56 protein-coding genes (2 of these 56 running past the window's edge) are annotated in these 57,101 nt (G+C 56.2%); 18 read left to right on the plus strand and 38 right to left on the minus strand.

All coding sequences use genetic code 11. The features are described 5' to 3' along the window. Positions 1-128, minus strand: the start of a protein-coding gene (gene eptA / locus ACMGGU_RS07690; protein WP_420300374.1) for a phosphoethanolamine transferase EptA. 1,498 nt of this gene lie to the left of the window's left edge; the window shows 128 of its 1,626 coding nt (coding positions 1-128); its start codon is at positions 126-128; its stop codon lies beyond the left edge, outside the window. A gap of 149 nt (positions 129-277) precedes the next feature. On the opposite strand from eptA, the gene ACMGGU_RS07695 reads away from it, so the two are divergent. From ACMGGU_RS07695 to sodC, 3 genes are all read left to right on the plus strand, one after another. Continuing rightward, on the plus strand, positions 278-517 hold the full coding sequence (locus ACMGGU_RS07695; protein ID WP_008500587.1) for a DUF1289 domain-containing protein: 240 nt from the start codon (positions 278-280) through the stop codon (positions 515-517). 48 nt (positions 518-565) lie between these two features. After that, a complete protein-coding gene (locus ACMGGU_RS07700) occupies positions 566-1,462 on the plus strand; it encodes an aldo/keto reductase (RefSeq protein ID WP_420300375.1) in 897 nt (298 codons plus the stop codon). Positions 1,463-1,542: 80 nt separating this feature from the next. Further along, positions 1,543-2,061, plus strand: a complete 519-nt coding sequence (gene sodC / locus ACMGGU_RS07705) for a superoxide dismutase [Cu-Zn] SodC (RefSeq protein ID WP_048030739.1) — start codon at positions 1,543-1,545, stop codon at positions 2,059-2,061. Here sodC and ACMGGU_RS07710 read toward each other — a convergent pair. The 3 genes from ACMGGU_RS07710 to ACMGGU_RS07720 are packed head-to-tail and all read right to left on the minus strand — an operon-like array spanning position 2,040 to position 5,172. Next, a complete protein-coding gene (locus tag ACMGGU_RS07710; protein WP_420300376.1) occupies positions 2,040-4,073 on the minus strand; it encodes an FUSC family protein in 2,034 nt (677 codons plus the stop codon). The genes sodC and ACMGGU_RS07710 overlap by 22 nt on opposite strands. Next, positions 4,073-4,933 (minus strand): efflux RND transporter periplasmic adaptor subunit, encoded by an 861-nt coding sequence (locus tag ACMGGU_RS07715; RefSeq protein WP_420300377.1) that lies wholly within the window; start codon positions 4,931-4,933, stop codon positions 4,073-4,075. Before ACMGGU_RS07715 ends, ACMGGU_RS07710 begins: the two co-directional genes overlap by 1 nt. Positions 4,934-4,935: 2 nt before the next feature. Further along, the gene (locus ACMGGU_RS07720; protein ID WP_024909360.1) at positions 4,936-5,172 is read right to left on the minus strand and encodes a DUF1656 domain-containing protein; all 237 of its coding nucleotides are present in this window, start codon (positions 5,170-5,172) and stop codon (positions 4,936-4,938) included. Positions 5,173-5,358: 186 nt separating this feature from the next. Here ACMGGU_RS07720 and slyA point away from each other — a divergent pair, with 186 nt between their 5' ends. Further along, positions 5,359-5,799, plus strand: coding sequence for a transcriptional regulator SlyA (gene slyA / locus ACMGGU_RS07725; RefSeq protein ID WP_021241135.1), 441 nt, complete (start codon positions 5,359-5,361; stop codon positions 5,797-5,799). A gap of 36 nt (positions 5,800-5,835) precedes the next feature. Here slyA and ACMGGU_RS07730 read toward each other — a convergent pair whose 3' ends face one another. Next, positions 5,836-7,197, minus strand: a complete 1,362-nt coding sequence (locus ACMGGU_RS07730) for an MASE4 domain-containing protein (protein ID WP_414746536.1) — start codon at positions 7,195-7,197, stop codon at positions 5,836-5,838. A 196-nt stretch (positions 7,198-7,393) separates the two neighbouring features. Beyond that, positions 7,394-7,861: an outer membrane lipoprotein SlyB gene (gene slyB / locus ACMGGU_RS07735; protein WP_008500578.1), complete on the minus strand. Its 468-nt coding sequence runs from the start codon at positions 7,859-7,861 to the stop codon at positions 7,394-7,396. A 255-nt stretch (positions 7,862-8,116) separates the two neighbouring features. On the opposite strand from slyB, the gene anmK reads away from it, so the two are divergent. From anmK to pdxY, 5 genes are all read left to right on the plus strand, one after another. Beyond that, entirely contained in the window at positions 8,117-9,241 is a 1,125-nt protein-coding gene (gene anmK, locus ACMGGU_RS07740; RefSeq protein WP_420300378.1) for an anhydro-N-acetylmuramic acid kinase, read from the plus strand. A gap of 93 nt (positions 9,242-9,334) precedes the next feature. Next, the gene (mliC, locus tag ACMGGU_RS07745; protein ID WP_025758348.1) at positions 9,335-9,658 is read left to right on the plus strand and encodes a C-type lysozyme inhibitor; all 324 of its coding nucleotides are present in this window, start codon (positions 9,335-9,337) and stop codon (positions 9,656-9,658) included. 57 nt (positions 9,659-9,715) lie between these two features. Then, positions 9,716-10,372: a pyridoxamine 5'-phosphate oxidase gene (pdxH, locus tag ACMGGU_RS07750; protein ID WP_008500575.1), complete on the plus strand. Its 657-nt coding sequence runs from the start codon at positions 9,716-9,718 to the stop codon at positions 10,370-10,372. A gap of 125 nt (positions 10,373-10,497) precedes the next feature. Then, the gene (gene tyrS, locus ACMGGU_RS07755; RefSeq protein WP_008500574.1) at positions 10,498-11,772 is read left to right on the plus strand and encodes a tyrosine--tRNA ligase; all 1,275 of its coding nucleotides are present in this window, start codon (positions 10,498-10,500) and stop codon (positions 11,770-11,772) included. A 66-nt stretch (positions 11,773-11,838) separates the two neighbouring features. Beyond that, on the plus strand, positions 11,839-12,699 hold the full coding sequence (gene pdxY / locus ACMGGU_RS07760; protein WP_420300379.1) for a pyridoxal kinase PdxY: 861 nt from the start codon (positions 11,839-11,841) through the stop codon (positions 12,697-12,699). Positions 12,700-12,776: 77 nt separating this feature from the next. Here pdxY and gstA read toward each other — a convergent pair whose 3' ends face one another. From gstA to blr, 12 genes are all read right to left on the minus strand, one after another. Then, positions 12,777-13,382 (minus strand): glutathione transferase GstA, encoded by a 606-nt coding sequence (gene gstA, locus ACMGGU_RS07765; protein WP_025758353.1) that lies wholly within the window; start codon positions 13,380-13,382, stop codon positions 12,777-12,779. Positions 13,383-13,487: 105 nt separating this feature from the next. Then, positions 13,488-14,996, minus strand: a complete 1,509-nt coding sequence (gene dtpA, locus ACMGGU_RS07770) for a dipeptide/tripeptide permease DtpA (RefSeq protein ID WP_045910333.1) — start codon at positions 14,994-14,996, stop codon at positions 13,488-13,490. Positions 14,997-15,587: 591 nt separating this feature from the next. Continuing rightward, complete coding sequence (gene nth, locus ACMGGU_RS07775) at positions 15,588-16,223, minus strand: endonuclease III (protein ID WP_008500570.1); 636 nt, start codon at positions 16,221-16,223, stop codon at positions 15,588-15,590. Continuing rightward, positions 16,220-16,906 (minus strand): electron transport complex subunit E, encoded by a 687-nt coding sequence (locus tag ACMGGU_RS07780; protein ID WP_063621463.1) that lies wholly within the window; start codon positions 16,904-16,906, stop codon positions 16,220-16,222. The genes nth and ACMGGU_RS07780 overlap by 4 nt, the downstream gene beginning before the upstream one ends. 2 nt (positions 16,907-16,908) lie before the next feature. Further along, positions 16,909-17,529 carry an electron transport complex subunit RsxG gene (gene rsxG / locus ACMGGU_RS07785; RefSeq protein WP_167212932.1) on the minus strand — a complete coding sequence of 207 codons (621 nt, stop codon included), beginning with the start codon at positions 17,527-17,529 and terminating at the stop codon, positions 16,909-16,911. 10 nt (positions 17,530-17,539) lie between these two features. Continuing rightward, complete coding sequence (gene rsxD, locus ACMGGU_RS07790) at positions 17,540-18,592, minus strand: electron transport complex subunit RsxD (RefSeq protein ID WP_024909350.1); 1,053 nt, start codon at positions 18,590-18,592, stop codon at positions 17,540-17,542. Then, a complete protein-coding gene (gene rsxC / locus ACMGGU_RS07795; protein ID WP_420300380.1) occupies positions 18,593-20,614 on the minus strand; it encodes an electron transport complex subunit RsxC in 2,022 nt (673 codons plus the stop codon). Beyond that, positions 20,607-21,185: an electron transport complex subunit RsxB gene (rsxB, locus tag ACMGGU_RS07800; RefSeq protein WP_032651615.1), complete on the minus strand. Its 579-nt coding sequence runs from the start codon at positions 21,183-21,185 to the stop codon at positions 20,607-20,609. Before rsxB ends, rsxC begins: the two co-directional genes overlap by 8 nt. Then, positions 21,185-21,766 (minus strand): electron transport complex subunit RsxA, encoded by a 582-nt coding sequence (rsxA, locus tag ACMGGU_RS07805; RefSeq protein WP_008500564.1) that lies wholly within the window; start codon positions 21,764-21,766, stop codon positions 21,185-21,187. The genes rsxB and rsxA overlap by 1 nt, the downstream gene beginning before the upstream one ends. Positions 21,767-21,842: 76 nt before the next feature. After that, on the minus strand, positions 21,843-22,283 hold the full coding sequence (locus ACMGGU_RS07810) for a DUF2569 domain-containing protein (RefSeq protein WP_045910336.1): 441 nt from the start codon (positions 22,281-22,283) through the stop codon (positions 21,843-21,845). Between the two features lie 86 nt (positions 22,284-22,369). Beyond that, positions 22,370-22,585, minus strand: a complete 216-nt coding sequence (ydgT, locus tag ACMGGU_RS07815) for a transcription modulator YdgT (protein ID WP_013096896.1) — start codon at positions 22,583-22,585, stop codon at positions 22,370-22,372. A gap of 231 nt (positions 22,586-22,816) precedes the next feature. After that, entirely contained in the window at positions 22,817-22,942 is a 126-nt protein-coding gene (gene blr / locus ACMGGU_RS07820) for a division septum protein Blr (protein WP_196364997.1), read from the minus strand. Between the two features lie 243 nt (positions 22,943-23,185). Between blr and ACMGGU_RS07825 the strand changes: the two genes are divergently transcribed. Next, a complete protein-coding gene (locus tag ACMGGU_RS07825; RefSeq protein WP_420300381.1) occupies positions 23,186-24,226 on the plus strand; it encodes an oxidoreductase in 1,041 nt (346 codons plus the stop codon). 55 nt (positions 24,227-24,281) lie between these two features. Here ACMGGU_RS07825 and add read toward each other — a convergent pair whose 3' ends face one another. From add to malX, 3 genes are all read right to left on the minus strand, one after another. Then, positions 24,282-25,283 carry an adenosine deaminase gene (gene add, locus ACMGGU_RS07830; protein ID WP_420300382.1) on the minus strand — a complete coding sequence of 334 codons (1,002 nt, stop codon included), beginning with the start codon at positions 25,281-25,283 and terminating at the stop codon, positions 24,282-24,284. A 96-nt stretch (positions 25,284-25,379) separates the two neighbouring features. Next, a complete protein-coding gene (locus tag ACMGGU_RS07835; protein ID WP_420300383.1) occupies positions 25,380-26,552 on the minus strand; it encodes a MalY/PatB family protein in 1,173 nt (390 codons plus the stop codon). A 48-nt stretch (positions 26,553-26,600) separates the two neighbouring features. Next, positions 26,601-28,196: a maltose/glucose-specific PTS transporter subunit IIBC gene (gene malX, locus ACMGGU_RS07840; protein ID WP_420300384.1), complete on the minus strand. Its 1,596-nt coding sequence runs from the start codon at positions 28,194-28,196 to the stop codon at positions 26,601-26,603. Between the two features lie 179 nt (positions 28,197-28,375). Between malX and ACMGGU_RS07845 the strand changes: the two genes are divergently transcribed. After that, positions 28,376-29,404, plus strand: a complete 1,029-nt coding sequence (locus ACMGGU_RS07845) for a Mal regulon transcriptional regulator MalI (protein WP_252073457.1) — start codon at positions 28,376-28,378, stop codon at positions 29,402-29,404. 98 nt (positions 29,405-29,502) lie between these two features. Here ACMGGU_RS07845 and ACMGGU_RS07850 read toward each other — a convergent pair whose 3' ends face one another. Beyond that, positions 29,503-31,035, minus strand: coding sequence for a YdgA family protein (locus ACMGGU_RS07850; RefSeq protein ID WP_262764160.1), 1,533 nt, complete (start codon positions 31,033-31,035; stop codon positions 29,503-29,505). A 214-nt stretch (positions 31,036-31,249) separates the two neighbouring features. Next, entirely contained in the window at positions 31,250-32,434 is a 1,185-nt protein-coding gene (gene manA, locus ACMGGU_RS07855) for a mannose-6-phosphate isomerase (RefSeq protein ID WP_196346201.1), read from the minus strand. Positions 32,435-32,633: 199 nt separating this feature from the next. Here manA and fumA point away from each other — a divergent pair, with 199 nt between their 5' ends. Continuing rightward, the gene (gene fumA, locus ACMGGU_RS07860) at positions 32,634-34,280 is read left to right on the plus strand and encodes a class I fumarate hydratase FumA (RefSeq protein ID WP_028012930.1); all 1,647 of its coding nucleotides are present in this window, start codon (positions 32,634-32,636) and stop codon (positions 34,278-34,280) included. Between the two features lie 189 nt (positions 34,281-34,469). Then, entirely contained in the window at positions 34,470-35,864 is a 1,395-nt protein-coding gene (gene fumC, locus ACMGGU_RS07865; RefSeq protein WP_048030720.1) for a class II fumarate hydratase, read from the plus strand. Here fumC and tus read toward each other — a convergent pair whose 3' ends face one another. From tus to rstA, 4 genes are all read right to left on the minus strand, one after another. Continuing rightward, positions 35,865-36,794 (minus strand): DNA replication terminus site-binding protein, encoded by a 930-nt coding sequence (tus, locus tag ACMGGU_RS07870; protein WP_048222816.1) that lies wholly within the window; start codon positions 36,792-36,794, stop codon positions 35,865-35,867. A gap of 73 nt (positions 36,795-36,867) precedes the next feature. Then, a complete protein-coding gene (gene rstB, locus ACMGGU_RS07875; RefSeq protein ID WP_045910344.1) occupies positions 36,868-38,166 on the minus strand; it encodes a two-component system sensor histidine kinase RstB in 1,299 nt (432 codons plus the stop codon). A gap of 75 nt (positions 38,167-38,241) precedes the next feature. Next, the gene (locus ACMGGU_RS07880) at positions 38,242-38,502 is read right to left on the minus strand and encodes a hypothetical protein (protein ID WP_262801803.1); all 261 of its coding nucleotides are present in this window, start codon (positions 38,500-38,502) and stop codon (positions 38,242-38,244) included. Positions 38,503-38,746: 244 nt separating this feature from the next. Next, on the minus strand, positions 38,747-39,463 hold the full coding sequence (rstA, locus tag ACMGGU_RS07885) for a two-component system response regulator RstA (RefSeq protein WP_021241154.1): 717 nt from the start codon (positions 39,461-39,463) through the stop codon (positions 38,747-38,749). A 128-nt stretch (positions 39,464-39,591) separates the two neighbouring features. On the opposite strand from rstA, the gene ACMGGU_RS07890 reads away from it, so the two are divergent. Continuing rightward, positions 39,592-39,927 carry a GlpM family protein gene (locus ACMGGU_RS07890; protein ID WP_063621474.1) on the plus strand — a complete coding sequence of 112 codons (336 nt, stop codon included), beginning with the start codon at positions 39,592-39,594 and terminating at the stop codon, positions 39,925-39,927. Here the strand turns inward: ACMGGU_RS07890 and folM are convergent. The 3 genes from folM to ydgH form a co-directional block, all read right to left on the minus strand. Next, entirely contained in the window at positions 39,924-40,646 is a 723-nt protein-coding gene (folM, locus tag ACMGGU_RS07895; protein WP_111966815.1) for a dihydromonapterin reductase, read from the minus strand. The genes ACMGGU_RS07890 and folM overlap by 4 nt on opposite strands. A 39-nt stretch (positions 40,647-40,685) precedes the next feature. Then, complete coding sequence (locus ACMGGU_RS07900; protein WP_045910348.1) at positions 40,686-42,068, minus strand: amino acid permease; 1,383 nt, start codon at positions 42,066-42,068, stop codon at positions 40,686-40,688. Positions 42,069-42,252: 184 nt separating this feature from the next. After that, positions 42,253-43,197, minus strand: coding sequence for a DUF1471 family protein YdgH (ydgH, locus tag ACMGGU_RS07905; protein ID WP_262764148.1), 945 nt, complete (start codon positions 43,195-43,197; stop codon positions 42,253-42,255). Between the two features lie 535 nt (positions 43,198-43,732). Between ydgH and pntA the strand changes: the two genes are divergently transcribed. Further along, positions 43,733-45,262 carry a Re/Si-specific NAD(P)(+) transhydrogenase subunit alpha gene (gene pntA, locus ACMGGU_RS07910; protein ID WP_008500544.1) on the plus strand — a complete coding sequence of 510 codons (1,530 nt, stop codon included), beginning with the start codon at positions 43,733-43,735 and terminating at the stop codon, positions 45,260-45,262. Between the two features lie 10 nt (positions 45,263-45,272). Continuing rightward, complete coding sequence (gene pntB, locus ACMGGU_RS07915) at positions 45,273-46,661, plus strand: Re/Si-specific NAD(P)(+) transhydrogenase subunit beta (protein WP_021241158.1); 1,389 nt, start codon at positions 45,273-45,275, stop codon at positions 46,659-46,661. Between the two features lie 120 nt (positions 46,662-46,781). Here the strand turns inward: pntB and uspE are convergent, their stop codons facing one another. The 7 genes from uspE to ACMGGU_RS07950 form a co-directional block, all read right to left on the minus strand. Then, positions 46,782-47,732, minus strand: a complete 951-nt coding sequence (uspE, locus tag ACMGGU_RS07920; RefSeq protein WP_032640084.1) for a universal stress protein UspE — start codon at positions 47,730-47,732, stop codon at positions 46,782-46,784. Between the two features lie 109 nt (positions 47,733-47,841). Continuing rightward, entirely contained in the window at positions 47,842-48,036 is a 195-nt protein-coding gene (locus ACMGGU_RS07925) for a hypothetical protein (RefSeq protein WP_044596726.1), read from the minus strand. Positions 48,037-48,171: 135 nt separating this feature from the next. Further along, on the minus strand, positions 48,172-48,924 hold the full coding sequence (gene fnr / locus ACMGGU_RS07930; protein ID WP_006174991.1) for a fumarate/nitrate reduction transcriptional regulator Fnr: 753 nt from the start codon (positions 48,922-48,924) through the stop codon (positions 48,172-48,174). A 183-nt stretch (positions 48,925-49,107) separates the two neighbouring features. Next, on the minus strand, positions 49,108-49,623 hold the full coding sequence (gene ogt / locus ACMGGU_RS07935) for a methylated-DNA--[protein]-cysteine S-methyltransferase (RefSeq protein ID WP_045910350.1): 516 nt from the start codon (positions 49,621-49,623) through the stop codon (positions 49,108-49,110). A 10-nt stretch (positions 49,624-49,633) separates the two neighbouring features. Then, entirely contained in the window at positions 49,634-51,160 is a 1,527-nt protein-coding gene (gene abgT, locus ACMGGU_RS07940; RefSeq protein ID WP_045910351.1) for a p-aminobenzoyl-glutamate transporter, read from the minus strand. Between the two features lie 41 nt (positions 51,161-51,201). Then, positions 51,202-52,647, minus strand: coding sequence for a M20 family metallopeptidase (locus tag ACMGGU_RS07945; RefSeq protein WP_252077265.1), 1,446 nt, complete (start codon positions 52,645-52,647; stop codon positions 51,202-51,204). Beyond that, the gene (locus ACMGGU_RS07950) at positions 52,647-53,957 is read right to left on the minus strand and encodes a M20 family metallo-hydrolase (RefSeq protein ID WP_262805532.1); all 1,311 of its coding nucleotides are present in this window, start codon (positions 53,955-53,957) and stop codon (positions 52,647-52,649) included. Before ACMGGU_RS07950 ends, ACMGGU_RS07945 begins: the two co-directional genes overlap by 1 nt. A gap of 175 nt (positions 53,958-54,132) precedes the next feature. Between ACMGGU_RS07950 and ACMGGU_RS07955 the strand changes: the two genes are divergently transcribed. Next, the gene (locus tag ACMGGU_RS07955; protein WP_196346209.1) at positions 54,133-55,044 is read left to right on the plus strand and encodes a LysR family transcriptional regulator; all 912 of its coding nucleotides are present in this window, start codon (positions 54,133-54,135) and stop codon (positions 55,042-55,044) included. 356 nt (positions 55,045-55,400) lie between these two features. Continuing rightward, positions 55,401-55,964 (plus strand): DNA endonuclease SmrA, encoded by a 564-nt coding sequence (gene smrA, locus ACMGGU_RS07960; RefSeq protein WP_045910355.1) that lies wholly within the window; start codon positions 55,401-55,403, stop codon positions 55,962-55,964. Positions 55,965-55,991: 27 nt separating this feature from the next. On the opposite strand, the gene tcp is transcribed toward smrA, so the two are convergent. Beyond that, positions 55,992-57,101: the 3' portion of a methyl-accepting chemotaxis citrate transducer gene (gene tcp, locus ACMGGU_RS07965; protein ID WP_045910356.1), read on the minus strand. 552 nt of this gene lie beyond the right edge of the window; the window shows 1,110 of its 1,662 coding nt (coding positions 553-1,662); the start codon falls outside the window, past its right edge — the gene reads right to left on this strand; it ends in the stop codon at positions 55,992-55,994.

A 57,101-nucleotide genomic window follows, 5' to 3' on the forward strand; every position in this document is an offset into this window, starting at 1 on the left:
TGCAGGTGCGCAGGGGCAATAATGGCCCAACTGCGCTGGATAAACAGCCCGTTGATAAGCGTAAAGAAGAGTGCACAGCCCAGAGTAAATTTAATATCGTTACATTGTAACTTTTTGATTAACCACATCGATCGGTAAACCTGTCATTGTCATGATGGGCCGAGTATAAAGAGGGAAGATTAGTGAAACCTTAATGCCACAAATCTGTGGTATAGGCCTTGCACGTGGCGCGTTTAGCGTCTTCACTGTAGGTGAGAGTGGTTATCCGGAGGTGAGTGTGGCAGAGCAGCTGGAGTTTTTCCCCATCCAGAGCCCGTGCCGGGGGATTTGTCAGGTGGATGAACGCGGATATTGCCGCGGGTGCATGCGTACCCGCGACGAGCGTTTCAACTGGCAAAACTTCAGCGACACGCAAAAGCAGGAGGTGCTACGCCTCTGCCGACAGCGTCTTCTGCGCAAAATACGCGCAAACAAAGCCGGTGAGACCGAAGAACCCCAGCAACCTTCACTTTTTTAACACGGTAATTGCGTATACTCATGACATCACGTCCTTGAGGAAAATGTTATGGTTCAGCGAATTACCCTTGCCCCCCAGGGGCCAGAATTCTCCCGTTTTGTGATGGGCTACTGGCGCCTGATGGACTGGAATATGTCCCCCCTCCAGCTGGCGAGCTTTATTGAAGAGCATATCGATCTGGGCGTAACCACGGTCGACCATGCGGACATTTACGGTGGCTATCAGTGTGAAGCCGCATTCGGCGAGGCGCTCAAGCTGGTTCCGGCACTCCGCGACCGCATGGAAATTGTCACGAAGTGCGGGATTGCCACCACGGCAAAACCGAAACACGCCCTTGGGCATTACATCACCGACAGCGCGCATATCATCAAGAGCGCTGAGCAGTCGCTGGTCAATCTGGCGACCGACCGTATCGACCTGCTGTTAATCCACCGTCCGGATCCGCTCATGGATGCCGATGAGGTGGCAGAAGCCTTCCTGAACCTGCATCAGAGCGGCAAAGTGCGTCACTTTGGCGTTTCCAACTTTACCCCGGCGCAGTTTGCACTGCTTCAGTCTCGCCTGCCGTTTACCCTGGCCACCAATCAGGTGGAGATCTCCCCGGTACACCAGCCGCTGCTGCTGGACGGTACCCTCGACCAGCTGCAACAGCTGCGTATTCGCCCGATGGCCTGGTCGTGCCTGGGAGGCGGACGCCTGTTTAATGATGATGAATTCCAGCCGCTGCGCAACGAACTGGACACTATCGCCCGCGAGCTGAACGCGGAGAGCATCGAACAGGTGGTTTACGCCTGGATCCTGCGTCTGCCGTCAAAACCGCTGCCCATTATTGGTTCTGGCAAAATAGAACGCGTGCGTTCTGCACTGGCCGCTGAAGAGCTGCAGATGACCCGCCAGCAGTGGTTCCGCATCCGCAAAGCCGCGCTGGGTTACGACGTGCCATAAACCGCCAGAAGGTGACTTTCCGGTGAAATCTTTGCCCCTGGTATACACTTAAGGGGCAAAAAATAACCAGCGGAGGTCATATGAAGCGTTTTGCTCTGGCAATGGTCGCGCTGGTTGTTTGCGCAGGGGCGCAGGCAGCCAGCGACGAAGTGGAAATGAATCTCGTCACCTCTCAGGGGGTGGGTCAGTCCATCGGTACGGTGAAAATCACGGAAACCGACAAAGGGCTGGAGTTCGCTCCCAACCTCAAAGCACTCCCTCCCGGTGAGCATGGTTTCCATGTTCACGCCAAAGGCAGCTGTCAGCCCGCATTAAAAGAGGGTAAAGCGTCAGCGGCGGAAGCGGCAGGGGGGCACCTGGATCCCCAGCATACCGGCAAGCATGAGGGCCCGGATGGAATGGGACACCTGGGCGATCTGCCCGTGCTGGTGGTCAATAACGACGGTAAAGCCACCGATCCCGTTGTCGCGCCGCGTCTGAAAAAGCTGGATGAGGTAAAAGGTAAAGCGCTAATGATTCATGTCGGCGGCGACAATATGTCCGATCAGCCTAAACCGCTTGGCGGCGGCGGGGCGCGTTATGCCTGCGGCGTGATCTGATCCCCAATGGTACCCGGCGGTGGTGCTTGCTCCAGCTGCGACAGCGAGCAGTGCAGCCGCCAGATTATCGAGGCCAAATCACGGGCGGCGGGGAGATGATGTCGTGCAAGCGTATCGCAGATCCGCTGTAGTTCATTCAGCGTGGTTGCCAGCGGTCGCTGCTGGACACCGCGTTCGCTCATCACATCGCGCAGCAGAGAGATGCATACATCGCGAACCTGCGACAGCGGATCGGAACGTGTTTCCCACCCGCGAAGCTGCCAGACCACGTGCGAACAGTTCAACAGCACCACGCCCCAGCGCAGCAGCCAGCGCCGGGAAAGCGCGTCCTGGCTGTTATTGAGCTGGCTCACGTGATGATAAACCAGCGATTCATACTCGTTTTCACGAAGATGCGGTTTACGGCTGAGCTGGTCCACAAACCCCCGGCGTAACTCCCGGATATGCCTGCGGCTTTTGCGAGCATCGGAGCCGGGGCGCAACACTGCGAAAGCCAGCCACGCCAGCCCCACGCCAAGGATTTTCGCCAGGTTGTCATTAAGAAAATCGGCGTAATCATAAACCGGCGGATTGGTCACGGAGATAAACGAGCCCATAAAGACAATCAACTGTCCCCAGAGGCCCGCCTGTTTTGGCATTTGCAGCTTGAGTAGCTGCATGGTGGTCAACAGCGGAAACAGAAACAGCAGGAACTGCCACAGATCGCTTATCTGCACCATCAGGCCAAACTTCACCACAAAACTGAACAACGACAGCAGCACCAGGGTGCGTAGCAGGAGCGTCAGCGAGTTGAACGGCGAGGCCGCGACGGAGTAAAGCACGCAACTGATGGCAGCAAGCGTCAGGGCCGCCGTACCGGACTCCCACTGCGTGGTGATGCTCCACGCCCCCACCAGCGTCAGCGCGCAGAAGGTGCGAAAACCGCTCCACAGCGCTTCCAGGTAGTCGGTATGGCGGGCGAGAGCCGGACTCCCGGGCACGTTGAACTCCGTGACCGGCGTGGCATTCTCAACCGCGTTAATCCAGCGGCTGCTGCGCAGGTAGAGTCGGCAAAAGTAATTCAGACGCTGCCAGAAGGCGCGATGGCGATAGTCGTACTCATCAACCGGGGCGAGCGGGGCGATGATCTTCGCAACGGTGTAGATGTCCGCATCCGGGCGCGCGAGAGCAGCGAGCAGCGTTTCGATGACGGCACGGGTGTTTTCCGGCGGTGTCGGCCAGTTGAGCAGCATTCTGCGCAGGCTGGAGATGGCGCTGGTCATACGCAGTTGCTGGTGCAGTAAATAATTTAGCAGGGTGTTCTGACGACGAAAGCGGTAGTGGCTCCAGAACGCCTGAATACGCAACAGATTCATCGTCAGGATCTGTCCGATCACCTTTTCATGCGCGAGGCGGATCTCATCGCTGGTATCCGGTTGCCATAGAAGGCTCGCGTGCTCAAGCAGCCGGGTGTGCATGGTCTTGAGGGCAGTGATAAGCGCGGTGCCGTCGGAGGTGCTGGGGAGGATCATCATCATGAAGCCACCGCTGAGGATCCCGACAATGACTTCACAGACGCGCGCCTGCGCGATATCCCACAGTTCGGTGGTGTCGAGCACGTTCACCACCGGGAAGGCGATAATGGCGGCGGTATAGCCCGCCAGCTGGAAAGCATAGGCGACGTTATTGGTAAAATGGGCGCAGGCCCAGGTACAGCACCCCAGCCACGCCGCCATGCTCAGCAGGAACATCCACGGATCGTTCAGCGTATGGCCGGCGATAATTAACGCCGCCGTCGCGCCCAGCAGGCTGCCGGCGATGCGCCCAAGGCTCTTACTGATCACCCCGCCGACCGTAGGAAAACTCACCACCGCGGCAGAGGTCATTGCCCAGTAGGGTTCATCCAGGTTCAGGTAATAGGCGACGGTCAGCGCCAGACACATGGCAATGCCGTTACGCATCGCGTAGCGCCACTGAGGGCGCGTCGCTTTGATCCACGGCGTGTTTTGCCAGGAGAGTGCCGGCAGCTTCATCACCGGTTTCCGATGGAGACAGTACAGGTGGTGCCGGAGACCAGCGTGATGTCCTGCGGTAAATGGTCAAACTCCACGCGAACCGGCACGCGCTGAGCGAGACGCACCCAGGGCACGTTCGGCTTGATGTCCGGCACCAGGCCGGAATCCGTTTCGACGCTTTGATCGTAAATGGCGCGGCCAATGCTGGATACGTGACCCTGTAACTTCTGCGAGCCACTGTAAAGCGTAATGGCGGCGGGCGATCCCTCGCGAATATGGCGAAGCTTGGTCTCTTCAAAATAGCCCACCACGTAGAAGGAGTGGCTGTCGACGAGGGCAAAAACGGGTTGGCCCGTGGTGGCATAATTCCCCACGCGAGTGGAAAGGTTGGTGACCCACCCGTCAACCGGCGCGGTAATCACCGTTTGGGTCAGCTCCCACTGGGCCTGCTTCAGCGTGGCTTCGGCCACGTTGACGCTCGCCTGCATGGCCTTCACGTTGATGTTGGCAGTGTCTAAATCTTCCGCTGAGATGTAATTTTGCGATAAATGCCGGCGGCGGTTGGCCTCGTTATTCGCTTTCGCTAAGTCTGACTGGGCTTTTGCCAGCTGCGCCTCGGCGTTCAGAATCGCGATGTGGTACGGGGTATCGTCGATCCGGAAGAGTACCTCACCCTTTTTGACGTACTGGTTATCCTTAACGAGCAGCGTCGTGATGCTTCCCGACACCTGCGGGGTGATGCTGACCTGTTCAGCGCGAATTTTGCCGTCACGGGTCCAGGGGGACTGCATATAAAAATTCCACATCCACCAGCCTGCAACCAGTGCGAGGGCGAGAACAAAGAGGGTGGAAAAGTACTTCAGCGTTTTCAGAGGCATAGTCACCACACCATCAAAACAGCAAGGCCCAGACATACGGAGAGGGCAAACAGGGAAAGATCCATCAGCATGGGATGCCAGATTTCGCCGGAGTACATCCAGTCGCGAAGCAGACGATGCGCGATGAGCCAGAGAATAAAGCCCACCAGCACGGCCTTAAACAGGGGAGGAAAGTAGACTGACGCACCGAAGATCAGATCCTGAAGGGGTAACCCCTCTGAGCGATGAAAAAACGTCACGGGCAGAAATCCTTTGCAGTGAACAGAATGCCGCGTTGGCTTGTCTTAGCATGATGAAGCATCACAATTCAGTGTAAGTCATACTTTTAAGTTCGATGAATGCAGTATTGCATTTGTTTTGGCAATACAAATGCTGCACACTATTCTAAAATCAGTATAATAACTTAGCAAGCTAATTATAAGGAGATGAAATTGGAATCGCCATTAGGTTCTGATCTGGCAAGGTTGGTACGCGTCTGGCGTGCTCTGATTGACCATCGCCTGAAACCTCTGGAATTAACACAGACGCATTGGGTCACGCTGCACAACATTCATCAGCTGCCGCCCGATCAGTCACAAATTCAGCTGGCAAAAGCGATAGGCATTGAGCAACCGTCGCTGGTGCGCACGCTTGATCAGCTGGAAGAGAAGGGGTTGATCTCCCGACAAACCTGCGCCAGCGATCGTCGTGCTAAGCGGATTAAACTCACTGAGAAAGCGGCGCCTATCATCACCGAAATGGAAGCCGTCATCACCAAAACGCGCGGTGAAATCCTCTCAGGCGTTTCACCGGCGGAGCTGGAAATGCTCATCAGCCTCATTGCTCGCCTTGAGCAAAATATCCATGAGCTGCAGTCTCGCGACTGATAAACACGAAGGCCTTGCACCAGCAAGGCCTTTTTTTTACTTAAAGACGACCACACGATTACGACCCGTCTCCTTCGCTTCATACATCGCCTTGTCGGCACTTTCCACGCACGCTTCTGCGGTTATCGTCGATGATGTTGCCGTAAACACCCCCATACTGATGGTGATGGGCTCCGGCAACTGACCGCCGCTGCTGGTTTTATCAAAGCTGCTTAGCTTCAGACGTATGCGCTCGGCCACCTGGTACGCGGAGTCTGACGACGTGTTGGCCAGCATCAGCACAAACTCCTCGCCGCCGATACGGGCCGCGATGTCCTGCGGGCGCACGGAATCCATCAGCAGGTTGGCGACAAACTGCAGGACTTTATCGCCCTGGAGATGCCCGTAGGTGTCGTTAATGCGCTTGAAGCGATCGAGATCGCTGACAATGACGGAAACGGGGCGGTTGGGTCTGGCAATATCCAGCGCCTGGTTTAACGATTCATAAAAATAGCTGCGGTTATAAAGGCGCGTGAGCGGATCGCGAATCGAGTTCTGATAGGACTGCTGATATTTTACGTGCGAGTCGCGATACAGTCTGAAGACATCGTAAAGCAGAACAAAAATAATCAGCAGCGTGGCGACAGTTTCAAATAACCGGGCGCGGTACCAGGAGATATCTTCGGCATGTCCAGCCGCTAACAGCATTGAAAGCGTGACGATATAGCAAACGCACAGAAAATTTCCGCCTACCCAGAATAAATTGCGCACGCGCGTGACAAACATCAGCGCTACTAATGTTATCACCCAGAAAACAATTAAAGAGATATTAATGCAATGGCTCCAGAGGACCATAAACTGCCGGGTTTCATTATCAACCAGGTCAATCGATAACAAGGGCGAGTGGCTGGAATATATCCAGGCCAGTCCCACGGCACAGGCGGTAAAAAGAGATGCCCCGCTCACAATTGAGATATGCGCCAGCCGTGAAAGAGGGTATTTGCGCATGGGATAGAGTATTGCCGCCACGATGAACAGCACCGCCATTAAAAAGTGGCGGAACATATAGTAGATCATCGCATCGTTGTAGTTCACGACGTTGAACTGATAGAGATCCAGCCAGGCGGGGAAGCTGGTCAGCGTTCCGACCATCAGCAATGCGGATCCGGCAAAGGCAAAGGCGATTGCGACCAGATACAACCGTCTTTTGTCACACCAGTATTTCATCGCCATAAAACAGGCAATAAACAGGTGAAACACCAGAAGAAAAATGGTGAGCGTAGGGAATAAAAGCGGTGAAAAGGACGGAACCCATTCAACGAGTTTTAAAAACAGCGCGTGTAATATCCCGATAACAACAAGGCAACCGAGACAGAACGCGATATAACGGCTCGGTAGAGCACGACGATTCGCAAGCATAGAATTTTTACAAATTATAATGAATAAAGAGAAGGTGATTGCGAAGAGTCTAATCAATTAGTGCAATAAATACTTTGCGCAGAAACAATATAAGGAGTGATTAATAATGGATCGGGTGAATGTATTTTGTAATTATATTTGTGAGAGTGATATATTTTGTAAATGGATGTGGCCCGAGGACCACATCCACTTTTAATTAACGTGGAGAAACGGTTACCTGGCTTCCGTTGCTCGCCAGTACAACGCGCTGGCCTGCAGAGAAGCGGGTGCTGCCCTGTTTCTGAACAACCATGATCGTGCTGCCATCGTCTTTACGAATTTCCAGCTCTACGCCCTGAGTTTTGTTCATCGCACCCTGAACGCCCTGGCCGGCTACGCCACCCGCAACGGCACCTGCGGCTGTCGCCAGAGAGCGTCCCGTACCACCACCGACGGTATTACCCAGGAAACCACCCAGAACGGCACCGCCGATTGCGCCCATCACGTTGTTTTCATCACCCCCCTGAATCTGTACAGGGCGTGCGTTAACAACGGTACCGTAAGTCACGTTCTGAACCTGTTTCGCTTCAGAAGCGCTGTAAACGTCGCCAGAAAGTGAACTGTCATTCACACAGCCAGCCAGAGTTAAACCAATCAGCGAAACGCCCAGTACACGTAAAATCATTTGAATCTCCTGTTCACCAAAAACGCCCGATTGGGGGCATCCGTTATGGCTAAATTATATGGCATAAGGAGCCATAGTTCATATCTTTGCACTAACAATAGGAAAATTGTACTTGAATTTGACTTAACGAGACATAAACAGGATCCGCCCGCGCTACCCGTCTGACATTGTTAAAAAATATTATTGCCGGATGGCAAAGCGACGCCGTTTATGGTTGAGTGGATATCCTTAGCCCACGCAACGTAAGGAAAGCGCATGAAATCGGGTCGCTACATTGGTGTGATGTCAGGCACCAGTCTGGATGGGGTAGATGTCGTTCTGGCCGCCATTGATGAAAACATGGTGGCACAGCAGGCGAGCCTGACCTGGCCAATCCCCATTTCACTGAAAGAGGATATTCTCAGTATCTGTCAGGGGCAGCAGCTGACCCTCTCCCAGCTTGGGCAGCTGGATGTCCGCCTCGGGGCGCTGTTTGCGGATGCGGTGCAGGCTTTAATGCAAAAAGAACATCTTCGCCCGCAGGATGTGGTCGCCATCGGGTGTCACGGACAAACGGTCTGGCATGAGCCCATCGGAGAGGCCCCGCACACTCTGCAAATCGGCGATAACAACCAGATTGTGGCGAAGACGGGCGTCACGGTGGTCGGCGATTTCCGTCGTCGCGATATTGCCCTTGGCGGACAGGGCGCCCCGCTGGTGCCCGCGTTTCATCAGGCGCTGCTGGCGCACCCTTCAGAACGGCGTATGGTGCTCAACATTGGTGGGATCGCCAATCTGTCGATGCTTATCCCGGGGCAGCCGGTCCGCGGCTACGATACCGGCCCGGGCAATATGTTAATGGATGCCTGGATCTGGCGACAGTGCGGTCAACCGTATGATAAAAACGCGGAGTGGGCGAGCGAGGGTAAGGTGATTATCCCGCTGTTGCAGTCCATGCTGAGCGATCCTTATTTTGCCTTACCGGCACCGAAAAGCACGGGGCGTGAATACTTCAACTTTGGCTGGCTTGAGCGCCAGCTGGCGTCATTCCCGGCACTCGCGCCGCAGGATGTTCAGGCGACGCTTGCCGAGCTTACGGCCGTGTCGATTTCCGAACAGGTGCTCCTCAGCGGCGGATGTGAACGCCTGCTGGTGTGCGGCGGGGGAAGCCGTAACCCGCTGGTGATGGCGCGTCTTGCCGGGCTGCTGCCGGGCACAGAAGTGTCGACGACCGATGAGGTCGGCATCAGCGGAGATGATATGGAGGCGCTGGCCTTCGCCTGGCTTGCCTGGCGCACCATTGCCGGGCTGCCGGGCAATTTACCGTCGGTAACCGGCGCGCGCGAGGCGAGCGTCCTTGGGGCGATTTTCCCGGCAAATCCGCGTCATAATCAGAGTTAACTGAAATTCAGCGCGGCGCGTCGTCGTTAAAATGGAACGAAACAGGGGGGCAGCCATGCCCTCCAGGACCAGGAAAGTCTTCGGAATACGCCCATGAAAAAACTTCTTCTTATTGCCGCCCCTTTGTTGCTGTCAGGATGCAGCGTCTACAACCAGCTCCTTGAGCGCATGCAGACCGATACGCTTGAGTATCGCTGCGACGAAAAACCGCTGACCGTGAAGCTGAACAATCCACGCCAGGAAGCCAGTTTTGTTTATGACAATAAACTGCTGACGCTGAAGCAGGGCATTTCAGCCTCAGGCGCGCGTTACACCGACGGTATCTATGTCTTCTGGTCGAAAGGCGACAGCGCCACGGTCTACAAACGTGACCGTATTGTGCTGAACAATTGCCAGCTCGAAAATCCGAAGCGTTGAGATTTTTACAGGGGCGGCGCACAATAGCGCCACCCACTCTCAATGTCAGCTAACGCCATGTCAGATAACGACGAACTGCAGCAAATTGCGCATCTGCGCCGTGAATACACCAAAGGCGGCCTGCGTCGCCAGGATCTTCCCGCTGAACCCCTCGTGCTTTTTGAACGCTGGCTGAAACAGGCCTGCGAAGCGAAACTGGCCGACCCCACGGCGATGGTTGTCGCGACGGTGGATGAAAACGGTCAACCGTATCAGCGCATCGTATTGCTCAAGCATTATGACGAGAAAGGACTGGTGTTCTACACCAACCTCGGCAGCCGCAAAGCACACCATCTGGAAAACAATCCGCGTATCAGCCTGCTGTTCCCCTGGCACATGCTGGAACGTCAGGTCATGGTCACCGGCAAAGCGGAACGTCTCTCGACGCTGGAAGTGGTGAAGTATTTCCACAGCCGCCCGCGTGACAGCCAGATTGGTGCCTGGGTATCAAAACAGTCCAGCCGCATTTCCGCCCGCGGGGTGCTGGAAAGTAAATTCCTGGAGCTGAAGCAGAAGTTCCAGCAGGGTGAAATCCCGCTGCCGAGCTTCTGGGGTGGTTTCCGCATCCCGATTGAGCAAATTGAGTTCTGGCAGGGGGGCGAACATCGCCTGCACGACCGCTTTTTATACCAGCGCGAGAATGGCGGCTGGAAAATCGACAGACTGGCGCCGTAATCCCCGAAATTTGTTGATTTAAGCGCTAGCGCACACCGCGCTTGCGCTTTATTCTATGGTCCTTTCGCATCAGGCGAAAAGTCGTGTACCGGCAAAGGTGCAGTCGTTTATACATGGAGAATTTGATGGCAAGCAGTAACTTGATTAAACAATTGCAAGAGCGGGGCCTCGTGGCCCAGGTGACGGACGAGGAAGCGTTAGCAGAGCGACTGGCGCAAGGCCCGATCGCGCTCTATTGCGGCTTCGATCCCACCGCTGACAGCTTGCATTTGGGGCATCTTGTTCCATTGTTATGCCTGAAACGCTTCCAGATGGCGGGCCATAAGCCTGTTGCCCTGGTGGGCGGCGCGACCGGTCTGATTGGTGACCCAAGCTTCAAAGCCGCTGAGCGTAAACTGAACACCGAAGATACCGTGCAGGAGTGGGTCGATAAGATCCGCAAACAGGTTGCACCGTTCCTCGACTTCAACTGTGGCGATAACGCCGCGATTGCCGCGAACAACTACGACTGGTTTGGCAGCATGAACGTGCTGACCTTCCTGCGTGACATCGGCAAGCACTTCTCTGTTAACCAGATGATTAACAAAGAGGCCGTGAAGCAGCGTCTGAACCGTGACGACCAGGGTATCTCCTTTACCGAGTTCTCCTACAACCTGCTGCAGGGGTATGACTTTGCCTGCCTGAACAAACTGCACGGTGTTTCCCTGCAGATTGGTGGTTCTGACCAGTGGGGTAACATCACCTCCGGTATCGACCTGACCCGTCGCCTGCACCAGAATCAGGTCTTTGGTCTGACCGTTCCGCTGATCACTAAAGCAGACGGCACCAAATTCGGTAAGACGGAAGGCGGTGCGGTATGGCTCGATCCGAAGAAAACCAGCCCGTACAAATTCTACCAGTTCTGGATCAACACGGCGGACGCCGATGTTTACCGCTTCCTGAAGTTCTTCACCTTTATGGATATTGAAGACATCAACGCGCTGGAAGAAGAAGACAAGAACAGCGGTAAAGCGCCGCGCGCGCAGTACGTGCTGGCGGATGAAGTGACCAAACTGGTTCACGGTGAAGAAGGTCTGGCCGCGGCAAAACGCATTACCGCTAGCCTGTTTAACGGCACCCTGAGCGATCTGAGCGAAGCGGACTTCGAACAGCTGGCGCAGGACGGCGTGCCAATGGTTGAGATGGAGAAAGGGGCTGACCTGATGCAGGCGCTGGTGGATTCTGAACTCCAGCCTTCCCGCGGTCAGGCGCGTAAAACCATCGCGTCCAACGCCATCACCATCAACGGTGAAAAGCAGGCCGACCCGGAATACACCTTTGTTGACGGCGACCGTCTGTATGGCCGCTACACCCTGCTGCGTCGCGGTAAGAAAAACTACTGCCTTGTCTGCTGGAAATAAGTCACAGTCTTCAGGGGCGTGGGAAACCACGCCCCTTTTGTTTTTTAAGGGTTGGGTAAGCATAAAATGAAGAACATCCTCGCCATTCAGTCCCACGTTGTTTTTGGACATGCTGGCAACAGCGCAGCGGAATTCCCGATGCGCCGCCTCGGCGCCAACGTCTGGCCCCTCAATACCGTTCAGTTTTCCAACCACACGCAGTACGGCAAATGGACCGGCTGCGTAATGCCGCCTTCACACCTCACCGAGGTGGTGCAGGGCATTGCCGATATCGGCCAGCTCAAGCGCTGTGACGCCGTACTGAGCGGTTATCTTGGTTCCGCAGAGCAGGGGGAGCATATTCTCGGCATCGTACGCCAGGTGAAGACCGCTAACCCGTCGGCAAAATATTTCTGCGACCCCGTCATGGGCCATCCGGAGAAAGGCTGCATCGTGGCGCCGGGTGTAGCGGAGTTCCACGTCCGCCACGCGCTGCCCGCCAGCGATATCATTGCGCCAAACCTGGTTGAACTGGAAATTCTCTGCGAGCATCCGGTTAACAGCGTAGAAGAGGCCGTAAGCGCGTCTCGCGAGCTGATCGCGCAGGGGCCTGAGGTTGTGCTGGTAAAACACCTCGCGCGCGCAGGGCTAAGTCAGGATCGCTTTGAGATGCTGCTGGTGACGAAAGAGGATGCCTGGCACATCAGCCGTCCGCTGGTGGATTTTGGCCTGCGCCAGCCGGTGGGTGTGGGGGATGTGACCAGCGGCCTGCTGCTGGTGAAATTGCTGCAAGGGGCAACGCTGCGCGATGCACTGGAGCATGTTACTGCTGCAGTGTACGAAATTATGACGGCAACGAAAGAGATGCAGGAATATGAGCTGCAGGTGGTCGCAGCACAGGATCGAATCGCGAAGCCGGAGCACTATTTCAGCGCAACCCAGCTTTAAACGATGCCGGGTGGCGCTGCGCTTACCCGGCCTACAACACCCGTAGGCCCGTGCAAGCGAAGCGCCGCCGGGCGATATTAGCTAAGCCCTTCCGCTTTCAGCGCCGCAGCCACCGCAGGACGCTCTGCCACACGCTTCATATACGATGCAATGTGGTCTAACCCTTCCAGATTCAGCTTAACCGCACGCGCCCAGCGCAGCACGGTGAACAGGTACGCATCAGCGATCGTGAAGCGCGACCCGCCAATCCACTGCTCGTCTTTCAGCGATTCGTTAACGTACTGCAGCTTTTTCTCCAGCAGGGCGCGCAGGGTAGGCTTAAACTCTTCCGGCGTATCCGGGCGGAACAGGGGGGTAAAGCCTTTGTGCAGCTCGGTGGCAATGTAGTTCAGCCACTCCAGCGTTTTATAGCGAGAAATGGTACTGACCGGGGCCAGTAGCTGGCGATCGGGCACGCTATCGGCCAGGAACTGCATAATCGCCACGCCTTCGGTCAGCAGAGTACCGTCATCCAGCAGGAGCGCCGGAACTTGTCCTTTCGGGTTAATGGCAAGAAAATCATCGCCGTTTTCCAGACGTTTTTTCATCAGATCAACGCCATCCAGCGTGAAATCTTTGCCGCTCTCGCGCAGGGTGATATGGGAAGCAAGAGAGCACGCGCCCGGTTTGTAGAACAGTTTCATCGGTAACTCCTTTTCGCTGAGGTTTCAGCTATGTTAGTGCGCAAACGGATAAAAAAAAAGCCGCTAATAGATTAGCGGCTTCTGGTCAGTCGTTTCTCACGGATATCACGCGGTAGCGGTTTTGGTCGCCTTAGCGGTCTTGTCGTCGTCCTGAGTCATTCGATTCAGTTTCGGTGCAGTCAGCAGCATCAGAGCGGCAATAACGGCAGTCGCGATACCAATCTGCATGAACACGGTACCGTAGACGTTCAGAGAAACCAGTGGATCAGTGACGTTTTCCGGTACGGCCATCAGGTTCGCAATCTTGCCTGCGATAATGGCTGCACCCGCAGTAGTCAGGAACCAGCTACCCATAATGAAGCCCATCAGACGCTGTGGCACCAGCTGTGCAACCATCGCCAGACCCAGACCGGAGATCATCAGTTCGCCGATAGACTGCAGCGCGTAGCTCAGGATCAGCCAGTTAACGGATACGATACCGGCGTCGGTAGCAAATTTGGTACCCAGCGGCAGCACCAGGAACGCGCCGGAGCACAGCACCATACCGATAGCGAACTTGTGCGGCATTGGCAGACGGTCGCCCATTTTGTTGTAGATCGCGGCCAGAATCGGGCTACCAATCATGATCCAGAACGGGTTCAGCGCCTGATACTGCTCCGGTTCGAACGCAATACCCAGGATGGAGTGCTCAACGTTACGAATGGCGAAGAAGTTCAGAGAGGTTGGCATCTGGCTGTACAGTACGAAGAAGATAATCGCTTCCAGCATCAGAATGAACGCCACGATCATCTTACGGCGGGCAGCACCCTGCATGGCGAATGCTTCTTTCGCAAAGATGACCACGATACCCAGCGCGACCACGCCCAGAACGGCACGTGCGATGCCCTGGTTGTGCAGCAGCCAGGTGGCGATCGCCGCCAGGGCAACAACGCCCACAATGGTCGCCAGCAGTTTGCCCATATGCACAGGCTCGAAGTCCGGTTTTGAACCGTAGTTTTTAACCCAGCTGCGGCAGAACAGGAAGTTCACCACGGTGATCAGCATACCGACGAAGCTCAGCGCAAACGCCACGCTCCAGCCGAATTTTGCTGCAAGCCATGGGGTGGCCAGCATTGAGAAGAACGAACCGATGTTGATGGACATGTAGTACATGGTAAATGCACCGTCCAGACGCGGATCGTCTTTGCTGTAGCAGGTAGAGAGCAGGGAGGACGGGTTCGCTTTGAACAGACCGTTACCGACGGCAATTGTCGCCATACCCATATACACGACAGCGGCATCGTGCCCTGACCATGCAACCAGACCATAGCCAATTGCCAGGACAATGGCGCCCAGCATGATGACACGTTTAGTGCCAAGGACTTTATCGCCCAGCCAGCCGCCAATCGCGACCAGACCGTACACCAGAGCACTGAAGGAGGAGAACAGCGTGATGGAATCGGCTTCGGACATACCCAGCTGTTTCACCAGGTAAACTGCCATGATCCCTTGCAGGCCGTAATAACCAAAACGCTCCCATAACTCGATAGAGAAGATGAGATAGAACGCTTTTGGTTGTTTAAAAGCGTTAAGACTCACGCTTTCATCTGTTGGTTTATTGTTTGCAGTAGACACATATACCTCTTTTTTTACATCCCATATTAACGGGGGTGTTCATAGCGTGATGGCCGTAGTCCATACGCCTTATAGTTATATTGGGAGGAGAAACGGCGGGTAATGTTCACTATCCTGCCCCATCTGGCAATACGTTTGTAATAATCTGTTACATATATCTGGGGTGGTATAATCGTCGGTTCATACAAATGTTATTCAGCGTTAAATTTTATATGATGTGTAAAGGTAGTTTTTTCGACTGGCAGAGACCCGCCAGGATCGGTGTTTGGCGATATGTTCTGCTATTTGCCGTCTCTGGCAGTGATATAGCCCAAATTCTGAAAAATAGCTGGTCTTATCGTCGGTAAAAAAAGAAGAGTGTCTTGTCAGACAAAGGCTTTAGCTCGATTTTGACAACAAAAAAACAACATGAAGTTATCAGAGTGATCGCGATCACAGATGTATAGAAATTTTCGGCTATGAAAAAAGTATTAACCTGTTTGAGCGTTAAAGCACCGAACAAGTGACAGCCTGGGGGAGACGAAAGGCGAACAAATAACGGCCAAAAGAAGCGTGCACCATCACCCTTCTTTTGGTGTGGGGTTTTGTGGTTCAGGGATATACTTTTTCTTTGTATTCGCAGAGATCTTCAATAATGCAGGAGCCGCAGCGAGGCTTACGGGCAATACACGTGTAACGGCCGTGCAGAATCAGCCAGTGATGGCAATCAACCTTAAATTCCGCCGGAACCACTTTGAGCAGCTTCTCTTCGACCTGCTCGACATTTTTCCCCGGCGCAAAGTTGGTCCGGTTAGACACGCGAAATATATGCGTATCGACGGCGATAGTAGGCCAGCCAAACGCGGTATTGAGCACCACGTTCGCGGTTTTACGACCTACGCCCGGTAAGGCTTCCAGCGCAGCGCGGTCTTCCGGCACTTCGCCTCCGTGCTGTTCCAGCAGGATCCGGCAGGTCTTAATGACGTTCTCGGCTTTGCTGTTAAACAGGCCGATGGTTTTGATATAGGACTTCACGCCTTCCACGCCCAGCTCCAGCATGGCCTTCGGCGTATTGGCGACCGGATAGAGCAGGGCGGTGGCTTTATTGACGCTCACGTCGGTCGCCTGTGCAGAGAGCAACACCGCGATCAGCAGCTCAAACGGGGAGGTAAAATTCAGCTCCGTCGTCGGGTGCGGGTTCTCGTCCCGCAGACGGGTCAGGATCGCAATGCGCTTTTCTTTATTCATGAGGCCTTCTCGGGTGTCCCTTCCAGAACGCTGCGCTCAGCCGCGCGGCGCTTACGTTTCTCATCAATCAGGTATTTTATCGCCAGCATCATGCCAAGGCCAATAAACGCACCGGGCGGCAGCATCGCCAGCAGGAATGGCGTATCGGTGTGGAACACTTCAATGCGCAGCACTTTGGCCCAGCCGCCCAGCAGCGCATCTGCGCCGTCAAACAGCGTACCGTTGCCGAGGATTTCACGCAGGGACCCCAGCACGAACATGGCGCACGTGGCGCCCATGCCAATGGAAAATCCATCCAGCGCCGACATGGCTGGACTGTTTTTCACCGCGAAGGCTTCCGCACGCCCGACCACGATACAGTTGGTGACGATAAGGGGAATGAAGATCCCGAGCGACTGGTACAGACCGAACGCGTAGGCGTTAATCAGCATCTGAACAATACTGACCACCGACGCAATGATCATGACGTAAATCGGAATACGAATTTCCGACGGCGTCCAGCGGCGCAGGGCAGAGATGGAGAGGTTGGTCAGGGTCAATACCAGCGTGGTTGCCAGACCCAGACCGAGCGCGTTGGTGGCGGTGGATGTCACCGCCAGCAGTGGGCACATGCCCAGAAGCTGAACCAGCGCGGAGTTGTTTTTCCACAACCCCTGGACAATAACCTCTTTAACCTGGCTCATGATTACTCCTCACAGGCCGGAAGATTGTTGATTTGCGCGGGCAGCGTTTCAGCATACAGCCCGGCTCGTTTTACGGCATTCACCACCGCACGTGGGGTGATGGTCGCACCGGTGAACTGGTCAAACTCGCCGCCATCTTTCTTCACCGCAAACGCGGTGTCATCTTCACCATGGATCACTTTACCGGCAAAGTGCAAAATCCAGTCGCTCAGACGGGTTTCAATTTTATCGCCAAGACCCGGCGTTTCATGGTGTTCCGTCACGCGGGTGCCCAGTATGGTGCCGGAGAAATCGCTGCCCACAAGCAGCTGAATGGCACCGGAATAGCCGTCAGGCGCCGTCGCTTCCATCACTGCGCCGACCGGTTTATCCCCTTTGCGGGCAATAAAGAGGCGGTGCGGGCCTTTCCCAAGCTGCGGCGCGTCTACCACAAAGCAGCTTTTTTGCAGGTCGTTATCGTAGAAGTCGGACGGGATCACCTGATCGAACAGCGCCTTTTGCTGCTTCGAGGCCTGCTCTTCGATGGTCGTTTTGGTCAGCGCATTAACCAGCGCCGTCAGCCCTGTCAGCACCGCGGCGAAGATAGCCAGCGTGACGCCGTGTTTTTGCATCGTTTTTAACATGGCGAAACCCTTAGCGGTGACCGTACACGCGTGGACGCGTGTAATAGTCGATGAGCGGAACGGTAATGTTGGCGAGCAGGACGGCAAAAGCCACGCCGTCCGGGTAGCCGCCAAAGCTGCGAATGAGCCAGACCAGCAGGCCTGCCAGTGCGCCGAAGATCAGGCGTCCGCGGTTAGTCGTTGAGGCCGTTACCGGATCCGTCAGGATAAAGAAGGCACCCAGCATGGTCGCGCCGGAGAGCAGGTGCATCTGCGGGCTGGCCAGTGATTCAGGAGAGAATACCCAGCCCAGCGTGGCGCAGACCGCCAGCGTCACGAGGAAGCTGACCGGAATATGCCAGCGGATGGCTTTCTGTTGCAGCAGGAACAGGCCGCCCAGCAGATACGCCAGGTTGACCCACTGCCAGCCGGCACCCGCCAGCACGCCGCTGTAGATCGCCGATTTCATGATCTGCTCAACGCTGTGCCCGGCATGCAGGGACGTTTTAAAGGTATCAAGCGGCGTCGCCTGGCTGATACCGTCCACGCCCATACGCAGCGCGTTCATATCGGCACCGAGTGCCGTATGGCCGGTAAAGATCACGTGCAGAGCATCCATGAAGCCCGGAACCGTGGCCGCAATCTCGTGCGGTGGCAGCCAACTGGTCATCTGTACCGGGAAGGAGATCAGCAGCACCACGTAGCCAATCATCGCCGGGTTAAACGGGTTATGGCCCAGTCCACCATACAACTGTTTGGCAATGATCACCGCAAACACGGTGCCGAGGATCACCATCCACCACGGGGCAAACGGCGGGATACTGATAGCCAGCAGCAGGCCGGTCAGCAACGCGGAGTTATCGGCAAGAATGCGGGAGACCGCTGCCTTGCGCAGCTTAAGCACAAGCGCTTCCGCCGCCAGGGCGCTGGCGCAGCCCAGGATTATCTGAAACAGGGTTCCCCAGCCGAAAAACCAGCACTGAACGGCAATGCCCGGCAGCGCCGCCAGGCAGACCAGCATCATAATGCGCGATGTCTGGCGCTGATTGTGGGTGTAAGGGGAGCTTGCGATTCTGAAAACCATTTAATCCTCGTTAACTGCTTGCTGTGCGGCTTTCTTTGCCTGAACGCGCGCAATGGCGGCGGCGACGGCGGCTTTGCGCGGGTCATCGTTGGCGGCCTGCGGTTGTTCATCCTGCTGCGCCGCTTTGCGCGCTTTAGCGCGGGCAATCGCCGCTTCGACGGCGGCTTTACGCGGGTCGACCGGCGCTTCGGGTTCTGCGGTTTGCGTCTGCTGTGCCGCCTTGCGCGCTTTGGCACGGGCAATCGCCGCCTCAACGGCCGCTTTGCGAGGGTCGACCGCTTCCTGCTCAACCACCACGTTCTGCTCGCCGGCTTTGCGTGCTTTGGCGCGGGCTATTGCCGCTTCAACGGTGGCTTTGCGTGGGTCAACCTCAGCATCCGTCTGGGTCGTTTGCGCTTTTTCTGCCTGACGGGCGCGGGCCTGAGCTTTACGCGCTTCACGCGCAGCAATCGCTTCGCTGTTGTCCGGCTTCTCGCCGGCCGGGATCACCACAGGCTGTGCCGCAGTGGCTTTTTTCTCGCGAACGCGCGCCAGTGCGGCGTTAATCGCATCCTGATCTTTCTCGCCAGGCTGAACGGCGGCCTGCTTATGGCGCTCCTGACGGGCAATTTTTTCGCGTTCCAGTCGCGCCTGACGTGCTTCAAAGCGCGCTTTGGCTTCTGCCGCGCGTTTTTCTTCCATGGAGATGGCATAAATTTCCGCCTTCTCCTGGCGGAAATACTGCACCAGAGGAATGTTGCTAGGGCAGACCCAGGCGCAGGCGCCGCATTCGATACAGTCGGCCAGGTTATGGGCTTTCGCCTTGTCGTGCAGTTGGCCTTTGCTGTACCAGTACAGCTGCTGCGGAAGTAGATCCGCCGGGCAGGCGTCGGCACAGGCGCTGCAGCGAATACAGCCTTTTTCTTCCTGCTCTTCACCCATCTCGGTCGGGGAAGGGGCGAGCAGGCAGTTGGTGATTTTGACCACCGGCACATCGAGCCACGGCAGGGTAAAGCCCATCAGCGGACCGCCCATGATCACCATCTGGTCGCTTGACGGGCAAAACTCAGCCTGCTCCAGCAGGTGACGCACCGGCGTACCCAGACGCGCCCAGACGTTGCCCGGACGAGAGACCGCTTCCCCGGTCAGCGTTACCACGCGCTCGGTCAGCGGCTCGCCGTCGATTACCGCGCGCTTCACGGCGTATGCGGTCCCGACGTTCTGCATCAGCACGCCAATATCCGAAGAGCGTCCGCCGTGCGGAACCTGCTTACCGGTGAGAATTTGCGTCAGCTGTTTAGCACCACCAGAGGGGTACTTGGTCGGGATAACGCGCAGGCTAATATCGTGACTGCCCGCCAGCACGGCGCGCAGCATAGAGATAGCCTGCGGTTTATTGTCTTCGATACCGATCAGCACTTCCCGCGGCTGCAGAATGTGCGCGAGGATGCGGATGCCTTCCACCACCTGGGCGGCGCAGTCCTGCATCAGACGATCGTCGGCGGTGATGTACGGTTCGCATTCGGCGGCGTTGATAATCAGCGTCTGAATATTATCGCCACCGCCGCGCAGTTTGACGCCGGTCGGGAAGCCTGCGCCGCCGAGGCCGGCAACGCCGAACTGATGAATGCGCTCGATGAGCGCTTCGCGGCTATGGGAGCGGTAGTCGCTCCAGCCGTCACGGTCGATCCAGCGGTCTTCGCCGTCGGCTTCAATCATCACGCTCAGCTCTGAGAGCGCTGATGGATGGGCCACCGTATGGGGCGCGATGGCGACCACCTTACCGGAGGTGGGGGCGTGCACCGGCAGCATACGTCCGCGACCAAAGGTCAGCGGCTGACCGCGAAGAACCGTATCGCCTTCTTTCACGCACAGCTCACCCTCCGCGCCGATGTGCTGCTTGAGCGGCATAACGAAACGGGTCGCCAGCGGAATTTGACGCAGCGGCGTGCCGTTAGACTGGGTTTTCATCTCCGGTGGGTGAATACCCCCGTCAAAGTCCCAAATCTTCTCTTTTCTGAAAGCAGAAAATAACTTAAGCATGTTGTTCCACAGGAATATTGCGAACCGGAATGGTTTGAAGATCCCACTTCCAGCTTTCGGTAGTCGTTTCAACCGGGCGCAGCTCGATACATTGCGTCGGGCAGGGTGCTACGCAGAGGTTACAGCCGGTGCACAGGTCCGCCACCACGGTGTGCATGGCGCGCGTTGCGCCAACAATGGCGTCGACCGGGCAGGCCTGAATACATTTGGTGCAGCCGATGCAGTTCGCTTCGTCGATCACGGCCAGCGCGCGGACTGGCTCCTGCACATCCGCATCGCCGTCAACAGGCTGCGGATCAACGTTAAGCAGGGCCGCAATTTTCAACATCACCGCTTCGCCACCGGGCGCACAGCGGTTAATTTTTTCACCCTGAACCCCTACCGCTTCGGCATAGGGGCGGCAGCCCGGGTAGCCACACTGCCCGCACTGGCTTTGTGGCAGAAGCTCATCAATTTTCTCTACAACGGGATCGTCCTCTACCGCGAAACGGCGGGAGGCGTAACCCAGGATAAGGCCAAACACCAACCCCAGGACGCTGATAGAGGCGATGGCAATCCAGATAGCATTCATTACAACTTCACCAGACCACTAAAGCCCATAAAGGCCAGAGACATTAAACCGGCGGTCACTAGCGCAATCGCGTTACCGCGGAAGGGCGCAGGAATATCCGCTGCCGCCAGGCGCTCGCGAATAGAGGCAAACAGCACCATCACCAGCGAGAAACCGACGGCCGCAGAAAAACCATACAGCGCCGACTGCATAAAGTTATGGCCAAGGTTGATGTTCAGCAGCGCCACGCCGAGAACGGCGCAGTTGGTGGTGATCAACGGCAGGAAGATACCCAGCAGGCGATAGAGCGCCGGGCTGGTTTTGCGTACCACCATTTCGGTAAATTGCACCACCACCGCGATAACCAGAATAAAAGCCAGCGTACGGAGATAGGTTAACCCCAGCGGAATGAGGATCCAGGTATCAATCCACCACGCGCAGATGGACGCCAGCGTCATGACGAAGGTCGTCGCCAGCCCCATACCCATTGCCGTTTCCAGCTTTTTGGAAACGCCCATAAACGGACACAGGCCAAGGAACTTCACCAGAACGAAGTTGTTTACCAGCACGGTGCCGACAAAGAGCAGTAAGTAATCGGTCATTATTTAGCCTGAAATAAAAAAGCCGCCTATTATCGGACAAACACACGCAGGCGACAACAGGTTATCTGTAGGGTTATTACGGGTTCACGAAGGTGTTTTTCACCCGTGTCGAACGCTTGAAGTAGGGCACCAGCAGTGCCGCGGCCAGCAACGGGAAAAGCAGCTGACGAACGGCCAGCGCGTCTGAAACGGGCGAAAAAGCAAATGCCTTCACCGCCAGCAGGACCGAAACCAGCAGCCAGATAATGTAGTGCTTAGGCACATTCTTACGGCGCTTAAAGAAGGCGATGGTCAGCCACAGCGTGTAGTACCACATCCCGATCGCGAAAACGAACGACACAAACCACAAAGCAATATTAAGCACGCTTTGCGACATCAGGGTCTGGATGGCGTGGGGGGTAATCAGTGCGGTGGTATAAAGCAGCAGCGCAAGTGATGCGCTTAATAAGGCAACCAGCAGCCATGCCAGTGGGGCGATTAACCAGCCTCCAATGCGTTCTCCAGGCGTTGCGGTCATGAACTCTCCCATAATCTGCGCGAAATGTTGTACAGCCAGTTGGCAGGGCGGAGAGTATATAACATTTCGCGCGGATGGCTACTTTCTTATAAAACGTAACGCCATACGGACTTAGGCACTTCGCCGACGTTGAACAAACGACCACCGGAGACCAGCTCCGCACGGCGATGGTCAGCGGCGCGATACATATTAATGATGTCCTGATTATCCGACAGGGTGTAGTTCAGATGGTCAAACAGTTTTTCCAGGCTCTCAAGCGAATTGATCTTGCGAAATTTTAATAAATAGTCCTGAACTGTCATATTAATAAGTTTCCATATAAAAGTGAGTAATACCAGTTAAGGTAATTCGTTCGAATAATAAACGGATTAATAAAGACGTAAACAGCCCACTCAGGTAACGCGACGAAATTAGGAGTTTTCTTTGCTGAAATTCAGGCATCAGACGATGCCCGGAAGAGAAGGTTAACCGTGTTCACCAGGGCTGGCAATAAGTAACTGACATATTATGTCACTCTTTATTGCAGTAACCGGTTACTTAGGTTGAGCGGCGGTGACAGGCTCCGGCGGCTGGTAGTTATCGATATGGCTGGCAACGCCCAGCAAAATGACCGAAACCCCAAGGACAATCCATCCCGCTAATTCAATGATTCGATTAATAATTGACGTCATGATACGTAATTGTACTTTATCCATAAAGACAGGGCGCAAATGTTACAGCGACGTTTCCCTGACGGCAAGGGCTTTGGGAACGGTTCCCTTAAACAAAATCAGTAGGTTAATACTATGTAACAAAAACAATCCGTATAACCTGCTATTTTACGTCATAGGGCACATTATTAATCCGTGGTAATGCCAGGCTAGCCAGTGTGAAATAAGAACGTCATAACAGAGGATGGCACTATGAGTGATAATATCCGCGTTGGGCTTATCGGTTACGGGTACGCGAGCAAAACGTTTCATGCGCCTCTGATAGCCGGGACGCCGGGCATGGCGCTGGCGGCGGTATCCAGCAGCGACGCTGCAAAAGTCCATGCCGACTGGCCTTCCGTGCCGGTTGTCTCCGAGCCGAAACATCTTTTCAACGATCCCAATATTGATTTAATCGTTATCCCCACGCCGAACGATACCCACTTTCCGCTGGCAAAGGCCGCGCTGGAAGCCGGGAAACATGTGGTTGTCGATAAACCCTTCACCGTGACGCTGTCACAGGCACGCGAGCTGGATGCGCTGGCAAAGAGTCTGGGCAGGCTGCTGTCGGTGTTTCAGAACCGCCGCTGGGACAGCGATTTTCTGACGGTAAAACGGCTTCTCAGTGAAGGCACGTTAGGGGAGATCCTCTTTTTTGAATCCCACTTTGACCGTTTTCGTCCGCAGGTACGAAACCGCTGGCGCGAGCAGGCCGGCCCTGGCAGCGGCATCTGGTATGATTTAGCCCCGCATCTGCTGGATCAGGCCGTTAATCTTTTCGGTCTGCCGGTGAGCATGACGGTCGATCTGGCCCAGCTCAGACCCGGGGCGCAGACAACCGATTACTTCCACGCGGTGCTCAGTTACCCGCAGCGGCGGATTGTGCTGCACGGCACGATGGTCGCGGCCGCAGAATCTGCCCGCTATATTATTCACGGCACGCGCGGGAGCTACGTGAAGTTTGGTCTCGACCCGCAGGAAGACAGGCTGAAAAACGGTGAGCGTCTGCCGCAGGAAGACTGGGGCTATGATATGCGCGACGGCGTTGTCACGCGGGTGGAAGGCGAGGAGCTGGTCGAAGAGACCTTGCTGACGATACCGGGTAACTATCCGGCGTATTATGCCGCTATTCGCGATGCGCTGAACGGCACGGGAGAGAACCCGGTTCCGGCCAGCCAGGCGATACAGATTATGGAGCTGATTGAGCTTGGCATCGAATCTGCCAAACATCGCGCCACGCTCTGTCTGGCATAAGTTTTTGACGTTGTTGTAGGCCGGGTAAGGCGTAGCCGCCACCCGGCAAAAGGGTTTACGCGGTTGCCACCTTATCCCGCAGAGCCTGCTTCTCCGCAGGCGTCAGGAAGGCGATCTCCAGCCCGTTAATCTGCGCCTGACGGATCTGCTCGCGGCTCAACCCAGCCTGCGGAGCTGCGATGTTGTACTCGTGGATGATATCCACGCCCTGAACCGCCGGATCGTCCGTATTCAGAGAGGCCAGCACGCCGTGTTCAAGGAACGTTTTCAGCGGGTGCTGCGACAGCGATGCTACGGTGCTGGTCTGAATGTTAGACGTCAGGCACGACTCAATACCGATACGCTGCTCCGCCAGGAAATCCATCAGCGCGCGATCTTCGACCGCCTTCACGCCGTGACCAATACGCTCTGCGCCCAGCTCGCGGATGGCCTGCCAGATGCTTTCCGGGCCAGCCGCTTCACCTGCATGTACGGTAATGCGCCAGCCGGCATCGCGCGCGCGGTTAAAGTGGGAGAGGAACAGGCTACCCGGGAAGCCCAGCTCGTCACCGGCGAGATCGACGGCGGTGATGGCATCACGATGGGCCAGCAGCGCTTCCAGCTCCTGCAGGCAGGCGGCTTCGCCGAACGTACGGCTCATGATGCCGATCAGACGGGCCTGAACGTCGAAGGTTTTACACCCTTCGCGGACGCCTTCAATAACGGCTTCCACCACGCCTGCAATGGGCAGGTTGTGGGTCATCGCCATATAGCCCGGCGAGAAGCGCAGCTCGACGTAGTGCAGGCCGTTGCGGGCGGCATCTTCGATGTTCTCAAACGCCACGCGGCGGCAGGCATCCAGCGACGCCAGCATCTTCACGCCCCAGTCGAGTTTGCTCAGGAAGCTCACCAGGTCCGGTTCATTAGAGGTCACCTGTACGTGAGGGATCAAGGACTCAAGGGTCTGAGCAGGAAGCGTTAAATTGAACTGGCGGCCAAGATCGAGGATGGTTTGGGCACGAATGTTACCGTCAAGGTGACGATGAATATCAGTTAAAGGCAGGCGTGTATCAATCATGGTCGCACTCTTTTCTGGTTAAAGTGCGCCATATTATAAAAACAAAACGGGGTAAAAAGCTATTTGCGCAAGGGAATATTCCGTTGCGCAAGTTAATTACAGGAGCGTGTTAATCCCGGCGATGAGGCGTTGAACCCCTTGCTCCAGCTTTCTGCGCGGGCAGCCCGCATTTAAGCGCACGAAGCCATTTCCCTCTTTCCCGTAGGTATATCCCGGCATGATGGCGACTTTTTGCTGATCGATCAGCACTTTTTGCAGCGCCCGATCGTCAATGTTCAGCGGGCGCAGATCGATCCAGGCCAGATAGGTCGCTTCCGGTGGCTGCCAGTTCAGTTTCGGAAAAGCGCGGTTTACTTCCTGCGCAATATACGACAAATTCCCTTCGAGATAACCCCGCAGGGCATCCAGCCACGGCTCCCCCTGCTGGTAGGCGGCGATATGCGCCGTCAGCGCCAGCACGGAAGGGGAAGAGAGCCCGTCCCGTCCTTTTAGCGCGCTGAGATAGCCGTTACGACTCTCTTCATCGCCGATCAGGCCGTAAGCCCCGGTCAGCGCCGGAATGTTAAAGCTTTTCGAGCCGGAGGTCAGAAGCGCCCATTTGCCCCGCGCCACGGCGTTCCACGGCGTGTGACGATGTTCTCCCCATACCATGTCCATATGGATTTCATCGCTGATAACCGCCACGTCATGGCGTGCGCACAGTTCCGCCATGTGCGTCAGCTCATCCCGCGTCCAGACCTTGCCGGTCGGGTTCTGCGGGCTGCACAGCAGCAAAATTTTGTTTTCCGGTTTCGCCAGCGCCGCTTCGAGGGCTGCCATATTGCCCTGCCAGCCTGCAGCCTGCTTTTCCATCTCAACCGCCACAACACGACGCGCGTTACCCTCAATGGCTTTATAAAACGCATCGTAAGCCGGGGTGTGGACCACCACGCCGTCGCCGGGGGTTGACCAGAGGCGTATCAGTTCAGAGATCATGTAGATGACTGACGGACCATAAACCACGCTTTCAGTATCAATCCGGCTGTTAAAACGCTGCTGGAACCAGTGCGCGACGGCGGCGAGAAACTCGTCGTTTTTCCAGCGACTATAGCCAAACACGCCGTGATGAATGCGCTGATGCAGCGCGTCGATTATGCAGGGGGCGGTGGCGAAATCCATATCCGAGATGGTGAAGGGCAGCAGATCGTCCGCGCCAAAACGGTCGGCGACGTAGTCCCACTGCGTACACCAGGTGCCGTGTCGATCCACGACGGTGGAGAAATCAAACATGCTTAAATCCTTAACGTAAAACCCCCTCATGGTGAGGGGGCGGAGGCATCAGGCTTCAACTGTTCGCATCAGGGTTGCCAGCTCATCTTTCACTGACTGTACCTGCGGGCCGATAACCACCTGCAAATTGTGCTGATTTAACTGTACCACGCCGATGGCCCGGTTGGCTTTCAGGGCGTTGGTATCCACTTTTGACATATCCGCCACCGACAAACGCAGGCGGGTAATGCAGTTATCCAGCGAGGTGATGTTCTCCGCACCGCCCAGCGCCGCCAGAATGGCAGGAGTGTTGTAGCCGGATTTGCCCACGGTACCGGCAACCGCCTGTTCCACGCTGGTGGCCGTATCGGTATCGCGGCCTGGCGTTTTCAGGTTAAAGCGGGTGATGGCGAAGCGGAAGATCCCGTAGTACACCACGAACCAGATTGCCGCCACGACCGGAACCAGATACCACTTGGTGGAGAGGCCGTGCAGGATCCCGAAGACCACGAAGTCAATCACGTTGCCGTCGGTGTTACCGATGGTGACGCCCAGCACCGCCATCACGGTAAAGCCCAGACCGGTCAGCACAGCGTGAATCAGATACAGCACCGGCGCAACGAACAGGAACAGGAACTCGATAGGCTCGGTGGTCCCGCCCACGACGCAGGCGATCACGCCGGAAATCAGCAGGCCTTTAATTTTATGACGGTTTTCCGGACGCGCACAGTGGTACATCGCCAGCGCGGCACCCGGCAGGCCGCCGAGGAAGGCAGGCATTTTACCCTGAGACAGGAAGCGGGTGGCGCTTTCAGAGAAACCGTGGGTAGTCGGGCAGCTCAGCTGCGCCTGGAAGATGGTCAGCGCACCGCTCACGTCGTGACCGCACACCTCCATCGTCCCGCCCGCTTCGGTGAAGCGAATCAGGGCCACCAGGATATGCTGCAGGCCAAACGGCAGCAGCAGACGCTCGCCGGTACCGAAGATCATCGGACCGAAATCTCCCGCGCCGTTGATGATGCGGCCAATGCCGTTGATGCCCATCGCGAAAACTGGCCAAATCAGCGGAATGATCAGACCAAACAGGCCCATCACCACCAGGGTGATAATCGGTACAAAGCGGGTACCGCCGAAGAAGGCCAGGGCATCCGGCAGACGGATATTGTGGAAGCGTTCGTGCAGCATCCAGATAATCACCCCAGCGATCACCGCCCCGAGGATCCCTGTATCAATAGACTGGATACCAATCACGCTCTGAATGTTGTTAGCTTTCAGCACGGCAGCATCGGTGGTCGGCAGAATGCCTTTCGCGGTCAGCCAGAAGTTAACCGCGAGGTTCATCACCGCGTAACCCACAAAACCGGCAAACGCCGCGACGCCTTTGTTCTCGCGGGCCAGGCCCAGCGGGATTGCAATACAGAACATCACGGGCAGGAAACTAAACGCGAAGGAGCCGACTTTACTCATCCAGATAAAGATCGCCTGCAGCACGGGGGTGCCGAGGAACGGGATCAGCGTGATGACGTCTTTACTACTGAGGGAGCTGCCGATACCCAGCATGATCCCGCAGAACGAGAGGAGTGCCACGGGCAGCATAAAGGTTTTACCCAGTTGCTGGAAAAATTCCCACAGCGATATTTTTTGTGCTGCTGCTTTCGCCGTCATAAAACGACTCCTTTATTGTTAAAATCAGTTTGTCTGCTTCAATGCTGCGAGAAGATAAAACGTTTTATCAAAGTTTAGTGCGCGCTAAATCACATTCTCAGGCTTTGACTGGTAGTATAAAGATAACGTATTGATAAAACGTTTTACCGATCTCATTTTTCAGGGAGTCACGCCAACACATGGCTGTAGCGAAAAAAGTCACCATCAACGATGTCGCGCTGGCGGCGGGTGTTTCCGTCAGCACCGTTTCTCTGGTACTGAGCGGAAAAGGGCGCATCTCTCCCGCGACCGGTCAGCGGGTGAACGAGGCGGTTGAACAGTTGGGCTTTGTGCGTAACCGCCAGGCGTCGGCGCTGCGTGGTGGGCAAAGCGGGGTGATTGGCCTGATTGTTCGTGACCTGACGTCACCGTTCTATGCGGAGTTAACCGCCGGCTTAACCGAAGCGCTTGAAGCGCAGGGGCGGATGGTCTTTCTGCTGCATGGCGGTCGCGAGGCCGATCAGCTGCTTTCCCGGCTCGATATGCTGCTGAACCAGGGGGTGGACGGGGTGATCGTCGCCGGAGCATCGGGCGTGGGCAGTGAACTGTGCGAGCGCGCCGCCGAAAAAGGCGTGCCGCTGGTGTTTGCCTCGCGCGCCAGCTATCTCGACGAAGCCGATACGTTGCGTCCGGATAACATGCAGGCCGCGCAAATGTTGACCGAGCATCTTATTCGTCGTGGGCATCAGCGCATTGCCTGGCTGGGCGGTAAAAGCTCGTCCCTTACCCGCGCCGAGCGGGTCGGCGGCTATTGTGCGACGCTGATTAAATACGGCCTGCCGTTCCACAGCGAGTGGGTTGTTGAGTGTGAGTCCAGCCAGAAGATGGCGGCGGAAGCGATAGGCGCGCTGCTGCGAAGCAGCCCGACCATCAGCGCCGTCATTTGTTATAACGATGTGATCGCCATGGGCGCCTGGTTTGGCCTGATCCGCGCCGGGCGCCAGAGCGGCGAGGGCGGGGTGGAAACCTTCTTCGGCCACCAGGTGGCGCTGGGGGCGTTCGCCGACGTCGGTGAAAATGCCCTCGACGACCTGCCGATCGTCTGGGCCACTACCCCTGCGCGGGAGATGGGTTACACCCTGGCGGACAGAATCATGCAGCGTATCGACAATGCGGATGTGCAGGCTGGGCACCAGATTGTGGCGGCGCGGTTAGTGACGGTGAAATAATATCGCCCGTCGGCGCTGCGCTGGCTCTGAATCGTAGGCCGGGTAAGCGTCAGCGCCACCCGGCAATAAAAAACCCCTCATGCGAGGGGTTTTGACGTTTACTGCTGAGGCGCCGCCGGTTCGGCTGGCGCTGCCGGTTCAGCCGGTTCCGGCATCCCCAGAGCAGGCATACCAAACATGCCGACGAAGTCTTCCAGCGGCATTTTGTCGCCGTTGAGCGTGACCTGGCCGTTGGCGTACTGCAGGCTGGTGGAAATCGTGTTGTTGTCCACCTTCGTGATGCGGAACATCTGGCCCATTGCCGCCAGACCTTTCACCTGCTGGTTCGCCAGCTTGCCGGCATCTTCATCGCCGTAGCCTTCCAGTTTCGCAATCTGGGTCATAAACTCGGTCGCCATATCCATCGGGATGGTCAGCTTGCTGTCGAGCGACTTCACGCTGCGATCCACTTCCTGCGCCAGCGTCTGCGGTTCACCCGTTGCAGTGGCCGGATCTTTCAGGAACAGAGACAGGTTGAAGCTGGTTTCGCCTTTGCTGTTTTTCCAGCTCAGCGGCGCAACGGTGATCACCGGCTCGCCTTTCAGCAGGATCGGCAGGTTGTTGAACAGTACCGCCATCGCCTGCTGCTGGTACACTTCCGGATTCTGCTGCAGTGCGGTATCGGTAAGCAGCGCCTGGCTCTCTTTGCTGTATTTCTGGCTGAATTCGTGCCACGCCTGGCCGTCGATATTGCCGATCTTCAGCGACAGTTTGCCGGTGCCCAGATCCTGATTCTGTACTTTCAGGCTCTTCAGCGTGTAATCCAGCTGGGTATTGATGCTCTTACCGTCTTTGGACACGTCGGATTTTCCGTTCACGTCCATGCCTTCCAGCACGGCCATCTCTTTCCCTTCAACCGCAATGGCAACTTTATCGAGAGACAGTTTCTGATCGCCGATACGCTCTTTGAAATCGGTCATGCGGCTGTTGCCGTCGGCTTTCAGGTTGTTGAAGGTGAGCTGAACTTTTTGATTGTATTCGTTTACGGCGTTGACCAGGCCGCTTTCCGCTTCACCCGTCAGAGAGAACACGTTTCCGTCGCGGTCCGCGTCAAGTTTGAAGTGACCGCCGCTAAAAGCGACTTTCTCATTCTCTTTCTCGTAGTTCAGCGCTTTCAGGGCAATATCAGAACTCGTGTCACCGGCATAGCTGATGCGGGTGTCGATCTCGAAAGGTGAGGTATTTTTGGCCAGGTCGAACAGCGGTTTGGTGACGTCGTTATTCACCAGGACCGTGTGAACGGACGCCATCGACGGGATCAGATTAAAGGACTTCAGCTGCGCCAGCGGGAATGGACCGTGGCTTACCACTTCATCCAGCACCACGCTCTGGCCCGGTTTCAGCCAGCCGTTTTCCGTACCGGCAACCGGCTTCACCACAACCTGCATATGGCTGGTAAACACACCGCGCTCATAGTTCTGGTAGCTCAGCTCAAGGCCCGCTTCCGGCGCGCTGCGCTTAATCTCTCCGTTAGCCTGCGCCACCATCTCAGCCAGACGGCCTTCCAGCTGTTTCCCGGTAAACCAGGAGGCACCCGTCCAGACCACGCCTAACGCTACAATCACTCCTACCGCTACGACCGATTTTTTCATTGCGACTATCCCTAAAATGAAACCAGGCGGTAAAAACCGCCTGGAGATATTAAGCCTGCAACTAGCTTAGCAAGAGTTGTTAAAAAAATCAGTAAGTCCCTAATACCCGTCATACTTCAAGTTGCCTGTGCGTTGGCTTTCCTCGCTCACCCCAGTCACGTACTTATGTACGCTCCTGGGGATTCGCTGCGTCGCCGCCTTCATGCAACTCGAATTATTTAGGGTATAGCTTATTGAAAACGCGCGCCAGGCGGCCGGTGCCACTTACGCTAACCGGAGACTCATTGGCAGCAACGAATGCTGACTCACCGGGCTTAAGCACCAGACGCTGTTCGCCTTTGTGCAGCGTCGCTTCGCCTTCCACGCAGAACAGGATCGCCGCGCTCTCCTGAGCCACAGACGTTTCGGCGCTGCTCAGGTCGTGCAGGGAGAAGGCAAAATCGTCCACCGGAATCGGGAAATCCAGCTCTGCGCCGTTTTTCACCGGCTGAGTCAGCAGCTCTGCGGCAGGTTTCGCCACAAACTTCACGTTGGCAACCAGCTCGGGGATGTCGATGTATTTTGGCGTCAGGCCCGCGCGCAGCACGTTATCGGAGTTGGCCATCACCTCCAGCGCCACGCCCTGAAGGTAGGCGTGCGGGGTTTCAGCGAACAGGAACATTGCTTCACCCGGATTCAGCTTCACCACGTTCAGCAGCAGAGGGGAGAACAGGCCGCTGTCGTCCGGATAGAATTCGGAAATCAGACGGATGGTCTCCCACGGTTCACCTTGCTGGCTGTCAAGAGCGGCTTTCAGCACCGCCAGGGCGTGGGACTTCTCTTCACCCTGCATATTCAGCAGGCTGGCAAACAGCTGGCTCAGCGCGTCGGCATTCGGGTTTTCAAGGAAATGCGCGATAGCGTTATGGGCACCCGCGACCGGCTGCAGCAGGGAGATAATTTCTGAAAACTCGCGGAACGCGTTCATCGCCAGGAAAGGCGTCAGCGCGAACACCAGTTCCGGCTTGTGGTTAGGATCTTTGTAGTTACGCTCGGCGGCGTCTAACGGAATACCTGCCGCGTTCTCTTTCGCAAAGCCGATTTCAGACGCTTGCTTGTTCGGGTGAACCTGGATGGAGAGCGGCTGGTCTGCGCACAGCACTTTAAACAGGAACGGCAGTTCGCCAAAGCGCTGAGCCACCTTGTCGCCCAGCAGCGCGGCTTTATCGGCCTCTATTACGTCACGCAGGCTGCGCACCTGGCCGCTGGCGTCTTCAATTTTTGAGCTGCTCTTCGGGTGCGCCCCCATCCACAGTTCTGCCATCGGCAGGTTGTTCGGGTTCGCGATACCGTAGAGATCCGTTAACGCAGTTTTACTTCCCCAGGCGTAGTTCTGCACTGAGTTAATGAGTTTTTGCATTATCAAGCCCTGATTCAATGATGGAATTAACTCCGGGTATTAAAGCAATAAACCACATGGAAGTAACCTGTGGATGTAAAAAGTCGTACTAGTCTCAGTTTTTGTTAAAAAATTGTGTAGGATAAGCTGACTCGCTTTTAAGCCGGGCAGCGGAACATCTGCCCTGAATAAACAGACCGAAGCAGTAAGTGAGAGAACAATGTCGAATAAACCCTTCCATTATCAGGATCCTTTTCCCCTCAGTAAGGATCAGACCGAGTATTACCTGTTAACCCGCGATCACGTCTCCGTCTCTGAGTTTGAAGGACAAGAGATCCTCAAGGTGGATCCGCAGGCGCTGACGCTGCTGGCGCAGCACGCTTTCCACGACGCCTCGTTTATGCTCCGTCCTGCCCATCAGCAGCAGGTTGCCGATATTCTGAGTGACCCGGAAGCCAGCGAAAACGATAAATACGTTGCCCTGCAGTTCCTGCGTAACTCCGATATCGCGGCGAAAGGCATTCTGCCAACCTGTCAGGATACCGGTACGGCGATCATCGTCGGTAAAAAAGGCCAGCGCGTCTGGACCGGCGGCGGTGATGAAGCCGCGCTGGCGCACGGCGTTTATAACACCTACACCGAAGACAACCTGCGCTATTCGCAAAACGCCGCGCTGGACATGTACAAAGAGGTCAACACCGGCACCAACCTGCCAGCACAGATTGACCTCTACAGCGTCGACGGTGATGAGTACAAATTCCTCTGTATCGCCAAAGGCGGCGGTTCGGCCAACAAAACCTATCTCTATCAGGAAACCAAAGCGCTGCTTACCCCGGGCAAGCTGAAGAACTACCTGGTTGAGAAGATGCGCACCCTCGGCACCGCGGCGTGCCCGCCGTACCATATCGCGTTTGTGATTGGCGGTACCTCGGCGGAAAGCACGCTGAAAACCGTGAAGCTGGCCTCAACCAAATACTACGACGGCCTGCCTACCGAAGGTAACGAACATGGTCAGGCGTTCCGCGACGTGCAGCTTGAGCAGGAGCTGCTGGAAGAAGCGCGTAACCTGGGCCTCGGCGCGCAGTTCGGCGGCAAATACTTCGCTCATGACGTGCGCGTGATCCGTCTTCCGCGTCACGGCGCTTCCTGCCCGGTCGGGATGGGCGTCTCCTGCTCTGCGGATCGCAACATCAAAGCGAAGATCAACCGCGAAGGCGTGTGGATCGAAAAACTGGAAAACAACCCGGGTAAATACATTCCGGAAGCGCTGCGTAAAGCGGGCGAGGGGGAAGCGGTTCGCGTTGACCTGAACCGTCCGATGAAAGAGATTCTGGCGCAGCTGTCTCAGTATCCGGTTTCGACCCGTCTCTCCCTTAACGGCACGATTATCGTGGGCCGCGACATCGCGCACGCGAAGCTGAAAGAGCGCCTGGATAACGGCGAAGGGCTGCCGCAGTACATTAAAGATCACCCGATCTACTACGCGGGCCCGGCGAAAACGCCTGAAGGCTACGCCTCTGGCTCGTTAGGCCCGACTACGGCAGGCCGTATGGACTCGTACGTCGACCAGCTGCAGGCTAACGGCGGCAGCATGATCATGCTCGCGAAAGGCAACCGTAGCCAGCAGGTGACGGACGCCTGCCACAAGCACGGCGGCTTCTACCTCGGCAGCATCGGCGGCCCGGCTGCGGTTCTGGCGCAGGGCAGCATCAAGAGCCTGGAGTGCGTGGAATACCCGGAACTGGGTATGGAAGCGATCTGGAAAATTGAAGTGGAAGATTTCCCGGCGTTTATCCTCGTGGATGACAAAGGCAACGACTTCTTCAAGCAGATCCAGTCGTCCCAATGTTCGGCGTGTGTGAAGTAATTCTGTAAATTGCCGGGTGGCGCTGACGCTTACCCGGCCTGGATTCTCGTAGGTCGGGTAAGGCGCAGCCGCCACCCGACACCCGACACCAAAAAGAGCGCACAAAGCGCCATAACGTTTCTCAGAAGTCATCAATACTTATCCCTTAAGCATGTGAGCAATCCCGACAGTGTTATCAAGGAGAAAGTAATGACAACGGTACGCCATGAGAAAGACTCGATGGGCGCCATCGACGTCCCGGCCGACAAGCTATGGGGCGCGCAAACCCAGCGTTCGCTGGAGCATTTCCGTATCTCGACTGAAAAAATGCCCGTCTCGCTGATTCAGGCGCTGGCCCTCACCAAACGCGCGGCCGCAAAAGTGAACCAGGATTTAGGCCTGCTGGCGGCAGACAAGGCCACCGCCATCATAAATGCCGCCGACGAAGTGCTGGCGGGCAAGCATCCCGACGAATTCCCTCTCGCCATCTGGCAGACCGGTTCCGGTACCCAAAGCAACATGAACATGAACGAAGTGCTGGCGAACCGGGCAAGCGAACTGCTGGGCGGCGTGCGCGGCATGGAGCGTAAGGTTCATCCGAACGATGACGTCAACAAGAGCCAGAGTTCTAACGACGTCTTCCCCACGGCCATGCACGTGGCGGCGGTGATTGCGATTCGCGAACAGCTTATCCCCCAGCTTAACGTCCTGAAATCTACGCTCAACGAGAAGGCGCAGGCCTTCCGCGACATCGTCAAAATTGGCCGTACGCACCTGCAGGACGCCACGCCGCTGACGCTAGGCCAGGAGATTTCCGGCTGGGTGGCGATGCTGGAACACAACCTGAAGCACATTGAGAACAGCCTGCCGCACCTGGCGGAGCTGGCGCTCGGCGGGACGGCGGTTGGGACCGGGTTAAACACCCATCCGGAGTATGCGGTGCGCGTGGCGAAGGAGCTTGCGGCCATTACCGGACAGCCGTTCGTCACGGCGCCCAACAAGTTCGAAGCGCTGGCGACCTGCGATGCGCTGGTCCACACTCACGGCGCGCTGAAAGGGCTGGCGGCCTCGCTGATGAAAATCGCCAACGACGTGCGCTGGCTGGCCTCGGGCCCGCGCTGCGGCATCGGTGAAATCAGCATTCCGGAAAACGAGCCGGGCAGCTCCATCATGCCGGGTAAAGTCAACCCGACCCAGTGCGAAGCCATGACCATGCTCTGCTGTCAGGTACTGGGCAACGACGTGGCCGTTAACCTGGGCGGTGCATCCGGCAACTTCGAGCTGAACGTCTATCGTCCGATGGTGATCCACAACGTTCTGCAATCGATTCGTCTACTGGCAGACGGCATGGAGAGCTTTAACGAACACTGCGCGGTGGGGATCGAGCCAAACCGCGAGCGCATCAGCCAGCTGTTAAATGAGTCGCTGATGCTGGTGACCGCGCTCAATACCCACATTGGCTACGACAAAGCCGCCGAGATCGCCAAAAAAGCGCATAAGGAGGGGCTGACGCTGAAAGCCTCCGCCCTGGCGCTGGGCTATCTGACGGAGGCGGAGTTTGATGCCTGGGTACGCCCCGAGGCGATGGTCGGCAGTCTGAAATAATCAACTCGCCACGTACAGGTGCAGCCGCGGAATAATCAGCTGTAGCGGCTGCGCCTGGGGTCGGTAACGGTGCTGGACATTTTCAGCATCGTAATTCAGCAACTCACCAATATCCGGCACGATAGCCCCCTGATCGGCATCATAGAGCGCAATCAGCGGCGTTGGACAGGCATACTGCACCTGTTTTTGCTGGCCGGAATACCAGACGCGGGCGATAGGCTGAACCTTCACCGGGCGCTTAATTTTGAGGCGCGTATCCGCCGGTAGCGAGGCGATGCTGTGGTACTCCTGCTCCAGGCGCTCAATCCACTGCTCACGCGACCACGGTGCGACGGTGCGCGGCGCCTTGAGGCTTTTTTCCAGCTGCGCCAGGATCTCATCCCGGGTGAAGTTTTTAATGATATGCTTATTCGCCCAGCCGAAGCGCAGCGTGGCGGGGTGTCGCAGCACCGTCAGCGTACGATAGGCATTCAGCGTAATTAGCCCCGGAAGCTGTCGGTGTACCCATTCAAACCGGGCAGCAGGGGCCAGGCCCGACTCCTCGGTAACGATCTTCTCAAATGCCGCTTTCAGGCTGTTGATATGGGTAATCTGGCTTTCCAGCGCGTCGCGCGCGGCGGCATCGGTTTGCAGACAGATCACGCCGGGTAGCCGCACGGCTGCCTTGCTGCTGCGCTGTTCAGACTGCTGCTGGATAAAAAGATGGCGATAGTGTTTCATCGCCAGCTCCAGTGCGGCCTTGCCGATGTGCTGCTTCACGTCGATGGTGTCCAGCGGATCGTGCTCGGCCCCTTTGACCACCTCGGGCAGGGTAAAAACGCGCGCGGCCAGCAGGCGGCAGGTCTGCAAACGTTCTGTCAGGGTCAGCAGCTCGTGTTCTATTTCCCGAAACGTGCTGTTCAGCCGTTCGATAAGATCGTAGGTCGCCATAAGTACCCTCATTAGTTACAACATACTTACCATATAGCACAGCACGCCGGGTCAGGCCAGCGTGCGGTTAAGGTCAGGCAGGAACGGGAAGGGCGATGTTATGGTACACCGGCCAGCTAAAGCAGAAGCGCGCGCCGCCGAGCTCGCTCTCCTCGCAATGTACCGTGCCGCCCATGGCCTGCGCGATAGAGTAGACAATGGCCAGCCCCAGACCACAGCCTCCGGTGGCGCGATCGCGGCTGGGATCGAGGCGGACAAACGGTTCAAACACGGTTTCGCGCGCCTCCGGCGCAATCCCCGGCCCGTCATCCTCTACCGTCAGGCTGGCCTGATTACCCTGCAAATCCAGCCCAATCTGTAGCGTACTTTCGCTGTAGCGCATGGCGTTGTTCATCAGATTGTCCAGCACGCGTTCCATCAGGCGCATATCGAGTGCGCCGTAGTCACCCGGCGTAACGCGCGTCAACAGCGTACGCTGCGGGTTCACGCTCTGAACGTCGTCAATGTGGGTTTGCAGCCACGCGGGCAGATCCGGCGTGCTGAGGTTCAGTTCGTTTTGCGGGCGATCGAGGCGCGCGTAGGTCAGTAGCTCCTCAATCAGCGCCTCAAGCTGGCCAATGTCGCGGTTAAGCGCCTGAGACTCTGCTTCTGTCAGATTCTCGCTCATCTCCAGACGATAGCGCAGGCGCACCAGCGGCGTGCGCAGCTCGTGCGCAATCCCGTCGATGAGCTGTTTCTTACTGGCGATAAGGGCATTGATGTTATCGGCCATCTGGTTAAAGGCCACGCCCAGACGTTCAAAGCTGGAACCGCTGTCGAAGTGGATGCGCTCGGTAAAGTGTCCCTCACCAAAACGCTGCGCGGCGGATTCCAGCTTCAGCATGTCCTGCCAGTGCGGGCGCATCCAGATAAAAACCGGAAACGCCAGCGAAATGGCGATAAAGGCCATCAGCGCCATGTCCAGCAGGCGCATCTGATGCAGATAATAGAGATAGGGCACCGGCCCGACGGCCAGCACGTAATGGCTGCGCGGAATACGCTGGATAAAGGTGTATTTCTCATCCAGCGCGACGATATCCCCGTCGCGCAGACGCTGCATGGCGGGCGGGTCCAGATCGAAATCTTTCAACGGCTCGATGCGTAAATCGAATGACAGATTGAGATCCAGCTCTTTCAGGGTTTTCGCCCAGTCGTGTGGCGGGATCTCTCTCAGCTCGCTGCGCATCAAATACAGCGAGCTTTTCATCAGGTCGTCCAGAGACTGCCTGCCCGCACGTTCGGCGGTAAATTTATAGACCAGCCCGACCAGCATGGTCATCACCAGGAAGCAGACAAACAGTAAAAGATAAAACTGCACAAACAGCTTTTTCATTGGATCTCACCGAAAAAACGCTATGTGCAGAATATACATGAAAACCCTTCGAGTTTTTCACGTCTGTCGAGCGTGTTACATGGCTTTCGCGCTGTTTTTTACCTTGGCGATGAATTTTTCCGTCACGGCCAGGCCTTTCGCAATGTGCGTATCAATCACATCCGTTCCGTATTCGCTGATGAGGTCCAGCAGTATTTCGTAAGACTGGATGAGTTCCAGCAGGTCAAAGAGCGCTTTTTGATCGGTGCGTGAGGGGGAGGCGTGGTTCAGGGTTGCCTGATTAACAATCCACTCAAGATTGGTTTTTATCGCTTCTACCTGACCGTAGCTATACATAATTCATGAGCTTAAATCCTCATTTCAAGATTTATGTGAGAGATGTCGTGAAAGCTTCACGGCGAAAATGAGTAAAACAATCGCAAGAGCGGGGCGAGCTGAAGAAAGGAGAGTCGAGAAGGTAATTATGGAATAGTTCGCGTGCTTAGCAAGTTAATTGTTGCGCAAACGTAAAAATAAACGCCCGAAGAGAAGGCATCGTCGCGCAATGCCTTCATTTCGCACAGGTTATCTTATCCGGCGATCAGGTTTCCCACGCATGTGGGGCAAACAGATAGCCCTTGTTACGCACGGTTTTAATGCGGTAGGGCTCGGTGGCGTTATCCTGCAGTTTTTTGCGCAGACGCGAAATCGCCACGTCAACGCTGCGGTCCATTCCGTCATAGCTTACGCCACGCAGGTTTTTCAGCAGCGCGTCACGGTCCATGATCTGCCCGGCATGCGTTGCCAGCTCCCATAGCAGGTCAAAATCTGCGGTGGAAAGGGCGATAAGCTCGCCAGAGAGCAGCACCTGACGGTTAATCGGATCAATAGACAGCGTACCGAAGCGCATCGCTTTGTGCGGCGTCAGAGACGGCGCCGGTGCTTCGCGTTCGATGCTGGCGTGCTGGCGTAAATGGAGGCGCAGGCGAGCGAGCAGGACGGCAGGCGGTGTGGTTTTCAGAATGTAATCATTGGCACCCATCTCCAGCGACAAAATATGGTTCATATCGCTGTCCAGTGAGGTGAGCAGGACGATAGGGCCCTCCCAACGGGCGCGCAGGTCCCGGCAGAGCGTCATGCCGTCTTTGCCAGGCAACATAATATCCAGCAATACCAGATCCGGGTTTTCACGGACGACCACCTCTTCGGCACGATCGCCGCGAGGTTCAACAATGACGTCCATATCATGTTTACCCAGATAGGCGGCGATCAGCTGCCCGACTTCGGGTTCGTCTTCAACATAAACAATCTTATTCATACAGCGTCTGTTTTCGTGAAAAAAGCCAACATACACCGCGAAACCTTAACCTTCCATTAATCTTTCAAAATTAACGTCGGTTCCGTTATTCTGGCTGATATTGTGAGTTGATTATTATAGGGAAAACGATGGGGCTGGTGATCAAAGCCGGGCTGGGCGCGCTGGTGGTGTTGCTGATTGGCATGCTGGCGAAAACGAAAAACTACTATATTGCCGGGCTGATCCCTCTCTTCCCGACCTTTGCACTCATTGCCCACTATATCGTGGCGTCTGAACGCGGTACGGAAGCGTTACGCACGACCATCGTGTTTGGCATGTGGTCAATCATTCCGTATTTTCTCTACCTGCTTTCGCTGTGGTATTTCACCGGTTTTCTGCGTCTTCCACTGGCGCTGAGCGGGGCGGTGGTCTGCTGGGGGCTCAGCGCCTGGCTGTTAATTTTCGTCTGGAGCCGCTTTCACTAACGCAGCGGTCGGCCGCCGTCCACGGCAAAGGTTCTGCCGGTGACGTAGCAACTGGTGAGCAGGTAATCCACGAGGTCGATGACCTCTTTCTCGCCCGGGGCAATTTTCATGAGCGACTTATTCAGCGCCTGCTGGCGATACTCCGCATCATCGTTTTCGTTGAATAAAATCATCGCCGGGGCGATGGCGTTCACCTTCACCTCGGGGGCGAGCTTGCGGGCAAACGAGCGGGTCATGTTATCCAGCGCGGCTTTACTGGCCGCATAGGCGATGTGCTTGTCGCTACCGCGCTCCACCACATAATCAGTGAAGTGAATGATGTCGCCCGCAGCATGCCCGTGGCCGCGAAGCAGATCCTGCAGAGCATGGTTCAGCAGATAAGGGGTATTAACATGGATCTGCAACATGGCGGCAAGCGTTTCGCTGAGCGAGTTACCGGATTTCTCGGCCTGCCATGCGCTGGCGTTATGGATCACGGCGCGCAGCCCCGCAGTGGTGGATTTCACCTTTTCCGCAAAGGCCAGAATGCCTTCATCGGTTGAAAAATCAGCCTGAATGCAGACCGCCCCGGCTTTGCGTAACCCTTCAATCGACGGGTATTCCGTACGGTAGCTCACAATGACCGGATGGCGAAGGTTGAGAAAGTGATGGGCGAGAGCGAGGCCGATACGGCGGCCTCCACCGGTGATCAGTATGGGGCGAAGCGGTGCATTTCCCATCGTATTCTCCTTTACAGTTCAACAATGGGAAAGGCGATGCTATCCCACTAACATCCAGGTTGCCGGCACGGCAGCAACCAGTAAGAGTCCAATTAATGCCATTTCGCGGCGTTTCAGCGCGTTCTCCAGCTGATGCGTGCGGCGGGCGTAGATGAACACCAGCAGACCCGGTGCGTACAGCACCACCGACAGCAGCAGATGCATAGGTCCGGAAGCATACAACAACCACAGGCCGTAAATACAGGCTCCGACACCCACGACATAATGCGCGGGGCGAGTGGCAATTTTTAACAAATACGCACCCACTAAGAAATAGGGTACCAGAATCATCTCCGAGGCGATGGTCAGCAGCGTGTTATAGTCTGAACCTGTGAGCCAGATCAGCACCAGGCAGATCTGAACGCTGATGTTGGTCAGCCAGAGTGAGGCAGACGGCGCGCTGTTTTTGTTTTGACGCGCAAACAGCCGTGGGAACGCTTTGTGCGTAGAGGCCAGGAAGGGCACTTCAGCCGCCATGATGGTCCAGCTCAGGTAGGCTCCGCAGACGGAGATAATAAGACCCGCCGCAATCACCACGTCGCCCCAGGGGCCGAGCATTTTCACCATCAGGCCTGCCATTGACGGGTTACGCATTTCAGCCAGTTCAGGACGCGCTACCACGCCCAGCGACAGCAGCGTTACCAGCAGATAGACCCCGAGCGCAGCCAGTACGGCCAGCAGCGTGGCGCGGCCTACATCGCGTTTATTTCGGGCCCGGGCAGAAACCACAACCGCACCCTCAACGCCGATGAATACCCACAGGGTAATCAGCATCGTGTTTTTCACCTGCTCCCAGACGGGGACGCCCAGCGCAACGCCGCTGAAATCGAGCTTAAACACGTCGAGACGGAACGCAATAAAGGCCAGAACGATAAACAGGCCGAGCGGAACCAGCTTCGCGAGCGTCGCCACCAGGTTAATGCTGGCGGCCGTTTGTACGCCACGCAGCACCAGCCAGTGGACGAACCACAGTAATACCGAAGCGCCCACAATAGACTGCCAGGTATTCCCGTCGCCAAAGAGGCGCAATTCAGGCGTATCGGTAAAGAAACTGAGCGCCGAGAAGACAATCACCAGATAGGAGACGTTGGCGATAACCGCACACAGCCAGTATCCCCATGCGGAACAGAAGCCAATCAGCTCGCCGAAGCCTTCACGGGCATAGGTGAAAATGCCGCCGTCCAGGTCCGGGCGAATGCGGGTCAGCAGCAGCATGGCGAAGGCCAGCAGCAATATTCCGACTCCCGTAATGCCCCAGCCAATGATGAGCGCAGACGGGCTGGCGACGGCCGCCATATTTTGCGGCAAACTGAATACGCCCGCACCCAGCATTGAGCTTAAAACGAGTGCAGTCAGAGCACTCAGGCCAAGTTTCTTTTCCATTGGCTTCCTGTTATGAAAGGTCAAAATCCAGAATAATTATTTCGCTCAGGCGCATAAAAATGGTGGATCACACTAAGGCGCGGGATTTTACGGAGTGTAACGAAAGCATGCAATGACGTGTGGCAGAAATTCAAAAAAAGTAACAAAAAAGGCGGCATTGCGCCGCCTTTCTCAAACGATTTTGTTACTTGTACAGATCGGCGCTGATGGTCACGTTGTTACCACGTTCCTGCCACTGGCGGGTGATGTGGTAGAACTTCGCCCCTTTCTTCGCCGCACGCTTCGCGACCTGGTAAGAGACTTCCGTCATGTTGCCATAGTTGCCGGTAAATTTGATGCTGTCGAACGGCACCATCTGCGCGGCAGTGGCGTTGTTCAGCTCTTCAATTTTGGTACCGTCTGGCAGCGTAACCGAATAACGGCCACCTTTCGTGGACTGCGTTTCAAAGAAACGGCCCACTTCAGCGCTTGGCGCAGCCGTCGTTGCGACGCCTGGGATTTCCACTTTCTTCGCTTCTTCGCCGCCTTTCGCTATCGCCGCGCGACCGGCTTCTGAGTTCGCCGGAATCGCATCCGGGCTCTGCAGAACACGTTTTTTCGCATCTTCTTTATAGATGAACGCGGTAATACGCTGGTTGCCGCCCTGGTTAGCATCGACCTGACGCACGATGTAGAACGAGTAGGCCCCTTTCTCTTTCGCGGCTTTGGTGATGGCATCGTTCACTTCAGGCTGGCTGCGGTAGAAGCCCTGAACGGTGACGGTGTCGTACGGTTCCAGCGCAATTGCCTGATCTTTCGGCAGTTCAACAATACCGTTGATCACGCGATTTTTCGCTGCGTCAGCTTTTGGCGCGTTGTCTTTATACAGCGCAATGGTCACGCGCTGGTTACCGCTGTTGCCGTTATCAGACTGGTCAACAACATAAAACGAGGCTGCCCCGTTTTTATCAGCGGCCTTTGATGCAGCGGCGACGGCGTCGCCAATAGAATTATAACGACCCACAATGACCTTATGGTCAAAAGGTTTTAACGCTGCCGCTTGCTCCGGCGTTAACTCTGTTGCGGCATTCGCAGACAGGGCGGTCGCGGAGAGAAGTGCGGACGCCAGGAGTGTGTTCTTAAGCTTCATAAAAATGATCCTTCGCCTTGCGCAAACCATGTACTGGTATTGTTGTTAATTTGAGACGGTCCCGATTATGGCATTTAAAACCCGTCGCTGTCTGCGCCATTTTTCACAGCCAGTGCTCACTGAATCACCTTATTCGATAACATTTAGTGATATGTTGAAAAAACACGCGTTTGACAAGTAAAACTGATAAAGCTTATGACTTTTACAAGTTAATTTAATGTTAATAAGTTGTTCTCTTATGGCGCTATATCATGTTTTTACCGCTTCGCTTGCGCGAATTATCGGTTCTGGCGATGAATTTAAGGTAAATATCACTGTCAGTGACGCCGATCGCTTATTTTTCACAGATAAAGTAAGAAATAGTGTTTTCTGGCGGTAGATCACGGCCGGTATTTTCAGTAGGTTATAGACAGTTTGTTACTGTTTTATTTTCCGGGGTGAATTGTGTCTCATTGCTTGTGTGATGGCGAAAAATGATACAAACCGCGGGCATTTATCGATAAACCATCATCAAAAACCGATGGAAGGGAAAACTATGCGTATTGGGGTACCAAAAGAACGGTTAGCCAATGAAACCCGCGTAGCGGCAACACCGAAAACGGTGGAGCAACTGCTTAAGCTGGGTTTTACCGTCGCGGTTGAAAGCGGCGCAGGCAAACTGGCGAGTTTCGATGACGAGGCCTTTATCCAGGCTGGCGCGGAAGTGGTGGACGGTGCCGACGTATGGCAGTCGCCGGTAATTCTGAAGGTCAACGCACCGGAAGAGAGTGAGATTGCGCTGCTGAATCCGGGCACCACGCTGGTGAGCTTTATCTGGCCTGCGCAAAATCCTGAGCTGATGGAAAAACTGGCTGCGCGCGGCGTTACCGTCATGGCGATGGACTCCGTGCCGCGTATTTCGCGCGCCCAGTCGCTGGACGCCTTAAGTTCGATGGCAAACATTGCGGGCTATCGCGCCATCGTTGAAGCGGCCCACGAATTTGGTCGCTTCTTTACCGGTCAGATCACCGCGGCGGGTAAAGTCCCTCCGGCGAAGGTGATGGTGATTGGCGCGGGCGTGGCGGGACTTGCCGCCATCGGTGCGGCAAACAGCCTGGGCGCTATCGTGCGCGCTTTCGATACCCGTCCTGAAGTGAAGGAACAGGTCCAGAGTATGGGCGCCGAATTCCTTGAGCTGGACTTCAAGGAAGAAGCGGGCAGCGGTGATGGTTACGCGAAGGTGATGTCCGAAGCCTTTATCAAAGCCGAAATGGAACTTTTCGCCGCGCAGGCGAAAGATGTCGACATCATTGTCACCACCGCGCTTATCCCGGGTAAACCGGCGCCGAAGCTGATTACCCGTGAGATGGTTGACTCCATGAAGCCGGGCAGCGTGATTGTCGACCTGGCTGCGCAAAACGGCGGCAACTGTGAATATACCGTAGCGAATCAGGTGACCACGACCGCGAACGGCGTGAAGGTGATCGGCTATACCGATCTGCCGGGTCGCCTGCCGACCCAGTCTTCTCAGCTGTACGGCACTAACCTCGTCAACCTGCTGAAGCTGCTTTGCAAAGAGAAAGACGGCAACATCACCGTCGATTTTGACGACGTGGTGGTGCGCGGTGTGACCGTGGTGCGTGAAGGTGAAATTACCTGGCCTGCGCCACCGATTCAGGTTTCGGCCCAGCCTCAGGCAGCGCCTAAAGCGGCGCCTGAGCCAAAAGAACCTGCCAAACCGGCTTCCCCGTGGCGCAAATACGCGATCATGGCGCTGGTGATTATTCTCTTCGGCTGGCTGGCTGACGTCGCGCCGAAAGAGTTCCTCGGCCACTTTACCGTCTTCGCGCTCTCCTGCGTCGTGGGCTACTACGTGGTGTGGAACGTCTCCCATGCGCTGCATACGCCGCTGATGTCGGTAACCAACGCCATCTCCGGGATCATCGTGGTGGGGGCGTTACTGCAGATTGGCCACGGCGGCTGGATCAGCTTCCTGAGCTTTATCGCGGTGCTGATCGCCAGTATCAATATTTTCGGTGGTTTCACCGTGACTCAGCGCATGCTGAAAATGTTTCGTAAAGGCTAAGGGGTAGCATATGTCTGGAGGATTAGTGACAGCCGCATACATTGTTGCTGCAATCCTGTTTATTTTCAGTCTGGCGGGGCTTTCCAAACACGAAACGTCTCAGCAGGGGAATAACTTTGGTATCGCCGGGATGGCGATTGCGCTGATTGCCACCATCTTCGGGCCGGATACTGGCAACGTAGCGTGGATCCTGGTGGCGATGATCATCGGCGGTGCGATTGGTATTCGCCTGGCGAAACGCGTTGAAATGACCGAGATGCCGGAGCTGGTGGCGATTCTGCACAGCTTTGTGGGTCTGGCCGCGGTGCTGGTGGGCTTCAACAGCTACCTGTACCACACGCCGGGTCTGGAACCGATTCTGGTGAATATTCACCTGACGGAAGTGTTCCTCGGTATCTTCATCGGTGCGGTCACCTTCACCGGCTCCATTGTCGCGTTCGGCAAGCTGCGCGGGAAGATTTCCTCTAAGCCGCTGATGCTGCCAAACCGTCATAAGCTGAACCTGGCTGCGCTGGTGGTGTCGTTTGTGCTGCTGGTGGTCTTCGTGCGTACCGAAAGCGTCGGTCTGCAGGTGCTGGCGTTGCTGGTGATGACCATCATCGCGCTGGCCTTCGGCTGGCATCTGGTGGCGTCCATCGGTGGTGCGGATATGCCAGTGGTGGTCTCCATGCTGAACTCCTACTCCGGTTGGGCGGCGGCGGCGGCGGGCTTTATGCTGAGCAACGACCTGCTGATCGTTACCGGTGCGCTGGTGGGTTCTTCGGGTGCGATCCTGTCTTACATCATGTGTAAGGCGATGAACCGCTCGTTCATCAGCGTCATCGCCGGTGGCTTTGGTTCTGACGGCTCGTCTACCGGTTCCGATGAGGAAGTGGGTGAGCACCGTGAGATCAGCGCGGAAGATACCGCCGAGATGCTGAAGAACTCGCACTCGGTCATTATCACCCCGGGCTACGGCATGGCGGTGGCACAGGCGCAGTATCCGGTGGCGGAAATCACCGAGAAGCTGCGCGCGCGCGGTATCAAGGTGCGCTTTGGTATTCACCCGGTGGCGGGGCGTCTGCCAGGCCACATGAACGTGCTGCTGGCGGAGGCGAAAGTGCCTTACGACATCGTGCTGGAGATGGATGAGATCAACGATGATTTCGCCGACACCGACACCGTGCTGGTCATTGGGGCTAACGACACCGTTAACCCGGCGGCGCAGGACGATCCACGTAGCCCAATCGCCGGGATGCCGGTTCTGGAAGTGTGGAAGGCGCAGAACGTGATCGTGTTTAAACGTTCAATGAATACCGGCTATGCCGGGGTGCAGAACCCGCTGTTCTTCAAAGAGAACACCCACATGTTGTTTGGCGATGCCAAAGCCAGCGTGGATGCGATTCTGAAAGCGCTGTAAGTTGCGTTGAAACGAAAAAACCGCCGAATCCGGCGGTTTTTTTATTGCCGGGTGGCGCTCACGCTTACCCGGCCTACGGTTTTGTAGGCCCGGCAAGCTTGCGCCGCCGGGCGTTAGGGGTCAATCGTCTTCCGGATCGTCGAGCTCAACCGGCGTCTGGTACTCATCCGGCTTGATAACCAGCAGGTCGCAGCGCAGATGGTCGATCACCTGCTCGGCGGTATTGCCGAGGAAGGCGGCAGAAATACCGGTACGGCCAATGGTACCCAGCACCACAATCCCCGCCTGCAGGTGTTCAGCCAGGTCTGGGATCACCTCTTCAGGCAGCCCTTTTTCCACGTGGGTCATTTTCTCATCGATGCTGAATTTCTGGCGCAGCGCTTTCATGGCCAGCAGATGCTGACCGCGAATCGCGTCGTTGTACACGCTCGGGTCAAATTCCGGCAGTTCAATGGCGATGTTAATCGGGGTGACCGGATAGGCGCCAACCAGATGCACTTCGGTATGATTGACCTGATCGGCAAGCTGGATAGTCTCCTTCACCAGCTTCTCGTTCAGCGAATTGTGGTAATCCTCTTCGCTGGCGAGGTTTACCGCCACAACGGCTTTCCCGCCTTCAGGCCACGGCTGGTCTTTCACCATCCAGACCGGGCAAGGGCATTTACGCAGCAAATGCCAGTCTGTCGGGGTGAAGATCACGGATTCCAGCTTGTCGTGCTGGTGCGCCATCTTCAGCAGCAGATCGTGCCCACCGGCAACGACTTCCTGAATGATGGCTTCGAAAGGTCGGTTGTGCCAGACCACTTTAATATCAATGGGCACACCTGCTTCCAGGTAATACTTCGCCTGTTCGCGGATCCAGGCGGTACGCTGGCTGATGACGCCCTGACGCATAGCGGTGCGCTCGTCAGGCGACAGAAGGGTGGTCATCTCATACGAGAAGTCATAGATCGGCAAAAACGCTTTGATTTTGCCACCAATCCGTTGATGTAAATACACAGCACGTCGTAATGCCGGCTGATCGTCCTGATTCGGATCGATTGCTACCAGCATGTTTTGATACTTGGCCATACAGGTCTCCTTACTACTGTCACCACAGTCTGTAATTAAAAGAGTAACCTATATATCCTGAATGAAACAGAGGGGAGGTTTTGCCAGATCAATAATTCATGAAAATTTATCAGAGGAAAAGCACCGTGGTCGTTACCGCAACAAACGCAATAAACAGCAGCACCATCACCGCTATCGCAAAGGTCGTGGAATCCTGAACGTAGGTTTTTTCCTCTCCCTTCATTGGGCCGACAAGCATGATCCAGATGAAGATAAAGGTCACGGAGGCAATCACGACTGAAACGAAAAACAAACTTTCTCTCAATTCATAACCTCAACGAGAACCTTTTTGGTGCTGTGTGGGGACGTGCTACGGTGAAAAGGTCAGATAAAGGACGGGGTGACAGGCCAGACCGCTAAATCAGGAAAATTTATCGGTCTGGCTGTATACGTATGGCGTTTACGCCACGTTGCGGGCGTGCCCGGCAAGAACGGCCAGCGCTTCACCGTTTTCGATAGTGATATATTTACCCTTAACGGCCAGCATCCCGCTTTTCTGGAAACGACCCAGCAGACGGCTGATGGTTTCCACGGTCAGACCCAGGTAGTTACCGATATCGCCACGCGTCATGGTCAGACGGAATTCACGCGGCGAGAAGCCACGCTCGGCGAAGCGGCGGGAGAGGTTGTAGATAAACGCGGCCAGACGCTCTTCTGCGTTCTTTTTAGAAAGCAGCAGAATCATGTCCTGATCGCCTTTGATCTCACCGCTCATCAGACGCATCATCTGCTGACGCAGGTTAGGCATCTTGCCGGACAGATCGTCCAGGGTTTCAAACGGAATTTCGCAAACCATCGAGGTTTCGAGTGCCTGAGCAAAGCTCGGGTGATGGCCCGTACCGATGGCATCAAAGCCTACCAGGTCACCTGCCAGATGGAAGCCGGTGATCTGCTCATCGCCCTGTTCGGTGATGGTGTAGCTCTTGATGGTGCCAGAACGGATAGCATAGAGCGATTTCAGTTCGTCTCCCGCTTTAAACAGCGTCTGCCCTTTCTGAATAGGCTTTTTACGCTCGATGATATTATCAAGCTGATCGAGTTCATGCTCATTCAGGGTAAACGGGATACAGAGCTGGCTGATGCTGCAATCCTGGCAATGGATAGCACAACCGCCAGACTGAATGCGTCGTATAATTCGCTTTTCCGGGATCATAGGTTTGCTCAAGCCTTAATTGATATTGGTCAATTTTAACATCTTTTTGGTAAGTACGTAAGCCTGACAAACCCTCAATAAGGACAAGAGACGACAATGCGTCGCCATCTTCTTGAAATTCCACAGCTTGATTATGGATTTTTAGCCTAACCGGTAGAAAATTAAGCACAAAAAGCCTGGGAACTAGAGCAAAAGATACCCTTCGTGACGCAGTAACCACTCTTTTCGCTGCACGCCACCGGCATAGCCGGTCAGGGTACCGTTGCGGCCAATAACGCGATGGCAGGGCACCACGATGCTGACCGGATTAGAGCCGTTCGCGGCGCCTACGGCGCGTGCGGCCCCTGCGCGACCTAACTGCTCCGCGAGCTGGCCGTAATGCATCACCTGTCCGCAGGGAATGGCCCGCAGCGCCTGCCACACTTCGCGCTGAAAAGGGGTGCCTGCCGTGGCGGTGGGCAGCGTGTCGATGATGCTGAGATCGCCTTCGAAGTACGCCGCTAGCTTGTCGCTCAGTCCACCCGGATTGGTGGCGCGGATACGTTCATACCCCTGTGAGCGGTAGTGAATCGCAAGCAGTTCTTCCATGCGGTCGCTGTGCTCTTCCCACTCAACGGCGCGCAGACAAAACTGCTCGTCCGCGAGCACCCACAGCGGGCCAAGCGGCGTCGCAATCTTGTCTTCGAGTAATCTCAGCATCCTCATTCCTTTAGTTCAGCCTCGGGTAAATCCCCGGTCCAATCGGCAGGCCGACAAGATACCATGCCACCAGCATCACCAGCCATACCCCTAAAAAGATAAGCGGGTAGGGTAAAACCAGCGAATAGTAGGTACCCAGTTTGGCCTCGGGTTTATAGCGCTGGAGGAAGCCTAAAAACAGCGGAACAAACGGCGAAACCGGCGCCAGCGGAATGACCGAAGAGTCCGCGATGCGGAACAGGATCTGCGCGAAAGCCGGGTGGAACCCCAGCATCATAAACATCGGCACGAAGATCGGTGCCAGAATCGACCAGATGGCGGAACCGCTGGCGATAAACATGCACAGCAGGGAGGAGAGCAGCGCCAGGCCGACAAACGCCGGTACGCCGCTTAACCCGGCCGCCTCCAGCGCGTCGGTCAGGCCCACGGCCATAAACTTGCCCATGTTGCTCCAGTTAAACATCGCCACAAACTGGGCCAGCGGGAACACCATCACGATAAAGCCCGCCATCTCTTTCATCGGCTCGATCATCAGCTGCGGCAGATCGCCCTGGCGACGGATTTTACCGGTGGCGATACCGTAGGCGAGCGAGACGACAAAGAAAAAGAGGATAATCAGCGGCACGATGCCCTGGATAAACGGCGAAGGCAGGACGGTATGTTTAACCGGATCGCGCAATATGCCGTTTTCCGGTACCACCATCAGCGCCACCGCGGCAATAAACGCCAGCGAGACAATCCCCGCCACGCGCAGGCCGAAGCGCTGCTCTTTGCTCAGGGTTTCCAGCTTTTCATCACTGCGGCCTTCCCATTTACCCAGTCGCGGCTCGACGATCTTATCGGTAATCAGTCCGCCGACAATCGTCAGGACAATCACCGAGCTTGCCATAAAGTACCAGTTGTCGATCACGCTGACGTGCATGGCCGCATCAATGGTTTTCGCCGCCTCCGTACTGATGCCCGAGAGCAACACGTCGGTGGTGACGATCAGCAGGTTAGCGGTAAAACCGCAGCCCACGCCCGCAATCGCGGACAGCAGACCCGCCACGGGATGGCGCCCGACGGCGAGGAAGATCAGCGCCCCCATCGGCGGCATGATCACCAGCGCGGCGTCGGAGGAGATATGGCTGAAGAAGGCGATAAACAGCACCATGTAGCTCGCGTACCGCGCGCTGACGTGAGAAGCCATCTTCACCATCAATGCGGGCAACAGGCCGACGCGTTCAGCCAGACCGGCGCCCAGCACCAGCGCCAGAATGGCGCCGAGCGGGGCGAATCCACTGAAGTTTTTAATCACGTTGGGTAAAAACCAGTGCAGCCCTTCAATGCTCAGCAGGTTTTTCACTGCCACCAGGCTGCCGTCGGCCGGGCTGCGCACGCTGACGTCAAAGGCGGAGAGCACGGCGGTGGCGACCATCAAAATCACAATCAAATAGATAAAAAGCAGGAAAGGGTGCGGCACTTTATTGCCGATCCTTTCAACCCAGCCATAGAGCTTACCGGATGGGGAATGCGAAGGTATGGATGACATACTCATGGGCGTTCCTCGGGACTGTTGTGTTGTTGTGTTGTGTTTTTTTATTTTAAAGGTGACGGTGTCACGCCTTGTGGGATCGGACACACGTACGGTTTTTCTTCTATTTGTTGTTCGAACTCTTCACGGCATTTTTTCAGCAGCGCGGCGTCCTGCAGCAGATTGAGCGCGGTCGCGCCCATCACTTTCCCGGCCAGCAGCATGCCTTTGTGGGCAATAGAGGTTCGCCCCTGAGATACCAGTTGCCAGGTATGCAGCGGCGTGCCGACGGTAAAGCAGGGGCTGAAGCACTGGGCGACCGGCATTTTCCAGCTGACGTCACCCACGTCGGTTGAACCTGCCAGCACGTTGTCGGTGACGGCATAAGGCGCGACTTCATCCACCAGCAGCGTCGCCTGATGACGACGGGCAAAGGCTTTACCTGCTTCGCCACCCGTGGCGGCAATATTTTTCAGGCTGTTTTGCAAATCGTTGGGCGTCAGCGTGGCGCGGATCTCGCGGGCAAACTCTCGCTCCTCGTTGGTCCACTCCGGCGTGCCGTAGTGCTGCAGGGCGCGATACATCGCCGCCTCAAGCGTGCGGTTCGGCAGGTAGCTGGAGCAGGCTTTATCAAAGCGGCATTCGACGGTGGTTTCGGTCATCATCGCCGCGCCCTGGGCAATTTTCTCGATGCGCTCGTAGATCTGCTGCGCATCCGCCATCTCCGGGGCGCGGATCAGGTACAGCACCTCGGCCTGCGCCTGCACCACGTTGGGTGAAATCCCGCCGGTATCGGTAATGGCGTAATGGACGCGCGCTTTCTCGATAATGTGTTCGTTAAGGAAGTTGGTGCCGGTGGTCATCAGCGTCACGGCGTCCAGTGCGCTGCGTCCCAGGTGAGGGGAGTTGGCCGCGTGCGCCGCCACGCCGTGAAAACGCCAGGCGGCCTGAATATTCGCCAGCGTGCTGACGTTAAACATCCCGGCAAAGGCTTCCGGGTGCCAGGTGACGGCGGCATCGACGTCATCAAACAGCCCTTCGCGCACCATAAAGGTTTTCCCGGAGCCGCCTTCTTCACCGGGACAGCCGTAAAAACGCACCGTTCCGCTGCCGCCGTGCTGCTCCAGCCAGCTTTTCACCGCCACCGCGCCCGCAAGCGCCGCGGTGCCTAAGAGGTTATGTCCGCAGCCGTGGCCGTTAGCCCCCGGCGTGGCGGTTTGCGCGGTCGCGCAGTGTGCCTGCTGGCTTAACCCGGCCAGCGCGTCGTACTCGCCCAGCAGGGCGATAACCGGTTTTCCGCTGCCGAAGCTGGCGATAAAGGCATTTGGAATACCGCCTGCCTCGCGGGTCAGCGTGAAGCCTTCGGCTTCCAGCTCGCTGGCCAGCCGTTCGGCGGACCAGAACTCTTCAAAGCGGGTTTCGGGGCGATCCCAGATCGCGTCGGCAATATCGGTTAACGTCCGACATCGCGTATCGATCGCATCGGCAATAAAAGCGTAGTTCTCCTGCATTACACACCTCGCGTCCACGGGAAATTCAGCGCAGTTCGCGCCAGCGTTTCGATGGCGACAGGCATCACCTGCTCATCGAAGTCGAATTTTTCGTTGTGATGTCCGGCGCTCAAATCCGTGCCAAACACCATATAGGACGCCATGCCGCCGTTCTGCTGCACGCGGGCCATCATCAGCGTGGCGTCTTCGGATCCGGCCGGGGCTTTCACCTTATCGATGGCGTGAACAACCCCGGAAACCTGGCTCGCCTGTTCGCGCAGATAATCAACCCAGGCCGGCGTCGGCGCGCTGGAGGTGGCGGCCCCCATCAGGCGCATCTCCGCGCTCACGCCGTAGAGCGCCGCTGCGCCGGTAATCACCGCCTGCGCGCGTTCAAAGACATACTGATTAATCGCTTCGCTTTCACCGCGGGTTTCAACCTTAATCAGCGCATTCGCGGGCACCACGTTGCGTCCGCTGCCCGCCTGCATCACGCCGACGTTTACCCGGGATGCGCCGTCGCTGTGCGGGGCGATGCTGTGCAGGGCGAGGGCGGCCTGCGCGGCGGCGAGCAGAGCGTTACGACCGTCCTCCGGCTTACCGCCCGCGTGTGCGGCCACGCCGGTGAAGCTCACGTCGAACTTGGTGGTGGCCATAAAGTTATCGCTGCCGCAGATTACCGTACCGGCAGGGACGCCGGTACCAATATGGATAGCCGTGAAATAGTCCACGTCATCCAGCGCCCCGGCGGCAACCATGGCGCGCGCGCCGCGCGTTCCTTCTTCGGCAGGCTGGAAGATCAGCTTGATGGTGCCGTTCAGCCGGGCTTCATTCTGCTTAAGCACCTGTGCCAGCCCCAGACCAATGGTGGTGTGGCCGTCGTGTGCGCAGGCGTGCATCATTCCCGGATTGCAGGAGGCAAACCCGTCGCGGAACGGGCGATGGCTGTTGTCGAGCGCTTCGCTTAAATCAAGGGCGTCCATGTCCACGCGAAACGCCAGGGTTGGGCCAGGGCGTCCGGTATTCAGGGTGGCAACAATGCCGGTAAAGCCGCCTTCAAACGGCGCCAGCCATTTCTCAGGCGCGCCTTGCTTGCGCGCGCGGGCAAATTCTCGCGCCAGGGTCGCGTCATCGGGCAGCCCCATCCGGCTTTCGGCATCGACGACGTCGCGCCCCATCGCCAGCGCGTAACCCAGCGAGTCCAGGGTCTCCGCGACTTTCGCGGCGGTACGAAACTCTACCCAGCCGGATTCCGCAAAATGGTGAAAATCGCGACGCCACGCGCTCAGTTGCGGGGTTAACGTCTGGATGTAGTGCGCCAGTGTGTCCATATCTGTTCCTGTCATCATTAAAATATGTGAACTGCTTCACGCTGTGATAGTTTTTACTTATCACTAACCGATTTTTCACAGTTTTAACCGTTCAGGAATTACCCTCGCACATCCCTTTCCAGTAAAGTAGATGACAGTTTCTTTACTCTGATAAACAACGGTTATCGGTCGGGCTATGTCATTTCAGGTTAAATTCCATCATCTCCGGGCGTTTGTTGAAGTTGCTCGTCAGGGCAGCATTCGCGGTGCCAGCAGGACGCTGAATCTTTCCCAGCCGGCGTTGACCAAATCCATCAAAGAGCTGGAGGAGGGCATGGCGGCGCAGCTTTTCGTGCGCAGGAGTAAGGGCGTCGCGTTGACTGAATGCGGCGAGGGCTTTTACCAGCGCGCCCGGCTAATTCTGGAAGAGCTGCGCGCGGCGCAGGATGATATTCGTCAGCGGCAGGGGGAACAGGCCGGGCAGATCAACATCGGGATGGGGGCCAGCGTTTCGCGCAGCCTGATGCCCGCCGTCATCACCCGCTTTCATGCCCAACATCCGCAGGTCAAAGTGCGGATAATGGAAGGACAGCTGGTGTCGATGATTAACGAATTACGGCAGGGCGAACTGGACTTCACCATCAACACCTATTATCAGGGACCTTACGACCAGGAATTTACGTTTGAAAAACTCTTCGAGAAGCCGTTTGCGGTATTTTGTCGCGAAGGGCATCCGGCAACAGGGGCAACGTCGATTAATGAACTTCTGCATTATAACTGGACAATGCCGACGCCGCGGGGAAGTTATTATAAGCAGTTAGAAGAGGTATTTAGGCATCGCTCGCAAATACCGCGAATTGGTGTGGTCTGCGAAACCTTTTCCTCCTGTATTAGCCTGGTTGCGCAAAGTGATTTTCTAAGCATATTGCCGCAGGAGCTAGGGTGTGACCCGCTGCTGGCGCACCGCCTGGTCATGCTGCCGGTTGTCGAATCGCTTCCAAAAGCAGCATATTATTTAATTCAGCGCCGCGATTCACGTCAGACGCCCCTGGCTGAATCATTAATTACACAGTTCAGACGGGAAGCGAGAAAAATAATCGTGGCGTGAAAGTGAGATAATAAAAAAACAGGATCTGCCCGACATCAGACAGATCCTCCAGTACACACAGCAGTGCGTCCTTTCGCCAATCCTGAGTATTATATCCATGAAGCAGGTATATTTAGGTATAACACCTTTCCCGCAAAATGAAAGGATATTGAGTGTTTGATTTTACGAAAATTTAACACAAATCACTTATTTCATCTTTGCTGAAATTTTACTTAAGTCATATTTAACTTTATTTTATAAATACTATATATATTCATCAGGTTAATATTTGTTGCGCACGACGGCCTGTAACGGTGATTGAGGCCTGTCTCGGGCGCAGGTATAGTACCGTCCTCAGTTGTAGCCGGAGGATATCCATGAACCCTGACGACAAATCCTTTTTTCTTGACGCCATGGAAGATGTCCAGCCGCTGAAGCGTGGCCCGGATATTCACTGGCAGCCCAGCCGCAATACGCGGACGCGCCAGGAGGTGGATAGTGAACAGCTGGATAACTTCCTGACGCTGGATTTTCTTGACCTTCTTCCCCTGGAAGAACCGCTGGCGTTCCAGCGCGAAGGGGTGCAGCAGGGCGTTATCGATAAGCTGCGCTCGGGTAAATATGCCCGCCAGGCCAGCTTAAACCTCCTGCGCCAGCCCGCCGAACGCTGCCGTCAGATGCTCTATTCTTTTATCTGCCAGGCCAGACGTGACGGGTTACGTAACCTGATTATCATTCACGGGAAAGGGCGGGAGCAGAACTCACATCCTAATGTGGTGCGCAGCTATCTGGCGCGCTGGTTAACCGAGTTCGAGGATGTACAGGCCTTCTGCGTGGCGCTGCCGCATCACGGCGGCAGCGGGGCATGCTACGTTTCACTGCGTAAATCCGATGAAGCAAAACAGGAGAACTGGGAGCGGCACGCCAAGCGCAGCCGCTAGCGGGCGATATTCTCGCCCGCCTGAAACTCAGAAGGTTTCCCAGTTGTTGTCGGTGGCGGCGTTTGCGGTTGCCGGGCGCAACAGCTGAGGCGTCTTCACGCTGGCCGGACGTGGAGCTACTGCTTTTTCTTTGCCGTTCAGACGAAACGCGGCCACCGCCTGGCGCAGCTGTTCGGACTGATCTTCCAGCGCCGCTGCCGCCGTGGCGGACTCCTGCACCAGCGCGGCGTTTTGCTGCGTCACGCTGTCCATCTGCGAAACGGCCAGGCTCACCTGCTCAATGCCGCGGCTCTGCTCGTCAGAGGCAGAGGAAATCTCGCCCATGATATCGGTCACGCGGGTAACGGCGGCGACGATTTCCTTCATGGTGGTGCCTGCCTCGCTAACCTGTTCAGAACCGGTATTCACCCGGCTGACGGAGTTCTCGATAAGCCCTTTGATCTCTTTCGCCGCCTGCGCGCTGCGGCTCGCCAGCGTACGGACCTCGCCCGCGACAACCGCAAAGCCACGCCCCTGTTCCCCGGCGCGTGCCGCTTCCACCGCGGCGTTAAGCGCCAGAATGTTCGTCTGGAACGCGATGCTGTCGATCACGCTGGTAATATGCGCAATTTGCTGCGAACTGTCGGCGATTTCGTTCATGGTGCGAACCACGTTATCCACGACGTGACCGCCGCGCGCGGCCGTTTCAGAGGCGTTTTTCGCCAGCAGCGTGGCCTGACGGGCGTTATCGGAGTTCTGTTTAACCGTCGCGGTCAGCTCTTCCATGCTGGCGGCGGTCTCTTCGAGCGAGGCGGCCTGCTGCTCGGTGCGGGCGGAAAGATCGTTACTTCCTGCGGCAATTTCGCCTGCGCCGGTGTAGATGGAATCGGTGCTTCCGCGCACGGCGCTGACGGTGGTTACCAGCGACTGCTGCATCTCATGCAGACCCGCTGCCAGTTGACCCATCTCATTGCGGCCCGAGATAGCGATATCCTGCGTCAGGTCGCCCCCTGCAATGGCGCGAATATGGTTCATAATGGAGTGGAGTGGTTTTAACAGCAGGTGCTGTAAACCCTGCCAGATGACCACCAGAACCGCGATAACGGCCAGCAGAATTGCCGCCAGCGTCCACTGCATCTGCGTAAAGCTGCTCTGGTT

Source organism: Enterobacter sp. BNK-8 (genome assembly GCF_048685095.1).
Taxonomy (GTDB): Bacteria; Pseudomonadota; Gammaproteobacteria; order Enterobacterales; family Enterobacteriaceae; genus Enterobacter; species Enterobacter quasiroggenkampii.

Coding starts and splice junctions, on each gene's coding strand:
- ACMGGU_RS07700 (WP_420300375.1), top strand. CDS start 566: ATGGTTCAGCGAATTACCCTTGCCCCCCAGGGGCCAGAATTCTCCCGT.
- sodC (WP_048030739.1), top strand. CDS start 1,543: ATGAAGCGTTTTGCTCTGGCAATGGTCGCGCTGGTTGTTTGCGCAGGG.
- ACMGGU_RS07710 (WP_420300376.1), bottom strand. CDS start 4,073: ATGAAGCTGCCGGCACTCTCCTGGCAAAACACGCCGTGGATCAAAGCG.
- ACMGGU_RS07715 (WP_420300377.1), bottom strand. CDS start 4,933: ATGCCTCTGAAAACGCTGAAGTACTTTTCCACCCTCTTTGTTCTCGCC.
- slyA (WP_021241135.1), top strand. CDS start 5,359: ATGAAATTGGAATCGCCATTAGGTTCTGATCTGGCAAGGTTGGTACGC.
- ACMGGU_RS07730 (WP_414746536.1), bottom strand. CDS start 7,197: ATGCTTGCGAATCGTCGTGCTCTACCGAGCCGTTATATCGCGTTCTGT.
- slyB (WP_008500578.1), bottom strand. CDS start 7,861: ATGATTTTACGTGTACTGGGCGTTTCGCTGATTGGTTTAACTCTGGCT.
- anmK (WP_420300378.1), top strand. CDS start 8,117: ATGAAATCGGGTCGCTACATTGGTGTGATGTCAGGCACCAGTCTGGAT.
- mliC (WP_025758348.1), top strand. CDS start 9,335: ATGAAAAAACTTCTTCTTATTGCCGCCCCTTTGTTGCTGTCAGGATGC.
- pdxH (WP_008500575.1), top strand. CDS start 9,716: ATGTCAGATAACGACGAACTGCAGCAAATTGCGCATCTGCGCCGTGAA.
- tyrS (WP_008500574.1), top strand. CDS start 10,498: ATGGCAAGCAGTAACTTGATTAAACAATTGCAAGAGCGGGGCCTCGTG.
- pdxY (WP_420300379.1), top strand. CDS start 11,839: ATGAAGAACATCCTCGCCATTCAGTCCCACGTTGTTTTTGGACATGCT.
- gstA (WP_025758353.1), bottom strand. CDS start 13,382: ATGAAACTGTTCTACAAACCGGGCGCGTGCTCTCTTGCTTCCCATATC.
- nth (WP_008500570.1), bottom strand. CDS start 16,223: ATGAATAAAGAAAAGCGCATTGCGATCCTGACCCGTCTGCGGGACGAG.
- ACMGGU_RS07780 (WP_063621463.1), bottom strand. CDS start 16,906: ATGAGCCAGGTTAAAGAGGTTATTGTCCAGGGGTTGTGGAAAAACAAC.
- rsxG (WP_167212932.1), bottom strand. CDS start 17,529: ATGTTAAAAACGATGCAAAAACACGGCGTCACGCTGGCTATCTTCGCC.
- rsxD (WP_024909350.1), bottom strand. CDS start 18,592: ATGGTTTTCAGAATCGCAAGCTCCCCTTACACCCACAATCAGCGCCAG.
- rsxC (WP_420300380.1), bottom strand. CDS start 20,614: ATGCTTAAGTTATTTTCTGCTTTCAGAAAAGAGAAGATTTGGGACTTT.
- rsxB (WP_032651615.1), bottom strand. CDS start 21,185: ATGAATGCTATCTGGATTGCCATCGCCTCTATCAGCGTCCTGGGGTTG.
- rsxA (WP_008500564.1), bottom strand. CDS start 21,766: ATGACCGATTACTTACTGCTCTTTGTCGGCACCGTGCTGGTAAACAAC.
- ACMGGU_RS07810 (WP_045910336.1), bottom strand. CDS start 22,283: ATGACCGCAACGCCTGGAGAACGCATTGGAGGCTGGTTAATCGCCCCA.
- ydgT (WP_013096896.1), bottom strand. CDS start 22,585: ATGACAGTTCAGGACTATTTATTAAAATTTCGCAAGATCAATTCGCTT.
- ACMGGU_RS07825 (WP_420300381.1), top strand. CDS start 23,186: ATGAGTGATAATATCCGCGTTGGGCTTATCGGTTACGGGTACGCGAGC.
- add (WP_420300382.1), bottom strand. CDS start 25,283: ATGATTGATACACGCCTGCCTTTAACTGATATTCATCGTCACCTTGAC.
- ACMGGU_RS07835 (WP_420300383.1), bottom strand. CDS start 26,552: ATGTTTGATTTCTCCACCGTCGTGGATCGACACGGCACCTGGTGTACG.
- malX (WP_420300384.1), bottom strand. CDS start 28,196: ATGACGGCGAAAGCAGCAGCACAAAAAATATCGCTGTGGGAATTTTTC.
- ACMGGU_RS07845 (WP_252073457.1), top strand. CDS start 28,376: ATGGCTGTAGCGAAAAAAGTCACCATCAACGATGTCGCGCTGGCGGCG.
- ACMGGU_RS07850 (WP_262764160.1), bottom strand. CDS start 31,035: ATGAAAAAATCGGTCGTAGCGGTAGGAGTGATTGTAGCGTTAGGCGTG.
- manA (WP_196346201.1), bottom strand. CDS start 32,434: ATGCAAAAACTCATTAACTCAGTGCAGAACTACGCCTGGGGAAGTAAA.
- fumA (WP_028012930.1), top strand. CDS start 32,634: ATGTCGAATAAACCCTTCCATTATCAGGATCCTTTTCCCCTCAGTAAG.
- fumC (WP_048030720.1), top strand. CDS start 34,470: ATGACAACGGTACGCCATGAGAAAGACTCGATGGGCGCCATCGACGTC.
- tus (WP_048222816.1), bottom strand. CDS start 36,794: ATGGCGACCTACGATCTTATCGAACGGCTGAACAGCACGTTTCGGGAA.
- rstB (WP_045910344.1), bottom strand. CDS start 38,166: ATGAAAAAGCTGTTTGTGCAGTTTTATCTTTTACTGTTTGTCTGCTTC.
- ACMGGU_RS07880 (WP_262801803.1), bottom strand. CDS start 38,502: ATGTATAGCTACGGTCAGGTAGAAGCGATAAAAACCAATCTTGAGTGG.
- rstA (WP_021241154.1), bottom strand. CDS start 39,463: ATGAATAAGATTGTTTATGTTGAAGACGAACCCGAAGTCGGGCAGCTG.
- ACMGGU_RS07890 (WP_063621474.1), top strand. CDS start 39,592: ATGGGGCTGGTGATCAAAGCCGGGCTGGGCGCGCTGGTGGTGTTGCTG.
- folM (WP_111966815.1), bottom strand. CDS start 40,646: ATGGGAAATGCACCGCTTCGCCCCATACTGATCACCGGTGGAGGCCGC.
- ACMGGU_RS07900 (WP_045910348.1), bottom strand. CDS start 42,068: ATGGAAAAGAAACTTGGCCTGAGTGCTCTGACTGCACTCGTTTTAAGC.
- ydgH (WP_262764148.1), bottom strand. CDS start 43,197: ATGAAGCTTAAGAACACACTCCTGGCGTCCGCACTTCTCTCCGCGACC.
- pntA (WP_008500544.1), top strand. CDS start 43,733: ATGCGTATTGGGGTACCAAAAGAACGGTTAGCCAATGAAACCCGCGTA.
- pntB (WP_021241158.1), top strand. CDS start 45,273: ATGTCTGGAGGATTAGTGACAGCCGCATACATTGTTGCTGCAATCCTG.
- uspE (WP_032640084.1), bottom strand. CDS start 47,732: ATGGCCAAGTATCAAAACATGCTGGTAGCAATCGATCCGAATCAGGAC.
- fnr (WP_006174991.1), bottom strand. CDS start 48,924: ATGATCCCGGAAAAGCGAATTATACGACGCATTCAGTCTGGCGGTTGT.
- ogt (WP_045910350.1), bottom strand. CDS start 49,623: ATGCTGAGATTACTCGAAGACAAGATTGCGACGCCGCTTGGCCCGCTG.
- abgT (WP_045910351.1), bottom strand. CDS start 51,160: ATGAGTATGTCATCCATACCTTCGCATTCCCCATCCGGTAAGCTCTAT.
- ACMGGU_RS07945 (WP_252077265.1), bottom strand. CDS start 52,647: ATGCAGGAGAACTACGCTTTTATTGCCGATGCGATCGATACGCGATGT.
- ACMGGU_RS07950 (WP_262805532.1), bottom strand. CDS start 53,957: ATGGACACACTGGCGCACTACATCCAGACGTTAACCCCGCAACTGAGC.
- ACMGGU_RS07955 (WP_196346209.1), top strand. CDS start 54,133: ATGTCATTTCAGGTTAAATTCCATCATCTCCGGGCGTTTGTTGAAGTT.
- smrA (WP_045910355.1), top strand. CDS start 55,401: ATGAACCCTGACGACAAATCCTTTTTTCTTGACGCCATGGAAGATGTC.